Source organism: Candidatus Blochmannia sansabeanus (nom. nud.) (assembly GCF_059935345.1).
Map to the genome: position 1 here is coordinate 692,058 of NZ_CP011795.1, position 57,671 is coordinate 749,728.

47 protein-coding genes, 7 tRNA genes and 1 pseudogene (1 of these 55 only partly in view) are annotated in these 57,671 nt (G+C 28.1%); 13 read left to right on the plus strand and 42 right to left on the minus strand.

Annotation, left to right across the window (positions count from 1 at the left end; all coding sequences use genetic code 11):
* The 8 genes from fusA to aroK all read right to left on the minus strand — a co-directional run.
* Positions 1-1,121 carry the 5' portion of an elongation factor G gene (fusA, locus tag Bsans602_RS02930; protein ID WP_500837026.1) on the minus strand. 997 nt of this gene lie to the left of the window's left edge, so only the first 1,121 of its 2,118 coding nucleotides appear in the window; the start codon lies at positions 1,119-1,121; its stop codon lies beyond the left edge, outside the window.
* A gap of 194 nt (positions 1,122-1,315) precedes the next feature.
* Complete coding sequence (rpsG, locus tag Bsans602_RS02935; protein ID WP_500837027.1) at positions 1,316-1,786, minus strand: 30S ribosomal protein S7; 471 nt, start codon at positions 1,784-1,786, stop codon at positions 1,316-1,318.
* A 156-nt stretch (positions 1,787-1,942) separates the two neighbouring features.
* Positions 1,943-2,314: a 30S ribosomal protein S12 gene (rpsL, locus tag Bsans602_RS02940; RefSeq protein WP_500837028.1), complete on the minus strand. Its 372-nt coding sequence runs from the start codon at positions 2,312-2,314 to the stop codon at positions 1,943-1,945.
* Between the two features lie 1,993 nt (positions 2,315-4,307).
* Positions 4,308-4,922, minus strand: a complete 615-nt coding sequence (locus Bsans602_RS02945; protein ID WP_500837029.1) for an anthranilate synthase component II — start codon at positions 4,920-4,922, stop codon at positions 4,308-4,310.
* Between the two features lie 193 nt (positions 4,923-5,115).
* Entirely contained in the window at positions 5,116-6,117 is a 1,002-nt protein-coding gene (gene trpS / locus Bsans602_RS02950) for a tryptophan--tRNA ligase (RefSeq protein ID WP_500837401.1), read from the minus strand.
* Between the two features lie 239 nt (positions 6,118-6,356).
* Positions 6,357-7,025, minus strand: a complete 669-nt coding sequence (gene rpe, locus Bsans602_RS02955) for a ribulose-phosphate 3-epimerase (protein ID WP_500837030.1) — start codon at positions 7,023-7,025, stop codon at positions 6,357-6,359.
* Between the two features lie 374 nt (positions 7,026-7,399).
* On the minus strand, positions 7,400-8,485 hold the full coding sequence (aroB, locus tag Bsans602_RS02960) for a 3-dehydroquinate synthase (protein ID WP_500837031.1): 1,086 nt from the start codon (positions 8,483-8,485) through the stop codon (positions 7,400-7,402).
* A gap of 52 nt (positions 8,486-8,537) precedes the next feature.
* The gene (gene aroK, locus Bsans602_RS02965; RefSeq protein WP_500837402.1) at positions 8,538-9,074 is read right to left on the minus strand and encodes a shikimate kinase AroK; all 537 of its coding nucleotides are present in this window, start codon (positions 9,072-9,074) and stop codon (positions 8,538-8,540) included.
* A gap of 1,458 nt (positions 9,075-10,532) precedes the next feature.
* On the opposite strand from aroK, the gene Bsans602_RS02970 reads away from it, so the two are divergent.
* Positions 10,533-11,123: an NfuA family Fe-S biogenesis protein gene (locus Bsans602_RS02970; RefSeq protein ID WP_500837403.1), complete on the plus strand. Its 591-nt coding sequence runs from the start codon at positions 10,533-10,535 to the stop codon at positions 11,121-11,123.
* Positions 11,124-11,299: 176 nt separating this feature from the next.
* Here Bsans602_RS02970 and asd read toward each other — a convergent pair whose 3' ends face one another.
* Entirely contained in the window at positions 11,300-12,409 is a 1,110-nt protein-coding gene (asd, locus tag Bsans602_RS02975; RefSeq protein ID WP_500837032.1) for an aspartate-semialdehyde dehydrogenase, read from the minus strand.
* Positions 12,410-12,676: 267 nt separating this feature from the next.
* Here asd and Bsans602_RS02980 point away from each other — a divergent pair, with 267 nt between their 5' ends.
* Complete coding sequence (locus tag Bsans602_RS02980; RefSeq protein WP_500837033.1) at positions 12,677-13,270, plus strand: YhgN family NAAT transporter; 594 nt, start codon at positions 12,677-12,679, stop codon at positions 13,268-13,270.
* Positions 13,271-13,802: 532 nt separating this feature from the next.
* Here the strand turns inward: Bsans602_RS02980 and yigL are convergent.
* The 6 genes from yigL to dapF all read right to left on the minus strand — a co-directional run bounded on the left by yigL (position 13,803) and on the right by dapF (position 20,036).
* Positions 13,803-14,630, minus strand: coding sequence for a sugar/pyridoxal phosphate phosphatase YigL (gene yigL, locus Bsans602_RS02985; RefSeq protein ID WP_500837034.1), 828 nt, complete (start codon positions 14,628-14,630; stop codon positions 13,803-13,805).
* Positions 14,631-14,895: 265 nt separating this feature from the next.
* Entirely contained in the window at positions 14,896-15,840 is a 945-nt protein-coding gene (gene corA / locus Bsans602_RS02990; protein ID WP_500837035.1) for a magnesium/cobalt transporter CorA, read from the minus strand.
* A gap of 2,006 nt (positions 15,841-17,846) precedes the next feature.
* Complete coding sequence (locus tag Bsans602_RS02995) at positions 17,847-18,011, minus strand: UvrD-helicase domain-containing protein (RefSeq protein ID WP_500837404.1); 165 nt, start codon at positions 18,009-18,011, stop codon at positions 17,847-17,849.
* Positions 18,012-18,058: 47 nt separating this feature from the next.
* Positions 18,059-18,196: a hypothetical protein gene (locus tag Bsans602_RS03000; RefSeq protein WP_500837036.1), complete on the minus strand. Its 138-nt coding sequence runs from the start codon at positions 18,194-18,196 to the stop codon at positions 18,059-18,061.
* 95 nt (positions 18,197-18,291) lie between these two features.
* Positions 18,292-19,008 (minus strand): 5-amino-6-(5-phospho-D-ribitylamino)uracil phosphatase YigB, encoded by a 717-nt coding sequence (gene yigB, locus Bsans602_RS03005; RefSeq protein ID WP_500837037.1) that lies wholly within the window; start codon positions 19,006-19,008, stop codon positions 18,292-18,294.
* Positions 19,009-19,190: 182 nt separating this feature from the next.
* Entirely contained in the window at positions 19,191-20,036 is an 846-nt protein-coding gene (dapF, locus tag Bsans602_RS03010; protein ID WP_500837038.1) for a diaminopimelate epimerase, read from the minus strand.
* A gap of 714 nt (positions 20,037-20,750) precedes the next feature.
* Between dapF and hemC the strand changes: the two genes are divergently transcribed.
* Positions 20,751-21,653 carry a hydroxymethylbilane synthase gene (gene hemC / locus Bsans602_RS03015; protein WP_500837039.1) on the plus strand — a complete coding sequence of 301 codons (903 nt, stop codon included), beginning with the start codon at positions 20,751-20,753 and terminating at the stop codon, positions 21,651-21,653.
* A gap of 50 nt (positions 21,654-21,703) precedes the next feature.
* Entirely contained in the window at positions 21,704-22,453 is a 750-nt protein-coding gene (gene hemD / locus Bsans602_RS03020) for a uroporphyrinogen-III synthase (RefSeq protein WP_500837040.1), read from the plus strand.
* A gap of 116 nt (positions 22,454-22,569) precedes the next feature.
* Here the strand turns inward: hemD and Bsans602_RS03025 are convergent.
* The 19 genes from Bsans602_RS03025 to rpmE all read right to left on the minus strand — a co-directional run bounded on the left by Bsans602_RS03025 (position 22,570) and on the right by rpmE (position 39,727).
* Positions 22,570-22,643, minus strand: a tRNA-Pro gene (locus tag Bsans602_RS03025).
* Positions 22,644-22,765: 122 nt separating this feature from the next.
* Positions 22,766-22,851: transfer RNA gene (locus Bsans602_RS03030), tRNA-Leu, on the minus strand.
* A 41-nt stretch (positions 22,852-22,892) separates the two neighbouring features.
* Positions 22,893-22,965 (minus strand) — tRNA-His (locus Bsans602_RS03035).
* A 47-nt stretch (positions 22,966-23,012) separates the two neighbouring features.
* Positions 23,013-23,086: transfer RNA gene (locus Bsans602_RS03040), tRNA-Arg, on the minus strand.
* A gap of 493 nt (positions 23,087-23,579) precedes the next feature.
* The gene (gene rho, locus Bsans602_RS03045) at positions 23,580-24,839 is read right to left on the minus strand and encodes a transcription termination factor Rho (protein WP_250232491.1); all 1,260 of its coding nucleotides are present in this window, start codon (positions 24,837-24,839) and stop codon (positions 23,580-23,582) included.
* 454 nt (positions 24,840-25,293) lie between these two features.
* A complete protein-coding gene (gene trxA / locus Bsans602_RS03050; RefSeq protein ID WP_500837041.1) occupies positions 25,294-25,629 on the minus strand; it encodes a thioredoxin in 336 nt (111 codons plus the stop codon).
* A gap of 245 nt (positions 25,630-25,874) precedes the next feature.
* Complete coding sequence (gene ilvC / locus Bsans602_RS03055; protein WP_500837042.1) at positions 25,875-27,341, minus strand: ketol-acid reductoisomerase; 1,467 nt, start codon at positions 27,339-27,341, stop codon at positions 25,875-25,877.
* A gap of 57 nt (positions 27,342-27,398) precedes the next feature.
* On the minus strand, positions 27,399-28,946 hold the full coding sequence (gene ilvA, locus Bsans602_RS03060) for a threonine ammonia-lyase, biosynthetic (RefSeq protein WP_500837043.1): 1,548 nt from the start codon (positions 28,944-28,946) through the stop codon (positions 27,399-27,401).
* An 8-nt stretch (positions 28,947-28,954) separates the two neighbouring features.
* Positions 28,955-30,808, minus strand: coding sequence for a dihydroxy-acid dehydratase (ilvD, locus tag Bsans602_RS03065; protein ID WP_500837044.1), 1,854 nt, complete (start codon positions 30,806-30,808; stop codon positions 28,955-28,957).
* A 42-nt stretch (positions 30,809-30,850) separates the two neighbouring features.
* Positions 30,851-31,771, minus strand: coding sequence for a branched-chain amino acid transaminase (locus Bsans602_RS03070; RefSeq protein ID WP_500837045.1), 921 nt, complete (start codon positions 31,769-31,771; stop codon positions 30,851-30,853).
* Between the two features lie 58 nt (positions 31,772-31,829).
* The gene (gene ilvM, locus Bsans602_RS03075) at positions 31,830-32,066 is read right to left on the minus strand and encodes an acetolactate synthase 2 small subunit (RefSeq protein ID WP_500837046.1); all 237 of its coding nucleotides are present in this window, start codon (positions 32,064-32,066) and stop codon (positions 31,830-31,832) included.
* A gap of 1 nt (position 32,067) precedes the next feature.
* The gene (gene ilvG / locus Bsans602_RS03080; RefSeq protein ID WP_500837047.1) at positions 32,068-33,711 is read right to left on the minus strand and encodes an acetolactate synthase 2 catalytic subunit; all 1,644 of its coding nucleotides are present in this window, start codon (positions 33,709-33,711) and stop codon (positions 32,068-32,070) included.
* A gap of 990 nt (positions 33,712-34,701) precedes the next feature.
* A tRNA-Trp gene (locus Bsans602_RS03085) sits at positions 34,702-34,775 on the minus strand.
* A 32-nt stretch (positions 34,776-34,807) separates the two neighbouring features.
* Positions 34,808-34,881: transfer RNA gene (locus Bsans602_RS03090), tRNA-Asp, on the minus strand.
* A 155-nt stretch (positions 34,882-35,036) separates the two neighbouring features.
* A tRNA-Ala gene (locus Bsans602_RS03095) sits at positions 35,037-35,109 on the minus strand.
* 475 nt (positions 35,110-35,584) lie between these two features.
* A complete protein-coding gene (gene murI, locus Bsans602_RS03100; protein ID WP_500837048.1) occupies positions 35,585-36,433 on the minus strand; it encodes a glutamate racemase in 849 nt (282 codons plus the stop codon).
* Positions 36,434-36,846: 413 nt separating this feature from the next.
* On the minus strand, positions 36,847-37,743 hold the full coding sequence (gene metF / locus Bsans602_RS03105; RefSeq protein ID WP_500837049.1) for a methylenetetrahydrofolate reductase: 897 nt from the start codon (positions 37,741-37,743) through the stop codon (positions 36,847-36,849).
* 326 nt (positions 37,744-38,069) lie between these two features.
* A complete protein-coding gene (gene metB, locus Bsans602_RS03110; RefSeq protein WP_500837050.1) occupies positions 38,070-39,218 on the minus strand; it encodes a cystathionine gamma-synthase in 1,149 nt (382 codons plus the stop codon).
* 260 nt (positions 39,219-39,478) lie between these two features.
* Positions 39,479-39,727, minus strand: coding sequence for a 50S ribosomal protein L31 (gene rpmE / locus Bsans602_RS03115; protein ID WP_500837051.1), 249 nt, complete (start codon positions 39,725-39,727; stop codon positions 39,479-39,481).
* A gap of 1,359 nt (positions 39,728-41,086) precedes the next feature.
* Here rpmE and Bsans602_RS03120 point away from each other — a divergent pair.
* Positions 41,087-41,836 (plus strand): ferredoxin--NADP(+) reductase, encoded by a 750-nt coding sequence (locus tag Bsans602_RS03120; protein ID WP_500837052.1) that lies wholly within the window; start codon positions 41,087-41,089, stop codon positions 41,834-41,836.
* Positions 41,837-42,074: 238 nt separating this feature from the next.
* A complete protein-coding gene (gene tpiA, locus Bsans602_RS03125; protein ID WP_500837053.1) occupies positions 42,075-42,854 on the plus strand; it encodes a triose-phosphate isomerase in 780 nt (259 codons plus the stop codon).
* Positions 42,855-43,043: 189 nt separating this feature from the next.
* Here the strand turns inward: tpiA and pfkA are convergent, their stop codons facing one another.
* From pfkA to Bsans602_RS03155, 6 genes and pseudogenes are all read right to left on the minus strand, one after another.
* Complete coding sequence (gene pfkA / locus Bsans602_RS03130) at positions 43,044-44,006, minus strand: 6-phosphofructokinase (RefSeq protein ID WP_500837054.1); 963 nt, start codon at positions 44,004-44,006, stop codon at positions 43,044-43,046.
* Between the two features lie 749 nt (positions 44,007-44,755).
* Positions 44,756-45,493, minus strand: a pseudogene (cysE, locus tag Bsans602_RS03135) (serine O-acetyltransferase); the annotation flags it as partial.
* Positions 45,494-45,558: 65 nt separating this feature from the next.
* On the minus strand, positions 45,559-46,575 hold the full coding sequence (gpsA, locus tag Bsans602_RS03140; protein WP_500837055.1) for an NAD(P)H-dependent glycerol-3-phosphate dehydrogenase: 1,017 nt from the start codon (positions 46,573-46,575) through the stop codon (positions 45,559-45,561).
* A 16-nt stretch (positions 46,576-46,591) separates the two neighbouring features.
* Entirely contained in the window at positions 46,592-47,035 is a 444-nt protein-coding gene (gene secB, locus Bsans602_RS03145) for a protein-export chaperone SecB (protein WP_500837056.1), read from the minus strand.
* Between the two features lie 62 nt (positions 47,036-47,097).
* Positions 47,098-47,379 (minus strand): glutaredoxin 3, encoded by a 282-nt coding sequence (gene grxC / locus Bsans602_RS03150; RefSeq protein ID WP_500837057.1) that lies wholly within the window; start codon positions 47,377-47,379, stop codon positions 47,098-47,100.
* A gap of 11 nt (positions 47,380-47,390) precedes the next feature.
* Positions 47,391-47,840, minus strand: coding sequence for a rhodanese-like domain-containing protein (locus tag Bsans602_RS03155; RefSeq protein WP_500837058.1), 450 nt, complete (start codon positions 47,838-47,840; stop codon positions 47,391-47,393).
* A gap of 455 nt (positions 47,841-48,295) precedes the next feature.
* On the opposite strand from Bsans602_RS03155, the gene rfaD reads away from it, so the two are divergent.
* From rfaD to coaD, 5 genes are all read left to right on the plus strand, one after another.
* The gene (gene rfaD, locus Bsans602_RS03160; protein WP_500837059.1) at positions 48,296-49,258 is read left to right on the plus strand and encodes an ADP-glyceromanno-heptose 6-epimerase; all 963 of its coding nucleotides are present in this window, start codon (positions 48,296-48,298) and stop codon (positions 49,256-49,258) included.
* Between the two features lie 27 nt (positions 49,259-49,285).
* Positions 49,286-50,329: a lipopolysaccharide heptosyltransferase II gene (gene waaF, locus Bsans602_RS03165; protein WP_500837060.1), complete on the plus strand. Its 1,044-nt coding sequence runs from the start codon at positions 49,286-49,288 to the stop codon at positions 50,327-50,329.
* A 15-nt stretch (positions 50,330-50,344) separates the two neighbouring features.
* Positions 50,345-51,319, plus strand: a complete 975-nt coding sequence (waaC, locus tag Bsans602_RS03170; RefSeq protein ID WP_500837061.1) for a lipopolysaccharide heptosyltransferase I — start codon at positions 50,345-50,347, stop codon at positions 51,317-51,319.
* Positions 51,320-52,085: 766 nt separating this feature from the next.
* A complete protein-coding gene (gene waaA / locus Bsans602_RS03175) occupies positions 52,086-53,369 on the plus strand; it encodes a lipid IV(A) 3-deoxy-D-manno-octulosonic acid transferase (protein ID WP_500837062.1) in 1,284 nt (427 codons plus the stop codon).
* Between the two features lie 757 nt (positions 53,370-54,126).
* A complete protein-coding gene (coaD, locus tag Bsans602_RS03180; RefSeq protein ID WP_500837063.1) occupies positions 54,127-54,597 on the plus strand; it encodes a pantetheine-phosphate adenylyltransferase in 471 nt (156 codons plus the stop codon).
* 239 nt (positions 54,598-54,836) lie between these two features.
* Here the strand turns inward: coaD and rpmG are convergent, their stop codons facing one another.
* Together rpmG and rpmB are read right to left on the minus strand one after the other, a co-directional pair.
* Positions 54,837-55,001: a 50S ribosomal protein L33 gene (rpmG, locus tag Bsans602_RS03185; protein ID WP_500837064.1), complete on the minus strand. Its 165-nt coding sequence runs from the start codon at positions 54,999-55,001 to the stop codon at positions 54,837-54,839.
* A 24-nt stretch (positions 55,002-55,025) separates the two neighbouring features.
* Positions 55,026-55,250 carry a 50S ribosomal protein L28 gene (gene rpmB, locus Bsans602_RS03190; protein WP_500837065.1) on the minus strand — a complete coding sequence of 75 codons (225 nt, stop codon included), beginning with the start codon at positions 55,248-55,250 and terminating at the stop codon, positions 55,026-55,028.
* Positions 55,251-55,729: 479 nt separating this feature from the next.
* Between rpmB and coaBC the strand changes: the two genes are divergently transcribed.
* Together coaBC and dut are read left to right on the plus strand one after the other, a co-directional pair.
* Positions 55,730-56,938 (plus strand): bifunctional phosphopantothenoylcysteine decarboxylase/phosphopantothenate--cysteine ligase CoaBC, encoded by a 1,209-nt coding sequence (gene coaBC, locus Bsans602_RS03195; protein ID WP_500837066.1) that lies wholly within the window; start codon positions 55,730-55,732, stop codon positions 56,936-56,938.
* Positions 56,922-57,374, plus strand: coding sequence for a dUTP diphosphatase (dut, locus tag Bsans602_RS03200; RefSeq protein WP_500837405.1), 453 nt, complete (start codon positions 56,922-56,924; stop codon positions 57,372-57,374). Before coaBC ends, dut begins: the two co-directional genes overlap by 17 nt.
* Positions 57,375-57,671: the final 297 nt, after the last annotated feature.

The window sequence follows — 57,671 nt, forward strand, 5'->3', positions numbered from 1 at the left end:
ATTTCTTCTCTTTTATTTGCATGCATTTGTACAATGCGACCGAATCGTTCACGTTTTTCTTTTGTAGGGTTTAAAACATTATCTCCGGAACTTACGACCCCTGAATACACTCTAAAAAAAGTTAAGTTTCCCACAAATGGATCAGTAGCTATTTTAAATGCTAAAGCTGAAAATGGTTCGTTGTCATTAGCGTGGCGTTTAATTTGAGTAGATCCGTCTTTTAATACACCTGTAATAGATGTTATGTCACTTGGAGATGGTAAATATTCTATAACAGCATCTAACATTGCTTGCACTCCTTTGTTTTTAAAAGCAGATCCACATGTTACTAGTATAATTTCATTATTTAATACTCTTTGACGTAATGCTTGTTTAATTTCTTTTTCTGTCAATTGATGTTTGTTAGACAAATATTTATCCATTAATTCTTCAGATTCTTCAACAGCAGATTCTATTAAATGTTTATGCCATATATCTGATAGTTCTATTAAATTTTCAGGTATTTTGCTATAAACAAAAGTGACGCCTTGATCAGATTCATTCCAATGAATTGCTTTCATTTTGATTAAATCGATAATTCCAGTAAATTTGTCTTCTGAGCCTACAGCTAATTGAATAGGTACAGGATTTGCAAATAATCTAGTTTTTAATTGTTCTACAACTCGTAGATAATCTGCGCCTACTCGATCCATTTTATTTACAAACGCAATACGTGGTACTTTATATTTATTTGCTTGACGCCATACAGTTTCAGATTGAGGTTGTACTCCTCCTACGGCACAATAAATCATTACTGCACCGTCAAGGACACGCATAGAGCGTTCTACCTCGATGGTAAAATCAACATGTCCAGGAGTATCTATTATATTAATACGATGTGAGTCGAATTGATTAGCCATACCTGACCAAAAACATGTAGTAGCTGCAGAAGTAATTGTTATTCCTCGCTCTTGTTCTTGTTCCATCCAGTCCATAGTTGCAGAACCAGTATGTACTTCTCCAATTTTATGATTTACACCTGTATAAAACAAAATGCGTTCAGTTGTAGTAGTTTTTCCGGCATCAATATGCGCACTTATTCCAATATTACGATACCGTACAATCGGTGTTACACGAGTCATTAATATCCTCAATAATATTTGTTATTATTCCCACAATAATGTCTGTTATATGTAAAATACTGTTTCTAAATTATCTTAGTATATTTAATATATTTAAGATAAACGAGACTTAGTAGTTAAATAATTGTTAAGAGTTTTTAAAACCTGAATGATACCATATATTTTGTGTATGTTGGTGCGATTGTGAGATGTAATTACCAACGATAATGAGCAAAAGCTTTATTAGATTCTGCAATACGATGTATTTCTTCACGTTTTTTAACAGCATTTCCTTTTCCTTCTGTGGCATCTAAAAATTCATTTGCTAAACGTAATTCCATAGATTGATCATTTCTTTTACGAGCAGCGTCAATAATCCATCGCATTGCTAAAGTATTTCTACGTATAAGACGTACTTCTACTGGTACTTGATAGGTAGAACCTCCAACACGTCTAGATTTTACTTCTACAATTGGACGTACATTATTTATAGCTGTTTCGAATGTTTCTAGACAATCTTTATTGGATTGCTTGAATAGAATATTTAAAGCGGAATATACTATTGTTTCTGCAATAGATTTTTTTCCGTTTAACATTAATAGATTAATAAATTTTGCTAATAGATCAGATCCAAATTTTGGATCTGGAAGAATATTTCGTTTTATAATGACGCGACGGCGTGGCATGAATTATAATTCCTCGTTAATTCATTGATATGATATTTAAATATAAAATTAATTGTTATGTGATTATAATCACGGTTAACTAATTACACCTTATGTTTGAAATTTTATTTAAATCAAAAGTAAAAAAGAGAGCCATTATATCTTTCGGTAATATTATTATTTTGGTTTTTTTGTTCCATATTTGGAACGACTTTGCTTACGGGCGTTGACTCCTGCACAGTCGAGTGCGCCACGGATGACATGATATCGGACACCTGGTAAATCTTTTACACGACCACCTCGAATTAAAATTGAAGCATGTTCCTGTAAATTATGACCTTCTCCTCCAATGTAGGAAGTCACTTCTAATCCGTTAGTCAAACGAACACGACATACTTTCCGTAATGCGGAATTTGGCTTTTTTGGGGTAGTAGTGTAAACGCGCATACATACTCCCCTTTTTTGTGGACAAGATTCTAATGCTGGCACGTTACTTTTAAAAGTTTTTGCGGTGCGCGCATTACGAACAAGCTGGTTAACCGTTGTCATTGTCACAATCTCCGATATTTTATGACTGAAATTATTTTAAATATATACAACTTAAATGTTATTTAAACGTAAATAACAACGCACGGTGCTGTTATTTCTACATTACCAATCCAATCGGAATTATATCATACCTGTTATGATTATTCATTTAGTTTAATATCTAAATATAGAATCATTTAAATATGAAAATATATAACAACACAATTATTTTTGCAATTTAATTGTTGAGAAACTAACGTATAATGATTTTCATTATTTGTAATAAGTAGAAGATAAAATATTAGTATCGATAGTAATAATAAATCTATTTAATTATATGGACTAGTGAGATAGTATAACATTTTACTCCAATATTATTATATTTTATTTTAAACAAACTATTTTTATTTAAGAAAAAAGATATTGAATTATCCTATTATTTTTTCTGTATCGTATCATTATAGCTATAATATAGATAGTAATTAGTAGATTTAATAATTTGCAGTTTTTTAATTTTTATCTATTTATATAAAACGAAAAGCAAATTAATTCATATTGAATATATGGATATATGTGATTCGAAGTGCGTTATATATTGAGAAACTCGCTTTTTTGAGGTTAGTAGATAATACCGGTTAGGGCAAGGGAAACAATAGAAATAAACAAAATAAATTTGACGAATAATGATTTCATAACTTTTACCTTTTTAAAGATAATTTTTATTTTAATGTGATGGTAGTATATTGCATGATTATTAGTTTTTATTATATTTAATTATTAAAATTAAATATTAGTTTATTAATAAATTAATATGTGTAAAATATGGTTGTTTATATATGTAATACTTTTAATTATAAGGTTATTTTGAGCATTTTATATAAGTGTGATTTTATTAAAAAATTTTATAAGTCATAATAGTAAAAATAAGATCTTGAAAAATAAACATTGATTATTTTAATATAGATAGATACGAATTAAGTAACATAATTTATACTATAATTGATAATTTTAAATCTAAATTTTTTAAATTAATATTTAAAATTGTTGATTTCTATTTGATTATATAAAATATTGATTATTAAAAATTTACTTTTTGATTTATTTTAGTTATATTTTGTTATTTTACACAATTTTATATTTATATATATAAATTACTATTAAACTTTAATAATATTTTTTATCAGAATATTACGTATTATATGTGAATACACTTTATTCTATTGCAATTAGTAATTGATATGTTTTGTTATTGTTTAATACTTAATATCTTGAGAATATTGGTTTTATATATGATGCTTAATAATTAGTTCAATGTGTATAGATTACAATTACTAATTTTTTCATTAATAAATTTAACGTTGAGGTTAAACGTAATTGACGATATTTAAGTAAAATTTAGTCTAAAATACATAAATTATATACAGTATAAAATAGTTCAATAAAATGCTATGCAGTATAGCATAAAACGTATATTAATTCAATTAAAAGCTGTTTTGATCTTTTTTAGCATCATGAACGATTAATAAAAAGTAAGATTTAAAAGTTAATTACTATGTTGTGATATTCTATGATTGATGTAATAATGTATGCATTGTCGTGCATTTTACGTAATATCAAAATTGTTGTTGTGCTACTATAAGATGTGTAGGATTGATATCTATACGTATTATTAACTAGAACAGAGATAAATTCACGCTGAAATTTCGAATAAACTGATGATAAAAAATATTTTATTTATATAGTAGTGACCAAGTGAAAAGATATATTTATTACATTTATAATTTATTTTATGGTTATAATAATGCGAGTTTTTGTAAAACTATAAAATTAGTTAAAAATTTTAGTATATAATTATGCATAAAATGACATATTAATTTTTAATAATTGATAATTAGTTATTTTATACAAATTTAATAATAAGTAGAATAATTACTTAAATTATATAATAAATATAACATTTGTTATATAAATTATTTTTAAGTTTTGGTTTTAATAAATTTACTTAATTTTTAATTTAATACTTCATGAAGTTGGCTAAAATATGATGTCCTTGTTCGCTTAATATACTTTCTGGATGAAACTGTACGCCTTCTATAGCTAATTTACAATGACGTATGCCCATGATTTCGCTACTATATTGATCATATTGGTTATTATTATAATCGGTATGTGTGTTACTGTTACTCCATGCGGTTATCTCTAAGCAACTTGGGATAGTATTTGAATCAATTACTAAGGAATGATATCGAACTACTTTTAAAGGTTGTATCACCTTGGTAAATATCCCACTTTCGTTATGGTGAATTAAAGATGTTTTGCCATGCATTATTTTTTGTGCAGATTTTAACTTAGCTCCGAAAAATTGAGCTATGGCTTGATGACCAAGGCACACTCCAAGAATAGGCAATTTATTATAAAAATAACAAATTGCCTCTAAAGAAATACCAGCATCATCTGGAGTACCAGGTCCAGGAGAAATAACTAAACGTTCGGGCGATAATTGTTCAATATCTATGACGCTTAAAGTGTCGTGTCTTCTAACTTCTACTATACCGCCCATTTCTCGAAAGTATTGGTAAAGATTCCAAGTAAAGGAATCGTAATTATCAATAATAAGAATTTTATTCATTATGAATTTATCATGATATTTAATTTATAATTAATTACATGTAATAATTTTTATTGTATTTATATTTTATAACTAATGTGGCACATTAGATTGGTAATCTTATGTGCGCTTGGAGTATCCATCTAAATAAAATTTTGGTATTTTGTTATAAAAATAATAATTTTATTAAATAGCGAAATTAATTGTTCATCAATTAACATTGAGTAAATCCCATTGCTTTATGTACTCTTTTTAAAATAATATTGGCTTGCTTTTTTGCTTTTTTTGCCCCCATATATAGTATATGACGTAATTTGTTTTCATTGATACGTTCAGTATAATAACGACTTTGTAGTTTTATCAACATCGATGATATTGATTGAATAATTTCATTCTTAAAATAAAGATATGTTTTCTTTTTGAACAATTCTTCTAAATATTTTATTGGTTGTTCATTTATTCCAGAAAGAATTTCTAATAAATTAGAAATTCCAGGTTTGTTAATGGGATCATATTTGATTACTGGAGGGTTATCAGTATCAGTAACAGCATGTCTAATTTTTTCTGATACTGTATTAATATTATCTAAAAGAGTAATAACATTGTTAGAATTATAATCTGATTTAGACATTTTTTTATTTGGCTCTAATAAAGACATGATACGAGAACCATATGTAGGAATAAATATTTCTGGAATTACAAAGATTGTACCATATTTATAATTAAAACGTTTAGCAATATTACGTGTTAATTCTAAATGTTGTTTTTGGTCTGATCCTACTGGAACTAAATTAGTTTGATACAATAGAATATCTGATGCCATTAGTACTGGATAGTTAAATAAACCGATATTAACACTGTCTTTTTGTTGTGCTAATTTTTCTTTAAATTGATTCATACGATTTAGTTCTCCAAAATATGTATAACAATTCAATAACCAGTTTAATTGACTATGTTCTGGAACGTGGGACTGAATAAATATAGTACTATTATTTGGGTCAATACCGCATGCTAAATATAAAGCTAATGTATCTAACGACGCCTTATTTAACTGATGTAAATTATTACAGTTTGTAGCTGAATGTAAATCTACTATGCAAAATATGCATTGATAATCATGTTGCATTTTTACCCATTGACGTATTGCGCCAATGTAGTTTCCAATGGTAAGTTGACCTGATGGTTGAGCTCCACTAAACACAATGGGTTTATTTATATGTCTATTTTCCATAGTTCTAAAGTAAAAATAGATAAAATATCTTATTATATTAAGACTTACGTACTATAATAAGATATTATACAGTTTTGTAGTTATATGAAAAGTGTGATTTTAACGTAAGATTATCTTATTAGTATTGTAGCATCAAACAATCTCCATCTTAAATAGAGGAGCTATTTAAGATATACGATATTTTCTTTTAATTTTTTAATAAAATAATATAGTCAGTGTTTTTATTATTGATTTGATAAAATAGAACGAATACTATGTATGGTTTCGTAATAATTTGAAGACCCAAAAATAGCCGATCCCATAATGAATGTGTTTGCGCCAGCTTCTAAAATTGAACGTATGTTTTTTATGTTAATTCCTCCATCTACTGCTAAATCAATATTATAGTTGGTATGGTCTATTAATTTACGTGTTTGGTTTATTTTATTTAAAATTGTAGGAATAAATGATTGTCCGCTAAATCCAGGGTTGACTGACATTAATATAATGATATCAATTTTATGCATTACATATTCCAAATAACTGAGAGTAGTGCTAGGGTTGAAAACTAAGCCTGCTTTACAACCATGTTCCCTAATTAATTGTAATGATCGGTCAACATGTTTTGTTGCTTCTGGATGAAAACTAATATGCGTTGCTCCAACGGAAGCAAAATCTAATATTAATTGATCTATTGGTTTAGCCATTAAATGAACATCAATAGGGATACTAATTCCATAACTACGTAGTGATTGTAATACCATGGATCCTATGCTTAAATTAGGAACATAATGATTATCCATAACATCAAAATGTAACAAATCTGCGCCAGCAGATATGACGTTAGTTACATCTTCTCCCAATTTAGCAAAATTAGCTGATAAAATCGATGGAGCTATTAAAAAACGTTTCATTAAGATTTCCAATTAAAATTGTCGTGCTACAAATATTAATTAATTTAAATAAATAAATTTTAATATTTATTAATTTTTATTTTAAATAAACTAAATAACAATCCACTTCTGATTGAAGTAATATTACTATCTGTATGTTAACAGTTTCTTTATACATATTTATGTGCTATGTAAGGAAAGATAAAAATTTTGTTTTTAAATAAGATTGAATATGTCTATATAACTGATAGTATTAAATTGATTTAGTTGTAGTTTTCACTTTATTTATATTGGAGCTATATTATAAATTTAAACTTATAACAGTTAGAAATAATTCGATAAAAATAGTAAAACATATAATAAAACCATGTGTTTTACTATTTTCTGGCATAGTTTTAGTTATAAGTGTCTTCAATAGATAGAGATACTAATTCATGATTTACATTAGAAATAGTCCTTACACACCCGATGGAGACAGGTAAAACTAAATTAAGTTGTCTTGATATTGATTTTTTGTCGCGTGTCATATATTTTAAATAATTTTTGGGTGTCATTTCTTTTGGGCCATGTATAGGCAGTCTAGCACGAATTAATAACTGTTTTATACGTTCTGCGGCGTTATAACTAAGTTGTCTTAAACGTAAAGCAGTATTTGTTGCTATCATGATTCCTGCAGCTACAGCTTCACCGTGAGACCATTGTGTATAATTTAAGTATGATTCAATTGCATGACCATAAGTATGTCCAAGATTAAGTGAGCTTCTAATACCTTGATCGTATTCATCAATGGAAATTATAGACGCTTTTAATTCGCAACAACGACGAATACAATACATCAGAGATGGTGCATTTAAAACTAATAAATCATCTAAATTAGATTCCAACCAATTAAAAAAATCGGAATCAAGAGCAATAGCATACTTAATGATTTCAGCTAATCCAGAAGAAAATTCTTTTACAGTTAATGTGTTCAAGACATCTAAATTAATAATGACAGCATTAGGTTGATGAAAAGCACCGATCATGTTTTTTCCGAGCACATGGTTGACCCCGGTTTTTCCGCCAATAGATGCATCTACTTGCGCAAGCAACGTTGTCGGGACTTGAATAAAACGTATCCCACGCTGGTATGTAGCAGCTGCAAATCCAGTAATATCTCCAATTACGCCGCCACCAAGTGCAATAAGTATTGTGCTACGATCGTAATGTTGTGTTAACAATTTAGTGAATATTTTATTTAATGTTATTAAAGTTTTATTTTGTTCTCCGTCTGGCAAAATTAATTGATCAGTAACAATACCTGCATGATTTAGTAGATTACATAATATATTTAAGTAAATTGGCGCTACTCGATCATTAGTTATTAACACTACTTTATCGCCAGCTTGTAGTGACCAAAAAGATGAAAAATGATCGAATAATTTATCTGATATGATAACTGGATAGCTTCGTTGATGCAATTTTATGATAATTTTTTCCATAATAAATTATGATAATTTTTAATAAAGAATAACTAATATATGATTTTAGGTGTTATATGGCATTTTGGTTACGAAAAATAATGATTTTATTAACAACGATTCTAATATTTTGTTCATCAGTAGATATTCTTATGTCTGCAATTTCTTCGTATAGTGGATTTCGTTCTTTAGCTAAAATTTCTAATAATTCACGAACATTTCCTGATATTGAAGATGATCTTAGTAATGGGCGTCTTTTATCATGTTGTGTTCGAATCAATTGTTTTTCAATAGTTGTTGTCAGGTATATTACCAACCCACGAGTAGAAAGATTATTTCGTGTTATGTTAGATTTAATCGAACCACCTCCAGTAGCTAATATAATTCCCTGTTTTTTTGTTAGTTCATCAATAATTTTTTCTTCACGATCTCGGAATCTAGATTCTCCCTCTACATCAAAAACCCAACTAATATTTGCACCAGTACGAGTTTCAATTTCTTGGTCAGAGTCAAAGAATTCCATATTTAATTGATTTGCTAATTGACGGCCAATGGTACTTTTTCCGGCTCCCATAGGCCCAATTAAAAAAATATTATGTCTTTTTAATATATTATTATTATTATTATATGAAAATAACTTCTTCATCGTATATATTTCATCGTTTTTATGAAGATCCAATTAAATTAATTTAGAGGTATACAATATAAAATAAGAAATACTTTTTATTTGTGTTTTTATAAATATATGTTTGGTGTATGATAATACACTGATTATAATAATTTTGTTAATTGTTTAATGTATAATAACATGCTATTATTGTAATACAAATTTTTATTCAGATACAATGAGAAACTTATTTATTATAGTATATAATTATAATTAATGATAAGTATATGGATATATATCAATACAAGTATATATTTAATTTAGTTCTATATCGACAGATGTATTATACATCTAAAAATAAATGCTATTTTTATTTAGTTTTATACGTGTATGTACAAGATTATGTCAATTTCTTACAAAGATAATTTTGATTTAAATTAGTAATTATTGTATTTAATATGTTAGAAATATAAACGGATTGTATTATGTTGTATGGAGATAAATGATATACTTAAAAAATATTATATATATTTCCATAGCTTATAACTAATTTAATAATCGATAATTGAGCTTATTGGGACTGTGTTTATTTGGTTATTATACAATATGAAAATAAGTATTAATTATCAGCCTATATATCGTTACAAATATAAGTCGCAAGCATATATCTTTATTTAAATTAAATATGTAAAAAGTGAAAATTATTTGCATACTATATGTCTTTAGCATTAGTTTAGTGCATTTAGAATCGTAAAATATATAGTTCTAATAATTAGATAATTTTTAAACGTCTCAAGTAGAGTACTCTTACTCAAAAAGTAAGAGTACTCTACTTGAGACGAATCAAACAGGACGTAATTAGCTTCTTTAAAGACTAAAATTTACCATTACAATCTATTTTTTAATTTGCGTTAATTATATATTGTGGTATAAATCAATGTTTATTTGAAATTAATTGATTTTTCTAGAAAGAAATTTATAATGTGCGGTGTTTATATAGCATTCTTATGTTAGTAAAAATTATTATTTGTAGTAAAAACAAAAATTACAAATTTTATATTGATAAACTTAATATTTTATAAATTTTTTGACTGTTATTGTTTATGTTTTATATTGGCTAATAATTTAGACAGCAAAAAGTATAATTGTACTTTATTTTTGTTTGTTTTGATGGATAGTAAATTATCTTAAAGTATCAAATGGACAAATATATATTGTTGATAATTACAAAATTTATATGAGTTTCTTGTCTTTGGATGACTCGATACTTTGGAGTGAATTTATTGGGATAATTTAAAAAATTCATCTATGTGGTTTGAAATTTTCAGTTGATATTAAATATATAAAGTATATATTTAATATATTTAAAATACATATAAACTTAAATGCAAATGGTTTTGTATATAAAAATAAAAATTTTTAGTATTGTTTATGATAAATACTTTTGGTGTACATCATAAAATGATTAATGTAACTATTGGCGCACAAGAACATTTTGTTAGGATTTTAGAGAACAAAAAACCAGGTACTCAAATACGAGTGTTTGTAGTTGATCCGGGAACTGTTCATGCAAAATGTGGTATTTGTTTTTGTTCGCCAGAAGAATTTAAATCTAGTGATGTTATCATTGAATTTGAATTTTTTTCTATACATGTAGATCAATTGTGTGTCTCTTTTCTTAAGGATGCACGAATTGATGTTATAGTTAATGAGTTAGGCCATCAGCTTACTATTATGGCTCCTAATGCTACTAAAAAATACAATAATACAGAAGAAAGTATGAGTAATGATTCATTAGAAGATAAAGTAAGACATATATTACAATTTAGAATTAATCCGCAATTAGAGATGCATGGCGGTAGTGTATCTTTGGTACGTATCACTAAAGATTTGTTAGTTGTCATTAAATTTTATGGCGGATGTAATGGATGTGCCATGGCTAGCTACACTATAAAAGAAGGTATAGAAACCACTTTAAAGAACTTATTTCCAGAATTAAAAGGAGTGCTAGATATTACCCAGCATCAGCATGATATACATTCTTATTACTAAATATAAGTGTTGTATTGTTTAATTTAAAAAAGATTTAACTGTGGTAGTTGTGATGTTGATTATAATAAACTGGTCTATTTAGAATTTTAATACTTATAGTATATTTTTATTTTAATTCATTTTTAATATTAACATCATGCTATGATTGTACATGATAGAGCAACTTTGAGACAAACTTATAGTAGCTGACGTAACATCCTTCTTAATGGTTCTGCTGCTCCCCAAAGCAATTGATCGCCAACGCTAAAAGCTGAAATATATTTGTTGCCTGTATGTTGTAGTTTGCGTAATCGACCGATTGGTATTTTGAGCGTTCCAGATACCATAATAGGAGTTAAATTTTCTAGTGATTGTTTCATATTATTTGGAATAACTTCCACCCATTCATTATGGGACTGAATTAATTCTTCTATTTCTGAAAGACACAGATCCTTTTTAAGTTTCAAGACAAATGCTTGACTATGACAACGTAATGATCCAACACGCACGCATAAACTATCTACTGTTATATTTTCAGAAGTATTGAGAATTTTATTAGTTTCTGCTTGACCTTTCCATTCTTCTTGAGTTTGACCGGCGCACATGTAATTACCAATCCATGGAATAACATTCCCCACTAAAGGAACTTTAAAGCAATCTACTAATAACGAATCAGTTCTGCTAAATTTAGTAATTGTATGTTCAATATCTAGAATAGTAGTCGTAGAGGATGTTAAGCAGTCAGTTACTGTATTGTATACTTGACCCATTTGTATTAATAGTTCACGCATGGCGCGCGCTCCATATCCAGAAGCTGCTTGATAGGTGGATGCAAAAACCCATTCAATTAAATTTTGAGAAAATAATCCACCTAAAGACATTAACATTAAACTTACAGTGCAATTTCCACCTATAAATGTTTTAATGCCATTATTTAGACTTTGCTCTATGAATAATTGATTGACAGGATCTAAAATAATAATTGCATCATCATTCATTCTTAAAGATGAAGCACTATCAATCCAATATCCTTCCCATCTATTTTTTCTTAATTTTGGATAAATAATATTAGTATATGCGCTACCTTGACATGTAATGATAATATCTAAGGAGTTAAGAAGCTCTATATTATAAGCATCTTGTAAGAATGGTTCCTGTTTTCCCGGAATGATTGGAGCATGGGTTCCTATTTGGGACGTAGAAAGGAACGTTGAGTGAAAATAGCTAAAATCATGCTCTTCTTTCATACGATTCATTAATACTGAACCTACCATGCCTCTCCAACCAACAAACCCAACATTTTTCATCGTTTAGTCTCTCGATTATTATAAGTGTTGTTATTAAAATATATGTATTGTAAGTATTGTAAGTATTGTAAGTATTGTAAGTATTGTAAGATATTGAACATTTATTAAAAATATGCTGTATATTATAAAAATTGTTTGTACATAGTCTATACAAGCATACGCCATGAATAATTCAGTATAATGATGATACATGTATGACGATATTGTAATGTACTTTATAAAAATCGTGATGTATATAAAATATAAATAACTGTTAGGAAAATAATAATGAATGAAATGATATCAGCCACAGTTTTATTATTTTTAATTATGGATCCTATTGGAAATTTACCAATTTTTATGTCGATATTAAAAGATTTAGAGCCAAAACGGCGTCAAATTATAATAATTCGAGAGATGGTAATTGCTTTATTATTAATGTTAGGGTTTTTATTTGTTGGGGAACATATTTTAGTTTTTCTGAATTTGCACACAGAAACAGTTTCAATTTCTGGGGGTATTGTTTTATTTTTAATTGCTATAAAAATGATATTTCCTTCAGAAGATGGAAATAATACTGGTGTTTCAGAGGGAGAAGAACCCTTTTTAGTTCCACTTGCTATTCCTTTAGTTGCAGGTCCTTCAATTTTAGCAACATTATTGTTGCTGTCTCACCAATATCCTCAGCAAATTGATTTGTTAATTTTGTCATTAATTTTTGCTTGGGGGTTATCCATGTTAATTTTGATGCTATCTAATATATTTTCTCGTTTATTAGGAAGCAAAGGTATCAGTGCTTTGGAGAGATTAATGGGCTTATTATTAGTAATGATTTCCACTCAAATGTTACTTGATGGAATACATAGTTATTTATGTACATAATCGTTAGAATTATTGTGTACTATATAATCAGATTGCAATGTTCTTTAGTATTGGTTTAATCTTTTATAAATTACTTTGAATTGATAATAAAATTTTTAAAAGTTAAGTAGAACCAGATTTTGTCAATTTAATTTTGCTATATTTATAAAATATTTATTTTTTAAATAATAAATATTTCATTGAGGTAAAGTATCTAAAATAATAGTTTTTATATAAAACTTACAATTTTACACCTTAAATCAATTTTTGATAGAATACACATTATAATGTGTATTATAAACATGATATACAAATAATAGTTGGGTATTTTATACAAATATTTTTGGTAAAAATATTTGTATAAGCTTATTAATTAATGAAACCATAATTATAATTTTAATATTAAATGCTATTTAAACTAAAGAATATAGTGAGTATTTGTTAATATAGACATAGGATCGTTTATATTTGATATAGATCAAGCATATTAGTGACATTTTATAATGTAAAAGATGTAACTCTATAAGTTTTCGTGAAATATTGATTAAAATAACTATTTTATTAAAGATAAATTAGGTATCTTATTGAGATAAATATGTTTTAAATAATGAGGAACTGCATCATCTTTGTTACTTCCAATAATTTCTAGTAATGGCAGCGCATCTTTTAGTCGTTGTTGTGCATTACTCATTATGCATCCTTTCCCTGTCATCGATAACATTTCTTGGTCATTCATTCCATCGCCAAATGAAATACAATCTTTAAGTTGATATCCTAGTGATTTAACTACTTTCTCTAAAGCATGGCCTTTAGAAACTCCACCCGGCATTACTTCAAGACATGTTGGAAGTGAAAAACTAATATTAACATGATGATTCCATCGCTCATTTAATTTTTTTTCTAAAGATAACAACCGTTGGTAATTATCACTGGTAAAATATACTTTACAAATCTTATCTAAAGATAATGCACTTTTTTGGTAAACATAATAATTAGATTCGTATCCGTTAGTAAAACAATTTTGATTCGACATTGATCGATTGATTAGCCATTGATCGTTGTGGAAAACATTAGTAATGATTTCAGAATCATAATGCACTATATCTAGTAGGCTAGACACAATTTCTGTCTCTAAATTATAAGAGGCGATTAATTTTCCATCAGCATTATGTATTCTAGCTCCATTAGAAGTAATCATATAGGCATTAATTTTTAAGTTATCACGGATGTCTATGACATTTGTGTGATGTCGGCCGGTAGCAAAAATAAAATGAATTTTATAATTAGTTAGTAGTTGCAGAATCTTTTTGGCAAAAGGTGTTAATCGGTGATTTGGTGTTAGCAGGGTGCCATCTAAATCAGACGCAACGATGCGAAACATTTATTTACCTCGCCTTATTGTGTTATTAAAATTTATAATATTAAAAATAATTATACACCAATAATTATAATATGATATCAAATAAAAATTTGATATATAGATGTTATTTGAGTATTAATTTATTATGAACATTATTTTTGATAACATTGTTATTTTTAACATAATGTTATGTTGTGAAGGCGCGTATTCTAAAAATATTTAAGTTTATTAGATTAGTATTTATTTGTAAGGTGCTATCAATAGTACTATTATATTTGTCAATTATTTATAACCAATTTTTGTATTTAAAATAGATATATGGGGCTAATCCTGCTAAAATCATCAAGATAATAGCACCAGGGTAACCAAATGACCACTGCAGTTCTGGCATAAATTCAAAATTCATTCCATAGCTAGATGCTATTAAAGTAGGGGGTAAAAAAACTACTGAAAAAATTTTTATAATTCTATTTTGTTCAATATTAATAAATCCCATTGCTGATTGAGTTAGAGAACTGATCTGATGAAATACATATTCATTATGAGGTAATAATAATGCAATATCATTTAAAATTTCGTTAGCATATTGTCGTTGCGCTATTGGCAACTGTACTTTGCGTATTAAAAATTTTATTGCTCTTTCAGAATCTAATAAATTCACACGAATTTTCCACCCTGTGTTTTCTAATATAGCTAAATCAGAAAGCGCATGGTCATATTCATCAATTTGTTGCCCATTCATAATGACAAAACTTAATGTTTCTAAAGAGAAGTAAATATGTTCAATTTTATTTGCTAGATCATCAATTTTTGCTTCAAATAAATTTAATAGTAATTCATAGGCATTTCCATCTATTAATAAACGATTGTGTACATACTGTTGATATGTATAAAATACTGGAAATTCTTCTTTTCGTGAAGTAAATAGACATCCATTATATATAGTAAAGGATACAATAGAGTTATTTATTTGTTCTTTTTCATTATATGACAAGAAAAAGGAACGAATATGTAGTCCATTTTTATCTTTAAAAAACCGTATGGTTTTGTTAATATCTTTTAGTTCAAAAAAATTTATTTTTTGGTGCAGCAACATATTTTGTATATAATCGTATTCATCGTTATTTGGATTTATTACGTCTACCCAAATAATATTGTTTAAAAATGATATTTTTTCTTTTTCATGAACACGGAGTAAATGATTATCTTTTAATTGAAATACGTTAAACATATATCATTTTTTCCTTAACGGATGCAAAAAGAACACATTAAATTATAATAGTTAAAATTAGATAATTAAATGGTTATCCCTTTTTCTATATAATTTCTGGTAATGACGTATTATATAACAGAATAATTACAAAACTATTATTGGGTATTACGTATCAAATATATTTAATGATGTAAATAACTTGTAGAAACTTATATATTTGATTGCAAATATAATTATCATGATAGTTTTTAATTAAATATTCAGTAAATATTTTCATTATATGAAAGTATTATAAATCTAATTCACATAGATTATATGCGTGTATGGTTATTCTTAAGTATAAAAAGATTGTCAATATTTTAGGTTTTAATAAAAATGAAAAAATATAGATATGTTTGTATTATATAATAATCTAATAAAATTAGGATATTAACTTTCAGAAAATTTAGTACAACAAAAATATAAATTTATAAAAGTAGTAGCACGTATTCTTAATAAAGAAATATTGAGACACTTCTAAACAATCTATTTGGTAGTTAGTTAACAAATCTAGACGGTGATTGAATTATTGTTTTTCATAGATATGATGAGTTTCTAAATAACTAATTGTTAATTTATATATAGCGTGTGTGATGCCAACATAAATTAATCTACGTTCTTCTTCTAACAGTTATTTATTAGCCAAAGCAATATAATTTGAACAAATTCTGTCTTTTAATCCTACAATAAATATCTGAGAGAATTTTAATTTTTTGCAGCATGTAGCATTATTAATTGCACTGCATCTGAATATGAATTAAATAAATTTCTTCGAATTATATAGAAATATATGACAAAATTGTTGTAATGAAGATATATTTGTTGTTGATTCTAATGAAATATTATATTATTTGCTCATTGTAATCGTTATTGGATATTACATTTATGCTCATAATATGTTGATGTCGATGTGTTTATATGTACTCTATAATCCTATTTGCTTAGTGATATAATAAATTTTTTGTGTAAAGGTAACGTAGTTAAAGTTTGTTATTTTAATGAATCTATCAACACAATAATTTGTTTAGAGTGAGAGTAGGTTTTCCTTTAATAATTTTTTTATTTGAAACAAATAAGTTGTTTTCTCATAAATTTAGGTGATTTAAATTAGCGTATTTATTTATAATTTTTACAGTATGTGGTCTAATTCCTCTATTAAGTGTTATTAATTATTCGGACGAAGCAATGTTATTATTATTAATTAATAAATAATAAATTTTAAATAAGCTATGATGTCTTTAATTTTTTACGTTTAAAAAACTTTATTTCTCCGTATATTTTGTCAGGCACATTTTCAATAGACTTTCTTCCAGTAAATGAGATGGTAAATTATTTGACGCTCTTGTTGAGTACACTACGTTTTTCCAATTTATTAGATTGTTGCCACAAATAAAGCTTCATCTGTTTTATTAAAAGACAATAAACAGAAATTACATCTTCTTTAGTTTTACGTATTCACAAATTTTTAGCTGTGTTATTTTTATAAATAAGAGCGTTAGTAGTTTTTAAATATTGTTAGTAAAACGATAATTTTGTTTTGATATAATAAGCCTATACATGTTTAAAATCTGCTAAAAATCTTTAAAAATTTTTAATTTTTACGCTCCTTTCTAACCATAAATAGATTGATTATTGTTTTTTCCTGGTAATAAGTATAACTAAGCATGTTTGTATTTTATTAACATCTTGAAGTGCATTTACTAAAAAATATTAATAAATCGTTTTTGATAATAATGCAAAATATTTGGATAATTTAGGCGCAATATATATGCACGTTTTAATAGTTCATTAAAATCTACTAATCTAGAACAATAATATATATTATTTACTATAAAACTAATAAAGCTGTATCCATGTCATTTTTATTAAATTATTGTTGATATTAGTATTTTTTGAGTATCTGAAATTTTATTTTTTCTGTATTAATATAGCGCATAGTTTGATTCGCACCGTATTTTTCATTTAAATTAAGTAAAACGTATTAATTATTTTAAAAATTGAATTTGGTCATTGTGATCAAGAATTTGAAAATCTTTTGGTAAGTTTGAATTTATATAGTGAATGCGTAATAAATGATTTGCTAACCTATGAAAGGTACTAATCTGGATATCATTTTTTGAACACCAATTAGAGATTAAATACGCTTTTATTTATTATTACACACATTACTAAAGAAGATTTATTTGTAAAGTGATCATCATAATTGACCCATGGTGTGTATTTTACCAATTCCAGCCAAGCAATACGATTCACTAATGTCGAGTGTTCCGTTTTCAGCTCTAGATAATACTAATATGTTCTTGTCGTTAGAAGTTACCGATTTTTTATTTATCATTTAATTAGCTGAAAATATTAGAAATATTCATAAAATACTGAAATATATGTGCATAATAATCATGATGAAATATGTTATTGATATAGTTATTAATGTTATAGTAAGTATGTTAATGATATTAACTTTGAAATTTTCAAATGTGGCGATAATTTTATATCTATTGAGTACAATTGATCTGTGTTGTATTGATTAATCCAACATGCTTGCATTCCAGAGTAGATTGCTCCTTTCACATCTGTTTGTAAGTCATCTCCTACATGTAAAATATTTTTACAAGGTAATCCAAAATATTTTGAAGCTAAATAATACATATCTGTGTATGGCTTAGCGCGACCATGAATTCCGGCACGTAGTGTATATTGAAAATATGGTTGTAGTCCACAGGCAACAGGATTTGCATTTCCATTAGTAATTGCAATTAATGGCCATTTAGAGTTTAATGCAGACAGCGTGCTATGAGTGCTAAGAGGTATATCAATTTTATTACGCCAATGTATCATGATTTCCATAGCATGATCAGCGCCTGCTTGTGCTTCATTTTTATTCAATCCTGCTTGAAGCAAAGTTGTTTTTAAAGATTTCCAACGCCAATAATTTACATCATGATAAATGTCTGGTTCTAAAATTTTAAGTATTTTGCGTGTCTGGCAATAGTCGATTTTTTGTATTTTAGATAACGCAGGATGATATTGTTGTAGAAATAATACTGATTTTTCTTCAGCTTGATTCATGACTGAAAAATTATTGTACAATGTGTTATCTAAATCTAAGGTTATAGCATAAAAAGGGCGTAACACGCGATAAAAATGCATAAATTATACCTTTTATATCAATATAAAGTATTAATTGATGAAGTATTAGTATTTTTATTAATCAATATCTATAGTATTTAAAATTAAACGTTAAATAAAATTTAAATATTAAAAAATTTATATATCTATCTTAGATAGATGAAATTTTCAAGATATTGCTTGAGTATACAAACGATATAATTTCATATCATAGCATTTTGAGCGTATAAATCAATATCACCATCATATACATATGATGCTGATCCGGTCATATATAATGGATACCCTATACCTTTCCAATTGACAGACAAAGTTCCTCCAGGTAATAGTACATCTACTGTTTCATATAACAGTTCTTGCTGAATGCCTATCGCTACAGCCGCACAGGCAGCAGTGCCGCAGGCTTGAGTTTCTCCTACGCCTCGTTCATACACTCGTAATCGGATGTTATTACGATCAATAACCTGCATAAAACTTACATTAGCTTGCTCTGGAAAACAATGATGATTTTTTAATGTTAATCCTAATGAATTAACTTGAACGGTTTCTATTGTTTCAACTAAAACGACGCAATGAGGATTACCCATAGATACTATACCGCATAATATTGTTTGTGTAGGTAAAAATAAAATATAAGTTTTTTGATATTGTGTTGCATAAAATGGAATAAGTTTTGGATCAAATATCGGTAGACCCATATTAACAGATATACGATTATCATCCATTATAGATAAGACTATATGATGAGTACGAGTGCTAATGTGAATATTTCGTTTGTTAGTTAATTTTTTTAAATAAACAAATTGCGCAAAGCAACGAATACCGTTTCCGCATTGATTAACTTCTGTTCCATCTGCATTATAAATTCTGCAATGAAAATCTATTTTTGGATCACAAGAAGGCTCTACAATTAGCAACTGATCGAATCCAATTCCATAATATCGGTCTGATAGGTATTTTATATTTTTAGAAGTGAGATGTATATTTTGTGTTATAGCATCTATAATGACAAAATCGTTACCCAATCCATTCATTTTTGAAAATCTCATATTTGCCTCATATAAAATGTCAATAAATAAAACTCGATATGTATTGTTAACTTTAAAATGAGTTTATTAAACTAAATTGTTAATGTATTTTCACAATAGTAAATGCATGAAAAAATTTAATTTTCATTTAATGAAAATTAAATTAACGTGATTGTATCTTAGTAATTGATGAAAATATACGTTTATTAAAGTATTAAGATTAATTTCTAAAAATACGATGTTTATTTAAAATAGAGTGTTTTTAAATTTATAAAATAAGATTAATAATATTTAAAGTAATTTAAAAAATTAGTTTTATTTTAAATTAACGATAATAATATTATATATATTGATAATTAATATATTAAAAATTTTTAAATGTTATTTCCATGATTGATCAATAATTAAGGTATTACAATATAAATAAATAAATTATTTATTAATAAATAATATTGTAGCATATTTTTATTATAAATATTTGTAAAAGAGATATGAATATAAAATTTAAAATATAAATGTAATAATGTTAAAATATTTTAGATAATAATTTGAATACATAACCTTTTATACAATTGATTATTTTAATTTTCGTAATTAGTCTATATTAAAATGTTACGATACACAAAATCAAAATTTAAAATCAACATATTATTTTGTTATTTAATTTTTAAAATAATTACATGTATATTAATAAATTAAAAGATCATATGTTCCATTGTTAGTATAACTATAGTGATGAATACTAAAATCTTAAGAATTGCTACGCGAAAAAGTCGATTGGCTATTTGTCAAGCTCAATATGTTTATAATGAATTAAAGCGTTATCATCCAGCTATACAAATAGAGTTGATACCTATTGTAACAACAGGAGATAAATTTTTAAATGTAGCCCCAAGGAATAACATTAAAAAAGGGGCATTTATTAAAGAATTGGAACGTGCATTAATAGATTTTCGTGCTGATATTGCTGTTCATTCTATGAAAGATATTACAGTACCTTTACCAAATGAGTTAATTCTTCCAATTCTCTGTGAACGAAATGATCCACGTGATGCTTTTGTTAGTTTAAAATACTCTAATATAGATACATTACCTATTGGTGGCATAATAGGCACGTCAAGTTTACGTAGACAATGTCAAATACGCGCTCAACGCACAGATTTAATAGTAAATAACTTACGAGGTAATATAGATACAAGATTAAAAAAATTACAGTATGATCAATATGATGCAATCATTTTAGCTGTAGCTGGACTGAATCGATTGGAATTAAGTCAATATATTCGTGTTCACATCGATCCATCTGATCTATTGCCAGCTATGGGTCAAGGTGCTATAGCTATAGAATGCCGATTGGGTGATACTGATACTTTATCTTTGTTGTCGCCTTTATATCATCGGGAAACTTCATTACGTATTCAAGCAGAGCGTGCTGTCACTACTTATTTAGAAAGTTATTGTCATTTACCAATTGCTAGTTATGCTGAAATTGAAGGAGATAAAATATGGCTACGTGCACTTATTGGATTGCCTGATGGTAGTAAAATTATTCGTACTGAAGGTCGAGCACCTTTGGATCAAGCAGAAACCCTGGGATGTCTTCTTGCTGAAGATTTGTTGATTCAATTTAAAAAGTAACATATTTGACTATGAATGTATATCAGCAAAATTTGATATAGTTATTAAGTATGAGCATTTTAATTACTCGACCGTCTCCATATGGAGAAAAATTAGTAAATAAATTACTTTCTGTTGGTAAACGCGCATATCATTTGCCGTTAATTTGTTTTTCTGCAGGAAAAACGCTGTCTTTTTTAGAACAACGATTAAATCTACTTTCTACAGGAGATTTATTATGCATTATATCACAAAATGCAATTAAATATGCTCATAACCAGTTACTTAGTATAGGAATATCCTGGCCTACTAAATTAGTATATTATTCTATCGGTCGTGCAACTAGCATAAAGATGTATAAGTTATCGGGAATTGTTTCAAAATATCCTAAAGGTAAAGAAACAAGTGAAAATTTATTACAATTACCTGAATTAATTTATAGTTATGGGAAACGTGTTCTTATTTTAAGAGGTAATAATGGGTGTACTGTTTTAGACGATACTCTTCAGAAAAGAGGAGCGTTAGTGTTATCTTGTGAATGCTATTGTAGACAATTGTTGCAGTATAATGGAGAAGAGCAATTATATAAATTGTTGGAATTAAATATTAAAACGGTAGTGGTGACTTCTGGAGAAATATTAAAACAGTTATATTATTTAATTCCTCAATTTTATCGTACATCTTGGCTAATACGATGCAGACTTATAGTAGTAAGCTTGCGTTTAGCTAAGTTAGCTAAGAGCTTGGGTTGGACAGATATTATTATAGCAAGTTCGGCAAATAACGATGTATTAGCTCATGTTTTAATTAACAACTCTTAATCTTGGAATATGGATATTAAATTCATACTAAATAGTTGGCTTTGATTAAAAATATAAATTTTATGAAATACAATACAGTATTGATATTTAAAAATTCTTATGTAGTTTATAAAGAATCGGCGAGAGAGGATTTGAACCTCTGACTTCCTGGTCCCAAACCAGGAGCGCTACCAAGCTGCGCCACTCGCCGATAATTTATATTAAGTTTGTGTAGGTGGTTTTTGCGTATGTTATATTGTATCTACTAGTATCTGTGCTGAGTTTGATGATAATTAACTAATTATTTATTGTGTATAACTAGAGAATGATTTTTGCGAAGGAAGGGGTTTGAACCCTCACGTCTTTGTAAAGACACTAACTCCTGAAGCTAGTGCGTCTGCCAATTTCGCCACCTTCGCTTAATGTTATATTTGCATTTTATTTTTAAAATAGGTAAATGGGTGATTGATGGGATTCGAACCCACGACTGCTGGAACCACAATCCAGAGCTCTACCGATTGAGCTACAATCACCTCCATAGATTAATCTTAATTTTTTCATAAAATTTTTAATAAATCAATGCGTCCGACAGGATTTGAACCTGAAACCTTTGTCTTCGGAGGACAACACTCTATCCAATTGAGTTACGGACGCATTGATTCAGCGTACATATTCAATTCATCTTTACACCGAATAAGATGTATTTGGTTAATCAAATGTAGTTGTTTTATATATAAACAATCTCTAACTTAATATTTATTAAGTGCAATGATATAAAAACAAGTATTTAATAGAAACAAAGATCTATTTTATAGGTTTTTATGTTTCTCTAAAGAATTATTTGCGCAATGTAGTCATAGATTATTTAAAATTTTAATAAGATACAACAAAGAATACAAAATGCCTACTACTTATATTTAGTATACAAGTTTACCAAATTGCTATTTATGTACAAACAAATTATTAAAATTTAATTTATATATGTAATGACACAATGTTCATAATATAATACATAATATAAAAATGCAAACAGCTTTTAAATAAGTTTTAAAGCTAAATTTAGTGAAATAAAACTAATATAAAAGATTGCGGGTGATTTATCTCTTAAAATATATTCTAATATAGAGATTACAGTTATTATAATAAATTAACATCGTTTCATCATATCAAAAAATTCATCATTAGTTTTCGTCATAGATAGTTTATTCATCATAAATTCCATTGCGTCAATTTCGCTCATTGGATGGATAATTTTACGCAAAATCCATATTTTTTGCAATTCATCCTGAGTAGTTAACAATTCTTCTTTTCTAGTTCCAGATCGATTATAATCAATTGCTGGGAAAACACGTTTTTCAGCGATTTTTCTTGATAAATGTAGCTCCATATTTCCAGTTCCTTTAAATTCTTCATAAATCACTTCATCCATTTTTGATCCAGTATCAATTAAAGCAGTAGCTATAATAGTTAAACTTCCTCCTTCTTCCATGTTACGAGCAGCTCCGAAAAATCGTTTTGGGCGATGCAAAGCGTTAGCGTCAACTCCTCCTGTCAGCACTTTTCCAGATGAAGGCACAATAGTATTGTAGGCTCTAGCTAATCGTGTGATGGAATCTAATAAAATAATGACATCTTTTTTGTGTTCTACTAGTCGTTTAGCTTTTTCAATTACCATTTCGGACACTTGTACATGACGAGAAGCTGGTTCATCAAAAGTAGATGCAATTACTTCTCCATGTACTAAACGTTGCATTTCAGTAACTTCCTCCGGACGCTCATCTATCAAAAGTACTATCAGTACACAGTCTGGATAGTTGTGGCTAATACTTTGCGCAATATTTTGTAAAAGTATAGTTTTTCCAGCTTTAGGTGGTGCTACAATTAAACCTCGTTGACCACGTCCAATCGGTGATGCTAAATCTAATACTCTTGCGGTTAGATCTTCTGTAGACCCATTTCCCCGCTCCATACGCAATCGAGAATTAGCATGTAATGGGGTGAGATTTTCAAATAAAATTTTATTGCGGGCATTTTCTGGTTTATCATAATTTACATCACTTACTTTAAGTAATGCAAAATAACGTTCACCTTCTTTTGGGGGTCTAATTTTTCCAGAAATAGTATCTCCAGTACGTAAGTTAAAACGACGAATTTGACTAGGAGATACATAAATATCATCTGGACCTGCAAGATAGGAGCTATCACTAGACCTCAGAAAACCAAAACCATCTTGTAAGATCTCTAATACGCCATCCCCAAAAATATCTTCTCCAGTTTTAGCATGTTGTTTAAAAATAGCAAAAATAATATCTTGTTTGCGCATACGTGCTAAATTTTCTAGACCCATACTTTCCCCAAGGTGTACTAGCTCAGAAACTGGTATGTTTTTTAATTTTGTAAGATTCATAATTATGGATTCTTAAATTGGAGGTATACAATACCGCTGGTATTAAAGAGATATGGTCTATTGTATAACACAATAAATGATCATTTTTTTATAGAAATGACGGCGCTTGATTATACACCCATTCTTAAAGTTCATCAAGAACAGGCGCATAATCAAATGCTACTTTTTTTATTATTGAATTACCATGTATAAAAAATATGATTTAATTCACCAGTAATTTTCATAACTATATTAGAAAATATGTCTATGTTTAACCTATCTTATTTACGTTATACAATCTCTATTGTTACCATTACGATGATGATTACGCTTTTAATCATTATTACAAAATTATAAATTTATGATTAATTACGAAATAACGAGTTGCCATTCTACTATAATCCTAAAGAAACGTCTACTAACATATAAGATAAATTTTAAAAATTACAAGCATTAAAGGTAATAAGTGTAGAATTTATATATACGGTTTTAAAAATTCTTGTAATTTTTGTTTAGATAACAATCCTATTTTAGTAGATAACACTGTTCCATGATGAACTAACAATAACGTTGGAATACTTCGGATACCATAGTTTTTAGTAGTTATTGGATTTTCATCTATATTTAATTTTGCTATTTTTAGTTTATCATGAAATTCTACGGCTATGTCTTCTAAGATAGGCATCATTATTTTACAGGGATTGCACCATTCAGCCCAAAAATCAATTAAAAATGGTTTATTTTCTTGATTGATAGAGTTTAACACTTTTTCTTTAAAATTAGAATCTGTCAAATGTACTATATGATTCATTCGTTCTCCTTATAACTTGTTTTCTGTTAATTGTTGTGTGCGTATGTAATAATTATTTATTTTAGTATATATCTTGAATTAATTGGTATTTACTGTCGTTTACATAATTAGTTATGTAATATGTAATTTTTTATTACTTTTGCTTAAAAAATTTATTTAGATCATCTAAACGATTCTTCGTGGTAATAAGATAATTACTTGAAATCAATGTATAATCACGGTTTGAGTTATTGACGACTAACAAATTATAAATTTTTCATATTTTGCATATGACTTCTTAATTTAATTCCGACTTTTTCTATTGCATGATTTCTAATTATTTCATTAGTATTACGTAAAGTAATATTATCTATTTTAATTTCTTCAGGCGATGTACCTAAATCTCCTTTTTTTAAATTAGGTATTATAGTTTTTTTTAATAAAGGAACTACTGCGTTACAAAACAAATAATTACCATATTCTGCAGTATCGGAAATTACCGTATTCATTTCATATAATTTTTTTCGAGCTATAGTATTTGCAATTAAAGGTAATTCATGTAATGATTCATAGTATGCTGATTCTGGTGCTATACCGGCTTGTGTCATTGTTTCAAAAGACAGTTCTACGCCTGCTTTTACTATAGCCACCATTAATATTCCGTGGTCAAAATATGTTTGATTCAGAATCTCTTGTTGAGAGTTTGGCGCTTGTTCTAACGGGAGTTGACTAGTTTTTTTTCTCCAAACAAGTAATTTAGAATCATTATTCTTCCAATCCGACATCATTTCTTCAGAAAATATCCCATTCAGTATATTTTCCATATGTTTTTCAAAAATTGGTTTTAATATATTTTTTAATTTTTCAGATAATGTAAAAGCGCGTATTTTACCAGTATTAGATAATCGATCCATCATCAATGTAATACCTCCGTGTTTTAATGCTTCGGTTATGACTTCCCAACCATATTGAATAAATTTTCCCGAGTATCCAGCGTCCATACCATTATTAATCATATAATCAAAACAAAGAATTGATCCTGCCTGTAGCATTCCACACAAAATGGTTTGTTCTCCCATAAGATCTGATTTAACTTCTGCTACAAATGAAGATTCTAATACTCCAGCCCGATGACTACCAAGTGCAAATGCCCAGGATTTTGCTAATTTCATGCCTATATTATATGCATCGTTTTCTTTATGTACGGCAATTAAGGTAGGCACTCCAAATCCTCGTTGATACTCTTGACGAACTTCTGTACCAGGACATTTTGGAGCAACCATTATGACAGTGATATCTGGACGAATTTTTTCTCCAACCTCTACAATATGAAATCCATGTGAATAGCCTAATACAGATCCATGTTTCATTAAAGGTTCTATTTTTTTTATTACTGTTGTGTGGTTTTTATCTGGAGTTAAATTAATAATAATATCTGATGTTGGAATAATTTCTTCATAAGTTCCTATAGTAAATCCGTGCTGTGTTGCTCTTGACCAAGATTCTTGCTTGTTAATAATAGATTCTCGACGTAAAGCGTATGCAATATTTGCACCTGAATCTCTCATATTTAAACCTTGATTTAATCCTTGAGATCCACAACCTATTATAGCTATTTTTTTGGATAATAAGGATTGAATTCCTTCAGAAAATTCAGTGTAACTCATAAATCGGCATTTTTTTAAATGTTTTAATTTTTGCATAAAAGTTAGTGTATTAAAATAATTAGCCATAAAATACCTTTTTAAATAATGTTAAAATAATTCAATAATTTTGTATAAAAATAACCTTTAATTTAAAAATACTCCAAACACTGGATTAGTTGTGACATCATGCCATTCGTATCCTAATTTAGATAGGTATTGTTCAAATTTTTCTTCTTCTTTTTGATTAGATAATTCAAATCCAGCTAAAACACGTCCGTAATCAGTACCATGATTTCTGTAATGAAACAGAGAAATATTCCAATTAGTTCCTAGAGTATAAAGAAATTTCAACAATGCTCCTGGAGCTTCTGGAAATGCAAAACTGAAAATTCGTTCTTGTAAAGATTGGAATAAATGCGCCCCTACCATATATCTGACATGTAATTTTGCCATTTCGTCATCAGACAAATCTACGACCTGAAAACCATTAGCGAGTATTTCTTGTATTATTATTTTTCTTTCGGAATATCCATTTTGCAAACGTATACCAATAAAAATACAAACTTTTTTAGATCCATTATAACGATAGTTAAATTCTGTTACCGATCTATTTCCTAATATTTTATAGAATTCTAAAAAACTACCCTTTTTTTCTGGGATAGTAATTGCCATTAATGCCTCTCGTTGTTCTCCTAGCTCACAACGTTCTGAAATGTAACGTAATTCGTGAAAATTTATATTAGCACCTGAAAGAACATGAGCTAATCTTTCACCTCGTATTGCATATTGTTGAATATATTTCTTCATTCCAGCTAATGCTAAAGCACCTGAAGGTTCAGCTATAGCGCGTACATCTTCAAATAAATCTTTTATTGCAGCACAAATTGCATCATTATCTACTGTGATTACATCATCTAGATATTTTTTACATAAACGAAATGTTTCATTTCCAACACATCGTACTGCTACTCCTTCTGCAAATAACCCTACTTTATGTAACCATACTGGCGTTCCGGCTGATAATGCAGCGCATAAAGAAGCTGATTCTGATGACTCAACTCCTATAACTTTTATTTGGGGCATAAGATGTTTAATTAGCACAGCAACACCTGCAGCTAATCCACCTCCTCCTACTGGAACAAAAATGCGATCTAAATGAGCATCTTGTTGTAATAATTCCATCGCTAATGTTCCTTGACCTGCTATAACCGTTGGGTGATCGAATGGAGGAATAAAGGTTAATCGATGCTTATCAGCTAGAGACATAGCTTTAATTTTAGCTTCGTCAAAATTAGCTCCACACAATAATGGTTTTCCACCAAAATTACGTACTGCGTCTATTTTTATATCTGCAGTGTTTGTAGGCATTACAATCAAAGATGTTATACCCAGATGAGTAGCAGAAAAAGCTACTCCCTGAGCATGATTACCTGCTGATGCTGTAATAACTCCAGAAGATTTTTGTGTTTTATTAAGACTTGAAATCATGGCATAAGCACCACGTAGCTTGAAACTATGTACTGGTTGTCTATCTTCACGTTTTACTAACACTATATTTTCGAAACGTTGTGATAATTTGCTCATAATTTGTAATGGTGTTATTTGAGCTACTTCATATACATGAGAACGTAAAGCAATTCGTAGATATTCTGCTGGGCAGGGAGTATTAAGAAAATAATTAATTTTTTTCATTTATAAAATTATCCCAATAACTTAGATTTATCGCGAACAGCGCCCTTATCTGCACTTGTTACTAAATGAGCATATGCTTTTAAAGAAGTAGGTATATTTCTATTTCTGTTGATTGGGGTCCATGCTTTAGTTCCTCGAGCCATTTCCAATTCATACCTTGTTTTTAGTATATGTTCAGATACTTCTAAAATAATACTACGTGTATTGATATTAATATTAATTATATCTCCGTTATGTACTAAGCCGATTAATCCTTTATTAGCTGCTTCTGGAGATATGTGTCCAATAGACAAACCGGACGTTCCACCTGAAAATCTACCATCTGTAATTAAAGCGCAACATAAATCCAAACTCATAGATTTAAGAAAAGATGTTGGATATAACATTTCTTGCATACCTGGTCCTCCTTTTGGGCCTTCATATCGAATTACAACGATATCTCCAGGATGTACATTGCCTGTTAGAATTGCTTGAACAGCCTCTTCTTGACTTTCATAGACTTTAGCTGGGCCACAGAATTTTTGAAGGTTTATATGAACTCCAGCAGTTTTCACAAGACAACCATCTGCAGCAAGATTTCCGTACAATACTGCTAATCCGCCATCTTGACTATAAGCATGCTCGCGAGAACGAATACAACCAGAACAACGATCTACATCTAATGAAGCCCATCTGTTTGTTTGAGTGAAGGCTTGTGTAGTACGTACTCCTCCTGGTGCTGCAGCGTACATATTTTTTGGATCGGTATTATTATGGCAGGAAACAATATCATATTTTAATAATGTTTCCGATAAAGATTGATGTAACACATTGCGTGTGTTACTATGTAGTAGGCCACAACGATGTAATTCACCAAGTATACCCATTACTCCTCCAGCTCGATGAAAATCTTCCATATGATATTGTTGAGTATTTGGAGCTACTGTACACAAATGTGGTACTGTTCGAGATAATCTGTCAATGTCTGCCATAGTAAAATCTATTGCTCCTTCTTGTGCAGCTGCAAGTAGATGTAACACGGTATTGGTGGATCCACCCATTGCAATATCTAACATCATTGCATTTTCAAAAGAAGATTTATTAGCTATATTACGAGGTAAAACAGAGTAATTATTTTCTTCATAATAAGATTTTGCTAAGTGGACGATATATTTACCAGCATTTAAAAACAATTTTTTTCGATCAGAATGGGTAGCTAACAATGATCCATTTCCTGGCTGAGCTAGTCCTAATGCTTCTGTTAAACAATTCATAGAATTTGCAGTGAACATTCCTGAACAAGATCCACATGTAGGACACGCTTCTTCTTCGATTTTTTGTTGATCAATATTAGAAATATTAGGATTTGCAGCATAAGTTATTGCATCAATTAAATTAAGCTTAATATCTTTATTAGATAGAGTTATTGCGCCAGATTCCATTGGGCCACCTGATATAAAAATGGCTGGAATATTTAAGCGCAATGCTGCCATTAACATTCCAGGTGTTATTTTATCGCAATTGGAAATACATACCATAGCATCAACACAATGAGCATTGATCATATATTCTACTGAATCAGCAATAAGATCCCTAGATGGTAAAGAATATAGCATACCACTATGTCCCATGGCAATTCCGTCATCTATAGCAATAGTGTTAAACTCTTTTGCGACTCCTCCATGAATGTTAATTTGTTCAGAAACTAGTGCTCCTACATGTCGTAAATGCACGTGACCAGGAACAAATTCGGTAAATGAATTTACTACAGCAATAATCATTTTATTAAAATCTTTGGTGGTCATTCCTGTAGCGCGCCATAATGCTCGAGCACCAGCCATATTACGACCATGCGTAGTAGTAGCAGAGCGATATTGAGGCATATATTTAAACTCCAATGTTTTATAAATGTGCATGTTCAATTATTAATTGACTGAATCTAACCAGTCCCATAAATCTTCAGTTACTCCAGTAAATAAGTTAAAAAATAAATTTTGTAATTTTTTAGTAATGGGTCCGCATCTACCAGTACCTATTTGAATGCCATCTACGCTACGTATCGGGATTATTTCTGCAGCAGTACCTGACATAAATATTTCATCAGCTGTATACAAAGACTCACGAGATAACACTTGTTCTTGTACTTCTAAACCAATGTTTGTTGCCAATTTAATAATAGAATCTCGTGTAACTCCAGGTAATATAGAAGAGGCACGTGGTGGTGTTAAGATAATTTTATTTTTAACTTCGAATAAGTTTTCACCAGCACCTTCTGAAACATAACCGTATATATCTAACCCAATTCCTTCGTGATAACCATTTCTGTAAGCTTCGTTACTAATTAACATGGATGATAAGTAATTTCCACCAGCTTTAGCTGAGCTTGGAAGAGTATTTGCTGGTACTCTGTTCCAAGAAGATATCATCACATCAATCCCTTGTGTTAAAGACTCTTCTCCTAAATAAGATAGCCAAGGAAAAGCTGCTATAGCAACGTCTGCGGTATATCCAGGGTCTGGGTTGATTTTCATTCCTACGTCTCCAATGAATACTATAGGACGAATATATGCATTAATTAAATTATTTTCACGAATAATAACTCTACATGCTTGCATTAAACTGTTGATACTCCAAGAAATGGGTATACGATAAATTTTTGCGGAGTCATGCAATCTTTGTATGTGTTCGCGATGACGAAATATAATAGGTCCCTTATATGAATCATAACATCTCATACCTTCAAATACTGATGATCCGTAATGCAAGGAATGAGACATTACATGTATTTTAGCTTCTTGCCATGGGATGATATTTCCATTAAACCAAATAAAATTTGCTGTATTCATTTGATTTCTTCCTTAGTGATATAGTCAAATATAATATTCATTTAAACAATCATTGAACTTATTGGATTTCAATATGGTATATATCCGTCAATTTATTTAATTGAGCAGATAATAAGTATATTGCTCTATTACTGGAAACAGTTAAAAAAATATTTATTTTTTTGTTATGACACTTATGATGTGACGACATATTTAACGTATGTAATTCAAAACCACGATGACGTATAACCCGAAGAATACGTTCAAGCACTTCTGGGCAAAATCTAGCTTTAATACACAAAGAATAATATATCATATTACTGCTCCAACATAGCGTCATTTGAAGAACCAGGTGGAACTAGTGGCCAAACGTTTTCATATTCATCGATTAGTACATGTAACAAAAAAGCACCTGTGTGCATAAATAATGAATTAATTGCATTTGATATCTGAGATTTGTGAGTAATACGTAATCCATGAATGTCAAATGCTTTAGCTAAAACAAGAAAGTTGGGATTATCTGTTAATGTAGTTTCACTGTAACGTTTATTAAAAAATAATTGTTGCCACTGACGAACCATTCCTAAACGTTGGTTATCTAATAAAACAATTTTAATAGGTAGGCTTTTGCGTTTAATAGTGGCAAGTTCTTGTATATTCATCATAAATGATCCATCGCCAGAAATACATATTACCATATGGTTGGGTCGTCCAATTTGAGCTCCGATAGCTGCAGGTGTTCCGAATCCCATAGTTCCGAGTCCTCCAGAAGTAATAAAATTTTCTGGACGATTAAATTGCATGTGTTGGGCAGCCCACATTTGATGTTGCCCAACATCTGTAGTTACAATAGTATCATAGGGAGCGTTTTCACTAATCGTTCGTAATAAGGCTGGTGCGTAAATTTTGTCATCAGTTGATTGATAAGACCAACGGTACTTGAGTTTTAAAGATTTTACTTTTATTCTCCATTCATTAATAGATAGGGATTGTGTTAATGCAAATAATAAATCGTTTAAATTTCCCGACAAAGAAACATGAGCCAAACGTAGTTTGCCAAATTCTGCAGGATCAATATCTAAATGAATTACTTTTGCTTGTGGAGCAAAAGTATGTAACTGTCCAGTTACTCGATCATCAAAACGAGCTCCAATTGCAATTAGTAAATCACATTTTTGCACTGCTAAGTTAGCTGCTTGATTGCCATGCATACCTAACATTCCTAAATAACAATCTTCTGTATAATCTGGTGCACCAATTCCTTTTAATGTTACTACAGTAGGTATTTTTGTTTTAGAAATGAATGTACGTAATGATGTCACTGCTTGAGCCATGCCCACTCCTCCACCTATATAAAGTATTGGTTGGTATGATTGAAGCATTAATACACGAGCTTTTTCTATATTACCTTTGATGCTACAAATATTTTTTTTGTTATTAACATAATATTTAGGTATTATTTTTTCGGTAGATAATTGGATATCTTTTGGTATATCTATTAATACTGGACCTGGTCTTCCTTTAGAAGCAATCAAAAATGCCTCATCGATAATACCAGGTATCATACTTAATGAATGTACTAAAAAGCTATGTTTAGTGCAAGCTAAAGATAATCCTAATACATCCACTTCTTGAAATGCATCAGTACCAATAAATTCCAATCCTACTTGTCCAGTAATCGCTACTATAGGGATAGAGTCTAATAACGCATCAGCTAGTCCAGTGATAAGATTGGTAGCTCCTGGCCCAGAAGTGGCAAAGCAAACACCAACTTTCCCGGTGGCTCTAGCATATCCTATAGCAGCTATAATCGCTCCTTGTTCATGTCTACATAATAAATGCTTTACTTCAGAATCAAACAATGCATCGTATATTGGCATGATCGCCCCACCTGGATAACCAAAAATAATATCCACACCTTTGTCTCTCAGTGCTTTTATTATCCACTGAGCTCCGTTCATATTTATTTCCTCGTGTGATTTGTATAAATTAAATAATAATTAAGTTAGATTATTCATAAATAAGTGATCGATTTTTTTAAATTAATTTTAATCATATGAAATTACATATTTTTATTAGATTTAAATAGATTTGAAATATTTATAATACATTGTATTTATATTAAAATAATTTCTATTTTAGTAAAATCTTTATAATATTTATATCTGCGATATCAATATAAGTGTTCGGTTATGTATCAGTGTAGTTGTACAACATACTAATATCATTAGTTTAAAATACAATATTGCTGTGTATAAATTAAAATTTATTTTTTATGTTTTAAATAAACAAATAATTATATAGAAAATTAATTTTTTGTTATATCGGTGTTGAAATTTAATGGTTAATAATATTGTATTTTATAATATGTTTTATTAAAAACTAGCAGTAATTTTTAAAACAGTAATTTCCATGTTGCTTAAATATAAAAATTTTTATAATAAATACATATAGTCATCGTGCTCATAAAAAATAGAAGTATTTGGTATTCTTAATATTAACTAACAATAGTAAATTCTGTTTTATTTTAATATTCTCGTTTTAGTGGATATTTTCAATAAGGAATGATATGTATTTGATTGTATAGTATGTTTTTATATGTTCTATTTTATAAATAGATCTATAACCGTTTATTATTTATTAATAATTTTTAATTATAGATAGTAGCGTATACTTTTTAAGAAAAATAATCATATAACACGGTATGATTTTAATCATACTATATTTTTTAAATGTTTATACGTTTCAATTTGTATAATTGGTTTTTATATTCAAATCATGTAAAAATCTATAAAAATATAGGATAATAACTATCATTTATAAAAAATATAAATAATAAAACTACAAAACATACGATATTTTTTATATATATTAAATATATATGTTTATAAATTATATAAATATTAAACTTTATATTATAAATTTTAAATTTTTTATGTAGAGGTATATAACAGGGGTGAAGAGACTTGAACTCCTAACACCCGGTTTTGGAGACCGACGTTCTACCTATTTGAACTACACCCCTTATACAATTTAACGAGTAACACAATTAAAATGCGGTGCGGACGGGACTCGAACCCGTGACCCTCGGCGTGACAGGCCGATGTTCTAACCATCTGAACTACCGCACCGATATCAATAATGATTATCGAAACCAATGTCTTATTAAACATTAGATAATGTTTAATAAGACATGTTGTAGAATTGTTTCCCTACTAGATACACTGTCTTTACAGTTTTTGTGTAGAAATCTATTTAACATATAGTTATTTTATATATTCATTTATGGAGCTAAGCGGAATCGAACCGCTAACCTTCTGTGTGCAAAACAGATGCTCTCCCAGTTGAGCTATAGCCCCGCATCTATCACAACGCACACTGTAACAAGTTTAAAATAAAGATGCAAATTAAAATAATATAATTATAAATTTTTACTTTACTGAATGAAGATAATTTCTAAAATAATGGTTGTTAATTGTACTGATATTAGAAATAATAAATAATTCAAAATTTAGTGTAATGAAGTCAAGAATTATTTTTGTAAAAGTTTGTTACAATTTGATGTAAATAAACTTAATAATCTAGCAGTACTAGTATAAATTTGATAAATATTTATAAAAAATTTGAATTTTTTAATATTTTGAGTATATAAATATTTATATTTACAGATCAGATCTGAGCTTAATTTTAATAATTAGAAAATAATTATTATATATTAATATATGTTTTATGTACGTTTACATTTGTTCAATACAACAAGTGAATATTTATTGTATGTAATATGAATTAATAAGCGTATACATTCTATAAAAAATGTGAAATTCTTGTTATAATTTATATTGATAAGATTTCTAAAGAGAAAAAATTATAATGAGATAATAAAATAGATTTTAGTTGGGTAGCTTCTGTAGTATTCATGGAACAATAGATTTTATTCGGTCTGATAGAATAAAAATTGTTTATAGATCCTTTAGTTAAGTTCTTATGTCGTAGTAAACGTAAACTATATTTAGCGACAGTACGTCTAGAATCTATCAAATAGCTATTTGAAGATAACGCTGCAATTAGTTCTTTTTTTAGTAAAGAAAAATGAGTACATCCTAGTACAATAGTATCAGGAGGTTGTTTCATTTCTAACCAGGGAGCAAGAATATCACGAAGTACTGATAAGGGTATTTTTTTTCCATATATTTTAGATTCAGCTAGGTTTACTAATTCAGATGTACCCAATAGCATGACTTTATGTTTATTTGCAAAACGTTTTATAAGATCCCAAGTATAATCATGATTTACAGTGCGATGTGTTGCTAATACTCCAATAATTCCATTTCTAGTTAATTTAGATGCTAATTTGATCGCAGGTATCACTCCGATAATAGGAAACAAAAAGTGGTTTTGTAATATTTTTAATGAAACTACACTGGCAGTATTACAAGCAATAATTACAAGATCTAGTTGATGTTGATTTTGCACAGCTTTAATTATAGAGGTTACACGATTTGTGATAAATATTTCTGAACGTTCGCCATAAGGAAAGGCTTGATTATCAAAGAAATATAAATACCATACGCATGGTAATAATTTTCGTATTGCAGTATAAATGGATAAACCGCCTACTCCAGAATCTAATATTAAGATTGTCGGTTGTTTATGTTTATGTATTTTTGTGCAGAAATATGTCATTTTTATTAAATATTTACTTTGATACAAGTATTATAGAGATTGGTATAGTTACCGGTATATATTTAATTTACTGTTTTTTGTTTATATTTTTTATAATAAGGTATTAATTTTTTATTAAAAAATTTTTGTTCTTTTGACCAGAGATATAAATTGAACACTATATCTATAATGTTAGTTTTATTGGAATCATATGTCTTTGTATTTTTATTCGTAATTGATTAAATATTACCGTGTATAGGATTATTATGTATTATGCTGATAATATGTAGGTAAATATGAGTATTCTTGTCTTCTAATGAATAATTTTTGCATGTAAAATAAACATTTTATAGGCATTGACTCTTAAAATATATACGTTTTGGACATGATATCTAGAAAATAGATTTATATAAAAACTTTATATATAAGATATATTATATCAGTTTTTGATTTTTTACGCCTAAACTATGACATATTGCATATGTTAAATCTGATCTATTAAGAGTATAAAAGTGAAAATTTCTTACTCCTTCTTTGATAAGAATTCTAATCATGTCTATTGCTACAAATGTTCCAAGCATTTTCTGTGTTTTTAAGTCGTGATCTAACCCGTTAAAAATTACGTATATCCAATGAGGTATTTTAACTTTAGTAAAAGTGATAAAATTCTGTACTTGACGAAAATTGAAAATAGGCAATATTCCGGGAATAATTTCTATATCGATTCCAATAGATACACAAAGGTCTCTAAATCTTAAATATTGTTCTACATCAAAAAAAAATTGAGTAATCGCTCGATTAGCGCCAGCATCTATTTTTTTTTTTAAATTAATTAAATCTGATTGTGCATTTTTTGCTTCTGGATGTACTTCTGGATAAGCAGCTACGGAAATATCAAAATTTCCGACTTTTTTTAGTAAATATACCAAATCTGCAGCATGCATAGATGATTGATAATTTTTGTTGATTTGATCACCTCTTAATGCAACAATGTTATGAATACCATTATTCCAGTATTTTTGAGCAATGGTTTGTAATGCTTGAGGGGTTTCATTAATACATGTTAAATGGGGAGCTACTACTAGTCGAGTACGCTTTTTTATATCATTAATTGTTTTGTCAGTGTAATCTCGTGTTCCAGAATTAGCACTATATGTTACGGAAACAAAAATGGGATTTAGTTTACTTAACTTTTTTATACTTTTCCATAATATTTTTTTCATTTCATTGGTACGTGGAGGGAAAAATTCAAATGATACATTAATATTGCCTCGTAACTCTGCTAAATATTGATTTAATATTTCTTGTTGAGCAGCATGGAACATACTCATATTTTCCTCTCGTGGATTTTAAAATAATATATATAACATGTTATATATGTCATACTACAAATAAGCATTATTATATATATTGTTTAGTGGTTCTATTTTTATAAATATTTTTGTATTTAAGTTGCGTGAAAATGGTTTCTGATTATTATAATCAACATTGTTTACTTAATAAGTTAAAACAGTGCTGTTGTTATTATAAGTTTTCTGTTTGTGAATTATATACTAGTAGTGGTTTAAATAACTCAAGTGTGTATTAAGTGATATATGGTGTAGATCATACGTTAATTTTTATATGTTTATACATATATTAATGTGGGTTTGTCTTATTATCGTATTGACATAAATGCTTGCTCTAAGTCAGCGATAAGGTCATCACTATCTTCTAGGCCTACTGAAACACGAAGTAACATATCGTTAATTCCAGCATGTTTTCGGGCATTTTCCGGCATAGCCGCATGTGTCATAGTAGCTGGATGGGCAATGAGACTTTCTACGCCTCCGAACGATTCTGCTAATGTAAACAATTTTAATGATTGTAAAAATTGTACTAATATATTTTTAGTTCCTTTTAGCTCGAAACTAAATATTGATCCAAATCCACTTTGTTGTTTACAAGCAATATTATGTCCAGGATGAGTGGATAACCCTGGATAGTATAGTGCATTAATTTGAGATTGTTTTTGACAAAAATCAATAATTTTTTTAGTATTATTTTGTTGTTGGGAAACTCGAGGCATTAAAGTACGCATGCCACGCAATAATTGGTAGCTATCAAAAGCACTGCTGGTAATTCCAAGTGTGTTGCTCCACCAAGTTAATTTGTCGGAAATATATGGATCTTTAGATATTACTACTCCTGCTATTAAATCTGAATGTCCATTTAAATATTTACTGCAAGAATGCACTACTAAATCAGCGCCTAGAATTAATGGATTTTGAAAAATTGGAGTCATAAACGTATTATCTACGATATATAATATATCTTTCTGAAAATTGCAAATACTGTAAATATCTACTATTCGGAGCATAGGATTACTTGGCGTTTCTATAAAAATTAATTTAGGTTTATGTATTAATGACTCTAGTAATACTTGTGTGTCATTTTGGTCAATAAATAATACTTTATATATGCCTTTTTTATGCAGTGCATCTAATAATCGATAAGTGCCTCCGTAACAATCGTGAGGCGCTATTAATACGTCGTTTGGTTCAAGCAAAGCAGAGCAAATTAAATAAATAGCAGACATACCGCTACTTGTCATAATTGCATTGTTTCCATATTCTAAATCTGATAAAGTTTTTTGAGCTACATCTCGAGTAGGGTTTTTTCGTCGGGAATAATCATAAAGACGTGGTTGATTTAATCCAAAGAAATTGTAAGTAGTTGAAAGAGTAATAGGAGGAACAACGCATCCATGTTGCTCATCAATATTCAAACCACTTCTAACACTAATTGTAGATTGTTTAATATTCATAATAAATAATTAATTTGATCATCTATATTTTGCAACATACCATTAATATTATTAATATACTAATGTTATTTATACATCTGATAATATTTTTATACATTTATTATTTATTACGACCAAAATAATGAATGTGTTTTGATAGTAATGATGTGCAGTAGTAATAGTAATAAAATTTGACGATTTACGTTCATATACGCTGTAGTATGTTTTGTTGCGTCACATGTTCTGATATCTACCAGATGTAGATATAAGAATGTATATATTTATTTTTTATTTAATTTTTTGTTAACAGGCAAAAAATTATCGTTAATAGCAACATTAAAACGTTTATTAAAAAGATTCACACGGCCACGTGTATCTACTATACGCTGTGTGCCCGTATAAAACGGATGGCATAGATTGCAAACATCTAAATTTAAATTACGGTTTAAAGTTGATTTAGTATTAATAATATTTCCACACGAACAGTGCGCAGATACTTTACTGTATTTTGGATGAATGTTTTTTTTCATGATACATTTTCATATTAAGTAATATTGTGTGTTTTTAGTAGTTGACAGAATATTGTAACGAATAATAAACCCATAAATTCTGTTTTGTGTATGCAATAACCGAAATACTAACATATAATCGTGTATATAACCAGAAAATTTGCTCTGTTAATTATGTATGATGGTGTAAAATAGATGAGTAATAAATTAATAATTTTTTAAATATCTATTATTAGTAGATATTGTTTTTAATTTATATAAAATTTTTATACAAAATTTATAATAATTTTTATGTTTCTAAATAAAATGTATCTAAATTTTAAGGGTGTCGTTTTGTAATATGAAATTGAATTTCACTACAATAGAAACAAATGAGTATATATATTATTAGTTAAGAATAACTATTATTTTAGTAAAAATAACTATATTTAGTTTAGCTAAACGTAGCGCTTGTTTTCCTATCATATATGAATATTAATTCAACTGATGACTACGTTATTACTATACAATATATAAATTTATAATGTTCTATTAATATTTAGTAATATAATTAGGTCAAAATATACTATATCCATACTATAACTATAATAATCAATAAATAGTAATTATATTGTATTGTTGGTTACACTAAAATAAAGCTTTCTAACAGATAATTGAATATTGAAGATTATATATGTCTTATTAATAATAAAATTAACTAATAAAGTTTTATATCTTTGGTAAAAGATATAAAATATGAATATAATTATAATTTATCATGAATAAGAACATATTTTTTATTTATATGAAAATTTCATTATTCTAATTTTTAGAAATTATTATATGTTTTTATGATGTTAATTTTATTAGGTAAAATAGTAGTGTAGGATCTGTTTTAGCAACAATATTTATAAAATAAATTATAATTAAATATCTGTATTTACAGATACCACCAATATGTTTTAATGATAATTTCAATCATTAAAATAACTTTGATTTAACCATTTAATTGCTACTATAGATTAATTTGTGAACGTATATATAGTTAAAAATGTCAGTATGAATAAACAACCTGTATATATTATGCATTTATTGAATTATATATGGTATAGTCATTATAAATGAGAAGTATTCTATAGCATATTCATATAAACATAACAACGTTAAAGTAATTGTGTCGACGTATAATTTTAGTATCATCAATTTTTGTTAAAGCAAAAAATAATTTTGAAGATATTATATTAGTTTGCAAAAAAATTTTATATATTAATGCTATATCGTATATTTTATAAATATAAGATAGCGGTATATACGCCTAGTTTAATTTCATTCTGATTATATCAATGAAGTAACTGAAGTAAAATTAAATAATTTAAATATAGTTAAATATAGGTCAATTTTATGTCTACGTGGGTTGTTGGAAAAATTGTTGAAGTAAAACACTGGACGGATCAGTTATTTAGCCTTATCGTACAAGCGCCAGTAAATACATTTGTTGCTGGACAATTTACTAGAATAGGGATATACGTAAATAATATGATTATACAACGTGCTTATTCGTATCTTAATGCTCCTAATAATCCTAATCTAGAATTTTACATAGCTACTGTATTAAAAGGGAAATTTACTCCATTATTACGTACTTTATGTTCTGGCGACACTGTTATGCTTACTAAAGAAGCATATGGGCGTTTTGTACTTGATGAAATTCCAAATTGTGCAAATTTATGGATGTTGGCTAGTGGGACAGGAATTGGTCCGTATCTATCGATACTTGAGGATCATGATGCAAGATTGGATCAATTTTCAAATATTGTGTTAGTGCATGCGGTACGGTATTACAAAAATTTAAATTATTTATTTCAAATGAAAAAATTAAAGAATATTTATTCTAGTAAATTGCATATACAAACAATTACAAGCCAGGAAGAATCTTCTAATTCGCTTTTTGGACGTATACCTGCTTTAATAGAAAATAATTCTTTAGAACGAAAAGTGGAATTGCAATTGGATATTACTAATAGTCATGTAATGTTGTGTGGGAATCCACAAATGATATCTGATACTAAAGAAATATTGAAAAAAAAATATGGAATGAAAGATCATGTACGACGTAATCCAGGCCATATTACTCAAGAACGTTATTGGTAATAATATATTCATAATGAATATTATGTATTGTAACTTATAATGTATTTTATAATTGATTGTTGAAATCATCGTAATTCTTAACATCGGTATATTATAGTTTATATTTTGTTATATTTATAAATATATGCATTTATGCATCGTGCAAGATGTTGTGTATTTGATCCATTTTTTATTTATGTTATTAATATGATGTACGATGATCATTGTATAAGGTGATTTTAATGATAGGAGAAACAGTATGCGACGCCTATTAGTAATAGGTAACTGGAAATTAAATGGTAACAAAAATACTATAACTAATTTAGTTGTTAAGTTAGTTAAGACATGCGCTAATATTTCTAAATGTAGTATGGCGGTAGCTCCTCCTGTGATGTATTTAGATGTAGTTATGCATTATTTAATTAACAGTAACATTTCATTATGTGCTCAAAATGTTGATATTCATACATCTGGATCATTTACTGGGGATATTTCTGCAGCAATGTTACAAGATCTAAATACACGATATGTTTTGATTGGTCATTCTGAACGAAGAATACATCATAAGGAAAATGATGCATATATTGCTAAAAAGTTTTTTATCTTAAAAAAGATCGGATTAATTCCTGTTTTGTGTATAGGAGAGAATAAAAGAGAATATGATTCTGGACATACTCAATCGGTATGTCTTAATCAAATTAAGTCAATCATTAAATTATTTGGTGTGGAAGCGTTTAAAAATTCAGTTATTGCGTACGAGCCTACGTGGGCTATAGGCAGCGGTGTGAGCGCGTTTCCAGAAAACGTACAAGTAGTGCATAGGTTTATCCGAAATTATATTGCAAATTATAATGTGTCTATAGCTAATGAAATAGTTATTCAATATGGAGGATCTGTAACGCCAGAAAATGTTACTCAATTTTTAAATCAAAAAGACATTGATGGTGTATTAGTGGGATCTGCTTCTTTGAATGCAGATAGTTTTTCTATGATTGTGCAAGCAGCCGAAATTCATGACAAATCATCATGCTTAACATGATAAATAAATAATACATTATGTGTCAAAGATATGTTAATGTTATTGGTACAACAGACATGTGGTGTTTTCAGGAACGAGTAAACAATAACGAATATAATTTATGCATATCATGACGTTGGTTCTTTAATACATAAAATTTAAATATTATTTAATTATTATAAAAAATAGAATAATAGTGATTACTTAATTTTAAAACAGTTTTTTAGCTGTTTTTAGTAGATCTTGACGAAAAGGACGTTGCATATGTTGTATTGCATCATTAATGTCGTGATGTACTAGTTTTTCGTTTTGTACTCCAATGCAACGTCCTTTATAACCTTGTAATAATAGCTCAATAGAATATGCTCCCATTCTGGATGCTAGAATACGATCGTAAGCCACTGGTTTTCCTCCACGTTGGATATATCCTAAAACAGTAGCGCGAGTCTCTCTACCAGTTTTTTTTTCAATATATTGTGCTAAGTAAAATATATTACAAATACGTTCAGTAATAGTTATTATTGCGTGTTTTTTTCCTTTAGAAATGCCAGATTTAATTTCATTTACTAAATCTTGTGCATTAAATTCTACTTCGGGGACTACAATAAACTCGCAACCTCCAGCTATTGCTGCCGCCATAGTTAAATCGCCACAACAACGACCCATTACTTCTACAATAGAAATACGTTGGTGTGAAGAGGATGTGTCACGCAATCTATCAATTGCATCAACGATTGTCTCTAAAGCTGTAAAATAACCGATAGTATAATCTGTTCCAGCAACATCGTTATCGATAGTGCCAGGTAATCCTATACATGGAAATCCTATATCACTTAATTTTTTGGCTCCTAAATAAGATCCATCTCCTCCAATTATTATAAGGGCATCCAATTTGCGTTTATATATATTATTAATAGTTATTGTTCTGATGGCATCTTCTTTAAATTCAGGAAAACGTGCAGAACCAAGAAAGGTACCTCCTCGGTTTATTATATCTGAAACACTACGTCGGCTTAATTGTATCATTCGGTTTTGAAATAATCCTAAATAACCATCATATACTCCATAAATTTCTAATCCTTCAGAGAGACCTGCTCGTACGACACCTCGAATGGCTGCATTCATTCCTGGAGAGTCACCACCGCTTGTTAGTACTCCTATTTTTTTTATCATATATACAAAACTCTATTTATGTTGTGTATCTGCAGAGCAGATCATAACTATATTTTTATTTAATCTATACAATTAAAAATAAAATATAATTGGTATATGAAGTACATAGAAACAAAAAATTATATTAAATATATATAATTATATATAAAATTGTAGTAAGTTTTTAATTTATTAAATATTTAATTAAATTATAAAATATTTGGACAATAGTACTTGTAGAAATTGAATACTGAAATATTGTTTTTTGTTTATTTAGTGTATATATATTAATATGTTATATTATATCACATTATATTTACTTGTAATAAAGTAAATTAGTTTTTATATCTTTGTAAGATTTAATCTATGTACTAATACAATTATATTAATACATAATTTCGGTGATATTAATAATATAATTAATTTTTTAAAACTAAATATATAAGAAGTGACATATATAATCATATAGCTAGGTTTTAGGTATATGATTATTTAAATTTTTTGGTAAAAAATATTAAATTTTATCGTGTATATTATATTTAATTAAATTATGTATAGATTATACTATATCTTTATTTGCAGTACACATGATTAATTTTATTTTTCAAAATATGTAAACCTCTTTTGTATATTTGAATATTTATATTAATAAATATTGATTTTATATATGTATTTAGTATAATAGTTTTGTGATTATGTTACGTAATGAATACTTAACTAAAAATTATATATTTTCATTTTTATGTAGTGAATCATTTTAATTTGTTAATTCTTTTTATAAGTCTCGCAGGTTTGCCTGTTACTGTAGCATAAGGTGGCACGGAATGTAGTACAACAGATCCAGCTCCAATTTTGGCTCCGTATCCTATTTCAATATTACCTAAAATAATGGCACTAGCCCCAATCATTACTTTTTGCCTAATTTTAGGATGACGATCGCCATTTATTTTACCAGTTCCTCCTAAGGTAACAGATTGCATTATAGACACATTATTTTCTATAATAGATGTTTCTCCTATTACTACTCCAGTAGCGTGATCTATCATAACGCCGCATCCAATACTTGCAGCAGGATGAATATCGACATTAAAAACAGTAGAGATATGGTTATAAAAATACATAGATAATTCTTGACGATTATTATTCCACAACCAATGAGAAATGCGATGTGCTTGTAATGCATGAAATCCTTTAAAATATAAAAAAGGAGTAAAATACTTAGTTACAGACGGATCTTTCAAATGTATTGCATAAATATCTCGTGCTGCAGCAATAATTATATTTTCATCAGAATTATATATATCTTTTAATATTTTAGCGATGTCAGTTACAGACATATCTACATTATTCAATTTTTTAGATAGTATGTGAATTAACGCATTCTTAAAATTTTTATGCTTTAGTATAGTCAAATATATAAAATTAGCCAATATAGGTTCGGATTCGCTTAATAACCTCGCTTCAACCTTAATATTATTCCAAACTATTTCTAATATATTTAAAGGCATAAGCCTACCTTATTTATATAAAATTAATTCTAATTATATAGATATACTCTTAATTATTATAGTTATTAAATTTTTTCTTTTTTTTGTGTACGTTGTAACAAAGAATAAGCTGCATCATGAACATTTTTATTTTGATACAATATTTGATATACTTGTTCAGTGATGGGCATGTCTATTTTGTATTTCAAAGATAACATATATATTTCTTTTATGTTTAAGTATCCTTCTATTATTTGCCCAATATTTTTTTTTGCATGATGTATATTTAAACCTTGTCCCAACAATATGCCAAAGCGACGATTGCGTGATTGATCATCGGTACAAGTTAATACTAAATCTCCTAATCCAGCTAATCCCATGAAAGTTTCTGGCATTGCTCCGATAGCTATTCCAAGTCGTGACATTTCTGCTAAACCTCGTGTAATTAATGCTGTTCGCGCATTAGATCCAAACCCTATTCCATCAGAAATACCTGCTCCAATAGCAATAACATTCTTTACTACTCCCGCTATTTGGATACCAATAATGTCAGTATTACTATATATTCTAAAGTTTTTATTACAATGTAGTATATTTTGTAAATCATAACTTAATATAGCATCAGTAGAAGCTAATGTTATTGCAGTAGGTAATCCTATAGCAAGTTCTCGAGCAAAAGTTGGACCAGAAATAATCGCAATAGGCACATCATTTCCTAAAATATCACGTGTTACATCGTTTAAAAAACGACCAGTTTTAGGCTCTAAACCTTTAGATGCAATGATAATACGAGTATTGTTCTTTAGGTTTGGTTTTATTTGCATCAAAACGTGACTAAATACATGACTTGGTACTGCAATCAGTAAATTTAGACAAGTAGCTAAGGTTGCTGATAGAGATTGTTCTAAATATAACGATGGAGGGAAAGGTATATTTGGTAAATAGGCTTGATTGCATCGATGAATTTTAAGTGTTTGAATATGAGTAGCATTATGACCCCATAATAATACTATATGGCCATGTCTAGATAACGCGATAGCTATGGCTGTACCGTAGGATCCAGCTCCAATTATTGTAATAGTAGGATGTACAATAGTAGACATAGTCACGAAAACTCAATCATTTTGGAATACTAATTTTAGGATGTATTATCATATTTTTTAAAGACTTAATAAATAAAATATCGAAATTAATTGGATCTGAATTAAATTGAAGGACAGCATCTTTAGACACTACTTGGCTGCTTATGTATTCACTAGCATAGAGAAATAAAACACCTGGACAATATGTACTGAAGCAATGTATCATTTGTGTTTTATTAAGTCCTGAAATATTAAAAATTCCAGCTTGTTTTACTTGACATAAAAAATCTATATTTTCCCCAATTTTTTCAGTAACAGTGATACATAGTACTACTTCGTATGCGCTAGAATGAATATTAATCGAATTACTATTTAAATCTACTGTAATTTTTGGATTCCAGATTATTTGAAAAACTGCAGGAGTGTTCGGAGCTGCAAACGAAACATCTTTGGTATATATTCTTTTTATGTGAAATGACATATTATTTGTGTTATTTTTTAGCACATAAACGCCTTATAGCCTGTGATGTTAATAGGTAATTATTATTTTTTAATGTTTTTTTTAGTTAAAATTAAATCTAATTTTCCTTGGTTATCTAATAACACCAAATCATCTGATCCTCCAATATGTAAATCATCTATAAAAATCTGCGGTACTGTAGTGCAACCATTAGATCGTTGTTGCATTTCTATATATATACTGTTTAATGAATCGTCATGATCTATGGGAATTTCTTTAAAATCTAATGATTTTTTTATTAATAATTCTTTAGCGCGATTACAATAAGGACAGTTTTTTTTTGTATAAATTTCAATATAAGCCATTTTTACTCTCATTATTTTAATATTTTGTTTGTCAATAATAAAGGAAAATTATCAGATTTCCAACCAACTATGCCGCCATGAAGTACATAAACTTCTTCAAATTGTAATTTATATAAATGTTGTTTAATTGAGTGAGCTAATGAATTGTTATCGTGTACTACAATTAATGGAGATTTTTTAAATCTTTTTAACTTACAAATATTATTATTTTTAATGTCTTTTATTGAAACATTAATGCTGTTTATTATGTGTCCTGAGCAATAATCATCTTGACTACGAATATCTATTACTACTGCTTTTTTTTTGTTTATTAATAAAATCGCTTGATCACATAATATTTCGGAAGATTTAAATAAACAACTACTAATTGTAGTATATAAAGTTGCAATTAATAAAAGTATCCATATGATACTTAACATTATATGTTGTTGTAAAAATATTGTTATTTCCTGAATATACATGGATTGTAGCCTTGTTTAAAAATAATATCATATTATTAAATATATTTATGATTGTGAAGAAGTATAATATAGTTGTTATTAAATCAATAGTACTATTGATAATAATAAAATTGTAAAAAAGTACGTTTTAGTTTTGATAATATTTATTATATAAATGAATCAAAATAATATTGAATCAATCATAATATATAGATATATTAAATTTAATTGCAGATATATATAATATATTTTGTATTTTAACAAAATATAACATATTCTATTATGAATATATTAATAAATGAGTATTATTTATGACACATGTTGGTTTGCAGTGTTATTAATCAAATCATAATTGATGGTTGTTTTATTGGTACTTGTTAGCTGAAATAACATAGAAAATAATATAACTGTATTAAAAAGAATTTAAGTTGCTGTGTTCAGTGTACCTAATGCGTGTGTAATTATGTGAGTAATATATGATTATAGTTACTGGAGGAGCAGGGTTTATAGGTTGCAATATTATTAAAGCATTAAATAATATTTCATACAAAAATATTTTGGTAGTAGATAATTTAAAGAATGGAATAAAATATAAAAATTTAACAAATGTATATATTTCGGACTACATAGATAAGAATTGTTTCATTAAAAATATCATTGACAGTTCTGCTGATTCTTATATTAAAAATATAGACGCAGTGTTTCATGAAGGAGCTTGCTCTTCTACTACTGAATGGGACGGTAAATATATGATGGAAAATAACTATCAATATTCTAAGGATCTATTATTGTATTGTATTAAAAGCAGTATTCCTTTTATATATGCTTCTTCTGCATCGGTATATGGAAAAGATAGTAGTGTACTTATTAACTCTCAGAAGTATGAAAGACCCATTAATATATACAGTTATTCTAAATTTTTGTTTGATCAGTACGTATATACTATATTACCAAAGGTTACATCTCAAATTTGTGGATTAAGATATTTTAATGTTTATGGGCCTTATGAAGAACATAAAGGTGACATGGCGAGTATAATCTTTCAATTATATAAACAAATCAAAAATAAAAAACGCCCAGCATTATTTGTTGGCAGTAAAGAGTTAAAACGAGATTTCATACATGTTGAAGATATTGCTAATATAAATCTTTGGGCTTGGAGTAATAATATGTCTGGAATTTTTGATTGCGGTATTGGTAAAGCTGTATCATTTGAGGTCGTTGCTAATACTATATTAAGTTTTTTTCATAAAAATATGCCTATTAAATATATTTCTATGCCAAATAAAATCCGTGATCATTATCAGTTTTTTACTCAAGCAAACATTTGTCAGTTGAGGAAAGCAGGATATAATAAGAAATTTATTGATCTTAATCAAGGTATACACCGGTATTTAAAATGGTTGTCATGTAACGATGTTGATCGCTATTATATGTAATAAATAAAATATAGTTGCTTGCTGCTTATGAAAATGTTAGTGGTTAGTCCTTCATGGATTGGTGATACAGTAATGTCGCATAGTATGTATCGTTTGCTTATTAATAGATATTGTTCTAATATACAGATTGATGTCATTACCTCAAAATGGTGTAAAGATCTTTTTCATTATATGCCTGAAGTTAATCGTACGTTATTTCTTCCTTATGGACATGGAGTATTAGAGCTTGCGCAATGCTTTCGTCTGGGAAAAATTTTAAAAAATGAAAAATATCAACAGGCAATAATATTACCTAATTCGTTTAAATCAGCCTTAATACCATTTTTTGCAGATGTTCCAGTTCGTACTGGATGGCGTGGGGAGATGAGATATGGTGTAATAAATGATTTAAGAATACTTAAATCTGCATCGTTCCCATTAATGGTACAACGTTATGCTGCTTTAGCATATGATAGCAATATTGTAAAAAATTTTTGTGATTTGCCTTATCCGTTACCATGGCCTCATTTCAATATAAATAAAAAAGAAATTGAAAATGTATTATGTAAATTTAATTTAAATAATCATAAGAATCTGTTGATTGGGTTATGCCCAAGTTCAGAATTTGGTTTATCTAAAAATTGGCCTTATTATCATTATGTAACATTAGCTATGCAATTAATTTATTGCGGATACCATGTAGTAATATTGGGATCATCTAAAGATCAATTAGTTGATAAATGTATTGAATATAGTATTCTTAAAAATTTGCAGCAGCATTATAATAATCTTATAGGAATTACATCTTTAAGTGAAGCTATCGCAATTATAGCGGCATGTAAAGGAATTGTTAGTAATGATTCTGGTTTAATGCACATAGCTTGTGCATTAAAATGTCCGGTAGTAGGATTGTACGGTCCTAGTAATCCTGATTTTACTCCTCCTTTATTTTGTCAATCCATTGTGCTTCGTTGTATAAAAGGATGTTATACTGAGCTAAAAGATAACACTTTACATGATGGTTATCATAGTAGTTTAATAAGTATTACTCCAGATCAAGTTTTAAAGGCATTAAAAAAGTTGTTAAATTAATCAATAAATATTTTAATGAAGGTTTTAATTATAAAAGTTTCTTCCATGGGAGATATTATACATACTTTACCTGCAATTACTGATGCATCAGTTTCTGTACCAAATATATCATTTAACTGGGTTGTAGAAGAAACTTTTTCTGAAGTTCTTAGGTGGCATCCGGCAATACATCAAATTATTCCTATAAATCTTAGATTTTGGATAAAAAATTGGAATGATACCTCTTCATGGAAGAAATATTATTCATGTATTCAAGAATTAAAGAAAAAAGAGTATGATGTAATTATTGATGCTCAGGGATTATTAAAAACATCGTTGTTAATAACGTATTTTTCATGTGGCGAAAAACATGGAATGGATTATATAAGTGCACGGGAACCCATGAGTGCTTTGTTTTACCACAAACGACATTATGTGGATAAAGCCCAACATGCTGTAGAACGTATTCGTCAACTTTTCTCGTTGATTTTAAAATATCCTGTACCATCTTGTGTGGGTAAATATAATATTAAGCATTTATTTCCACCTCAAAAAAATAACGTTCCTTATTTAATATTTTTTCATTCTACTACTAAAGTAAAAAAACATTGGCCGGAATTTAACTGGGATGTCATTGCCCGATGTGCAATTAATGCGGATTATTGTATTAAATTACCTTTTTGGACAAAAAGTGAAGAGTTACGTATTAATCGGTTAGTAAAGTTATCTTATAATCACATAATAGCCTTACCAAAATTAACATTACAAGAGATTGCTATGCAAATATCTGGAGCAACAGCGATAATATCTGTTGATACTGGACTTAGTCATTTAGCAGCAGCTTTGGGTTGTCCTAATTTAACATTATATGGACCAACTAATCCTAAATTAATTGGAACATATGGGCAAAATCAAATTATTTTATGTTCTTCAACTAAAAAAATGGAGCACTTGAGTCCTATGTATGTCTGGGAAATATTTCAAAAGGTTTTAACCTTGACATCTACTTAAGAATATTTTCACATTCATTTATTATAATTTCATAATAATTTTATTGTTTTGAGCATAGATTATTTTAAGTTTAAAAATATTACTATTAGTTATGTTTGTGCTATGTATGTATTTTGAATAATTTATAGTTATTTTATTGGAAAATAATCAATATTTAGAACACATACATTATATATGGTGTAATATTATTATTTTCAAATAATTAAAATGATATTAATATTTGGTACTAATTATTTATAATTAGCAAGTTTAGTATGTAAATTACAGATATTTATTTTTAATAAAAGTTATTAAAGTATGTTTAATATTTCAATGTTCCCGTTTTTGCATTTATAGAATAATAGTGATTATATAGAGTTATATTATTAATTCTAGAATATTGAGTATTTTGAGCATTGTTAATTTACGTATATTCAATTGTTTGATTTTATTTAAGTAAAATCAAAAATTTTTGATAAAAAACAAATATTAATTTTTTAGGTAAAAAATGATTATATTCATATATAAATATTTAATAAAATTAAAACTTGATTATTTTTATCAATCAGTACAAAAATATTAAAATAAAACAGATAAATATGATTTTTGCTATTGATACTTTATTAAATTTATATATGTATTTAATAATTTATTTTAATTTGTGTAGAATATGAATTGCTCAATTGTATTTTGCGGGATATTTCAATATTGATATATGCTTAAATTTCACATACACTCCTTAAAGTGGTAGTTATAAATATACTAACTAATTATTTTGAGATCTCGTATGTTTGTACTATATATTGGAATATATAGTATTATTATGTATATCGCTCAACCTATAATATGGATACGGTTATTGTGGCGTAGTAGGAAATCACCATCATATCGTAAACGTTGGTTAGAGCGTTATGGATTCTATCGTAAAGCTGTTAAATCTGATGGCATTATTTTACATGCTGTATCTCTTGGAGAAACATTAGCAGCGATTCCTCTAGTACGTGCTTTACAGAAACGTTATCCAAACATAACTATTACATTAACTGCGATGACTCCAACAGGAATAGAATTAGCGCAGTCTAGATTTCACGGTAATGCACATTGTAGTTATTTGCCATATGATTTACCTGGTTCTATGAAACGATTTATTGATCAAGTTAGACCCAGGTTAGTTATTGCTATGGAAACTGAATTATGGCCTAATCTAATTAATATATTATATCAACGCAATATTCCTTTTGTTATTGTTAATGCTCGTCTTTCATTTCGTTCTTTTATTGGGTATAAGAGGTTTAGCTATTTTATTTCATTAATTATGGAACGTATTACTTTTATCGCTGCCCAAAATAAAGGAGATGCTGTTCGATTTCTTAAGTTAGGATTAAAAAAAAATCAGTTACTTGTTATGGGTAATTTAAAATTTGATATTGAGATGCCTCAGGATTTGCTAAGCAAAATTTCATTTTTAAAAAAAACTTGGATTAAAGAACGGCAAGTATGGATCGCTAGTAGCACTCATGAAGGGGAGGAAATATTATTACTACAAGCACATAAACATCTGTTAACAATATTTCCTAACTTACTGATGATTTTGGCTCCGCGCCATCCAGAACGTTTCATTAATGTTAGAAGTATTACTGAACAAGCTGGATTTTCTTATATTATGAGAAGTAGCGGGGTTACCCCATCTCAGGAAACACAAGTAATTATTAATGATACTATAGGAGAGTTAATGTTGCTGTATGGTATTTCAGATATAGCTTTTATTGGAGGTAGTTTAGTTAAACACGGAGGACATAATCCATTAGAGCCGGCAGCACACTCTATTCCGTTGATTATGGGCCCATATACTTTCAATTTTCATGATATTTGTATTAAATTATGCGAATCAGATGGATTAATTATTGTAACTGGTATTGAATCTTTAATAGGTACTATTACTATGTTACTTACAAATAAACAGTGTCGTCTAAATTATGGTTATAGAGCTATTACAGTTCTAAAACATAATCGAGGAGCACTGCAACAATTATTGTATTTATTAGATAATTATTTATTAATTAGAAGATAATTTTTAACCGTACAAAGTTATTAATTGTTGACTGAATTACGTAGAATTTAAGCGTTATCATTGTTTTATAATTATTGAAAATATAGCAATACTTATGCAGAATATCAAAAATTGAAATTGTTTCTATACAATATGATTAAATATAGAACGGAATTTAGAAAACACAGGTAATTAGAATATCTAAGTATATAATTTGATGTGTTTATACTAATGATCTATTGATAATGAGTATACACACATAATTTCGTATATTGCATATAAACGGAAGGGTATTGTTATAATTTTTATAAATTCGTGTATAATTCTCATATAGATATCTGCATATAAGTTAAAGTTGTTTATATCGGAATTTATAATTATATGAACTTGTGTAATTATAAATAATTATATATTAAAGTTTTAATAATATTTTGAAATATGGATATGGTTTTATATTATAGTTATACCTTATTAAGGTTTGGGATAAGAATTATGATTTTTATCTTAGATAAATATTTGTTAAACTGTAATAAAAGTAATTTAACCATGTTGAAAATATAAGAATTAAAGTTATTTATTGGTTAATACATCTTTAATAAGTATGATTTGATCTTGTGAATATACTTGTGTTTTAACTAAATATTTAAATTGTAAACATAGACTATATTTATATTATAAATAAAAATTTTTAGTCTGTTTGTATAAACAAATGTGTTCTGTAATATTTGTTTGAATAACCAAAAAGTATAATTTTTAATATATAATGATAATTCATGCAATGTATCCGGGAACTTTTGATCCATTAACTTATGGGCATTTAGATATAATTATTAGAGCCCATAAAATTTTTGATAAAGTATTTTTAGCAGTTGCTGAAAATCCACAAAAGAATCCCATGTTTAGTCTTAAGGAGCGTGTGGCATTTGCAGAACAGGCGACTGCAGAATTATCTAATGTAACAGTATTTGGATTTAATGATTTGACGATAAATATTATGAAAAAAAAACAAGTAAACATTTTAATTCGTGCTTTAAGAGCTAGATCAGATTTTGAATATGAAGTACAACTTGCAAAAATTAATAATTATTTTGAAAAAGAAATAGAAACGATATTTATGACATCTACAGGCATTTGGATGTATCTCTCTTCTAAATTAGTTAAAGAAATAGCTCAATATGGGGGGAACATAGATCAATTTGTACCTAAGTTTATTGCAGAAAAAATTATGGAACAACTAAGCAACACTTAAAAATACGCAAATATTTTATGATGGTTAAAAATATTTCATTGTTGTTTACATATCTATTATATTAATAATGTAGTAAGTGGTCCCTTCTTCTTAATTAAAAAGAGAATAAGATTATAAAGTTAAATACGTGGCCGATTACTGTTGGTACTTATTCACACAGTAGATTAATCTGAAGTGAGTCTCTTGAGAATAAAGTCTTAATTGGATATCTCTAATAGCTTTCTCTTCGATTTATTTAATTATTTTCCCCTCTCTGTATATATTACATGTTTTCGTATAAAAGGATCAAACTTTTTTAATTTTATTTTTTCAGGGTTAGTACGTTTGTTTTTAGTAGTGCTATAATAATGTCCATTATTAGAAGAAGAAAATAAACGAATCGTTTCCCGTACTTCTTTAGCCATTGCATGATTCCTTTTTAATATTGTTTATTTTTGTAATAAATTAGATAAAAAGTATTCAATTCCTAATTTGTCAATTAATCGCATACCTTTTGTAGATATCCGTAATCTAAAGTATCGCTGTTTACTTTCAATCCAAAAACGATGAGAATGAATATTAGGTATAAACCAACGTTTAGTCGCATTCATTGCGTGAGAACGTTTATTCCCATTCATAGGGCGCTTTCCAGTAATTTGGCATATTCGTGTCACAATCACTCTCCTAATTGTTAGGATTAAATAGTTATTTGAAACAATGATAATGAGAAAATTATTTTATTTATGTTTTCTTATAAATTTGTGAGTATTTTGTTTACTCAGTCTTTAGTTAAAGATTTAATATAATGTATGAATACTATATTATGATTATTTATTCGTATTCTTCGTTTTTTATTTTTAAATATAATTAATGAATAATATTTAAAAGTCATATAACTACATGCAAATACAATAGATTTAAAATAATAATATTTGTTTTATATTATTTATATATTCATATTAATAAACACTCACATTTTCACAAAGCTATCAAAACACATTGTATAGTAATTTCCACGTTATATGCAAGATTATTATTTTAGTGGAATGATCAATGAATAAAAATTTATTAATTTTATCTATATTAATAAAAATCATTAATTTTATGATATAACACATAAAATGAATAATTATTAACATTATGTGAATATAATATGACGGGATTAATTGATAAACGTATCATATTAGGAGTAAGTGGCGGTATTGCTGCATATAAAACTATAGACCTAGTACGGTGTCTAAAAGAAAAAGGTTCGGAAGTTAGAGTGATTATGACAAAATCTGCAAAAAAATTCGTTACTCCTTTAAGTTTACAAACAATGTCCTGTCATCCAGTTTTAGACAACTTTTTTTCTCATCAAATAGAGATGACAATGCCTCATATAAAATTAGCTAAATGGGCTGATTTGGTTTTGCTGGCTCCAGCTACAGCCAATTTGTTAGCTAGATTAGCTGTAGGATTATCTAATGATTTATTATGTAGTTTGTGTTTAGCTACAATAGCTCCTATTGCTGTTGCACCATCTATGAATCAACAAATGTATCAAGCTATTGTAACTCAAGCTAATTTAGATGTTCTGCGAAAAAGAGGAGTGTTAGTCTGGGGTCCAGATTATGGATATCAAGCTTGTAATGATGTTGGTTATGGACGCATGACGGATCCAAAAATCTTAACTGAGCATGTGGAACATTATTTTTCTCATGACAGTTCTTTAAGTCATCTTAATATTATGATTACTGCTGGTCCTACTCATGAAGCTTTAGATCCTATTCGGTTTTTTACTAATTATAGTTCAGGAAAAATGGGATTTGCTATTGCACAAGCTGCCGCAGATAAAGGAGCAAAAGTTACATTAATTTCAGGGCCAGTACATTTACATACTCCTACTCGAGTGAAACGTATTAATGTTATTTCTGCATTAGATATGAAAGAGGCAGTGATGCAAAACATTGAAAACCAGCATATTTTCATTGGTTGTGCAGCGGTATCAGATTATCGTATTTATCACTCTTCACCTGATAAAATTAAAAAGGATAAAAATACTTTAAAAATAACTATGATTAAAAATCCTGATATTGTATCAGAAGTAGGATCATTAATTGATGGTCGTCCTTACGTTGTCGGATTTGCTGCCGAAACTAAAAATATAGAAAAATATGCTCAAGATAAACGTGTTAGTAAACATTTAGATTTAATTTGTGCTAATAATATTTCTTACGTGAATCAAGGATTCAATAGTGATAATAATGCTCTATATCTGTTTTGGAATAAAGGTAGTATTATATTGCCTTTAAGAAGAAAAAATTTGTTGGCACAACAGCTTATTAATGAAATTATCAAGCGTTATAATGAAAACAATTAATATTAAAATTATTGACAATCGTGTGCGTGACCATTGTTGGTTTCCGAGTTATGTTACACCAGGATCTGCTGGATTAGATTTACCAGCTTGTCTAGATAAACCTTTGACTATTTATCCTGGGGAAACTCATTTAGTTTATACTGGTGTTGCAATACATATTTCTGACACAAGGATAGCAGGCATTATTTTGCCTCGTTCAGGATTAGGACATAAATATGGTATTGTTTTAGGGAATTTAGTGGGACTTATAGATTCAGATTATCAAGGAGAATTAATAGTATCTTTATGGAATCGTGGGTCAAGAAAATATGTCGTATATCCTGGAAAAAAAGTAGCACAGCTGGTTTTTATGCCAATAATGCAAGTTAAGTTTTCTGTAGTTAAATCTTTTACTCCTACCGATCGTGGATCTAATGGTTTTGGACATTCAAGGTAGAATATTATTAATGAGTATAATGAGAATTATTATTGTATTTATTAAGGTGGTAATATAAATATTTCAAATAATGGTATAAATAAAATATATTATTAGGTTGTTGAAATAATATATTGAAATACGATTCCATATTTAATGAGTTATTATATTTATATAATATATATAAATATTATGATTGGTATCTATATAGTGATGATTTTTGTTATTAATAACAATATATCTGTATCGATTTTATACCTATATTAGGATAAGAAAATTATTTATTATATGTATATGTATATGTACGTTACGTATATA

Coding starts and splice junctions, on each gene's coding strand:
- rpsG (WP_500837027.1), bottom strand. CDS start 1,786: ATGCCACGCCGTCGCGTCATTATAAAACGAAATATTCTTCCAGATCCA.
- rpsL (WP_500837028.1), bottom strand. CDS start 2,314: ATGACAACGGTTAACCAGCTTGTTCGTAATGCGCGCACCGCAAAAACT.
- Bsans602_RS02945 (WP_500837029.1), bottom strand. CDS start 4,922: ATGAATAAAATTCTTATTATTGATAATTACGATTCCTTTACTTGGAAT.
- rpe (WP_500837030.1), bottom strand. CDS start 7,025: ATGAAACGTTTTTTAATAGCTCCATCGATTTTATCAGCTAATTTTGCT.
- aroB (WP_500837031.1), bottom strand. CDS start 8,485: ATGGAAAAAATTATCATAAAATTGCATCAACGAAGCTATCCAGTTATC.
- Bsans602_RS02970 (WP_500837403.1), top strand. CDS start 10,533: ATGATTAATGTAACTATTGGCGCACAAGAACATTTTGTTAGGATTTTA.
- asd (WP_500837032.1), bottom strand. CDS start 12,409: ATGAAAAATGTTGGGTTTGTTGGTTGGAGAGGCATGGTAGGTTCAGTA.
- Bsans602_RS02980 (WP_500837033.1), top strand. CDS start 12,677: ATGAATGAAATGATATCAGCCACAGTTTTATTATTTTTAATTATGGAT.
- yigL (WP_500837034.1), bottom strand. CDS start 14,630: ATGTTTCGCATCGTTGCGTCTGATTTAGATGGCACCCTGCTAACACCA.
- corA (WP_500837035.1), bottom strand. CDS start 15,840: ATGTTTAACGTATTTCAATTAAAAGATAATCATTTACTCCGTGTTCAT.
- Bsans602_RS03000 (WP_500837036.1), bottom strand. CDS start 18,196: ATGATAAATAAAAAATCGGTAACTTCTAACGACAAGAACATATTAGTA.
- yigB (WP_500837037.1), bottom strand. CDS start 19,008: ATGCATTTTTATCGCGTGTTACGCCCTTTTTATGCTATAACCTTAGAT.
- dapF (WP_500837038.1), bottom strand. CDS start 20,036: ATGAGATTTTCAAAAATGAATGGATTGGGTAACGATTTTGTCATTATA.
- hemC (WP_500837039.1), top strand. CDS start 20,751: ATGAATACTAAAATCTTAAGAATTGCTACGCGAAAAAGTCGATTGGCT.
- hemD (WP_500837040.1), top strand. CDS start 21,704: ATGAGCATTTTAATTACTCGACCGTCTCCATATGGAGAAAAATTAGTA.
- rho (WP_250232491.1), bottom strand. CDS start 24,839: ATGAATCTTACAAAATTAAAAAACATACCAGTTTCTGAGCTAGTACAC.
- trxA (WP_500837041.1), bottom strand. CDS start 25,629: ATGAATCATATAGTACATTTGACAGATTCTAATTTTAAAGAAAAAGTG.
- ilvC (WP_500837042.1), bottom strand. CDS start 27,341: ATGGCTAATTATTTTAATACACTAACTTTTATGCAAAAATTAAAACAT.
- ilvA (WP_500837043.1), bottom strand. CDS start 28,946: ATGAAAAAAATTAATTATTTTCTTAATACTCCCTGCCCAGCAGAATAT.
- ilvD (WP_500837044.1), bottom strand. CDS start 30,808: ATGCCTCAATATCGCTCTGCTACTACTACGCATGGTCGTAATATGGCT.
- Bsans602_RS03070 (WP_500837045.1), bottom strand. CDS start 31,771: ATGAATACAGCAAATTTTATTTGGTTTAATGGAAATATCATCCCATGG.
- ilvM (WP_500837046.1), bottom strand. CDS start 32,066: ATGATATATTATTCTTTGTGTATTAAAGCTAGATTTTGCCCAGAAGTG.
- ilvG (WP_500837047.1), bottom strand. CDS start 33,711: ATGAACGGAGCTCAGTGGATAATAAAAGCACTGAGAGACAAAGGTGTG.
- murI (WP_500837048.1), bottom strand. CDS start 36,433: ATGACATATTTCTGCACAAAAATACATAAACATAAACAACCGACAATC.
- metF (WP_500837049.1), bottom strand. CDS start 37,743: ATGAGTATGTTCCATGCTGCTCAACAAGAAATATTAAATCAATATTTA.
- metB (WP_500837050.1), bottom strand. CDS start 39,218: ATGAATATTAAACAATCTACAATTAGTGTTAGAAGTGGTTTGAATATT.
- rpmE (WP_500837051.1), bottom strand. CDS start 39,727: ATGAAAAAAAACATTCATCCAAAATACAGTAAAGTATCTGCGCACTGT.
- Bsans602_RS03120 (WP_500837052.1), top strand. CDS start 41,087: ATGTCTACGTGGGTTGTTGGAAAAATTGTTGAAGTAAAACACTGGACG.
- tpiA (WP_500837053.1), top strand. CDS start 42,075: ATGCGACGCCTATTAGTAATAGGTAACTGGAAATTAAATGGTAACAAA.
- pfkA (WP_500837054.1), bottom strand. CDS start 44,006: ATGATAAAAAAAATAGGAGTACTAACAAGCGGTGGTGACTCTCCAGGA.
- gpsA (WP_500837055.1), bottom strand. CDS start 46,575: ATGTCTACTATTGTACATCCTACTATTACAATAATTGGAGCTGGATCC.
- secB (WP_500837056.1), bottom strand. CDS start 47,035: ATGTCATTTCACATAAAAAGAATATATACCAAAGATGTTTCGTTTGCA.
- grxC (WP_500837057.1), bottom strand. CDS start 47,379: ATGGCTTATATTGAAATTTATACAAAAAAAAACTGTCCTTATTGTAAT.
- Bsans602_RS03155 (WP_500837058.1), bottom strand. CDS start 47,840: ATGTATATTCAGGAAATAACAATATTTTTACAACAACATATAATGTTA.
- rfaD (WP_500837059.1), top strand. CDS start 48,296: ATGATTATAGTTACTGGAGGAGCAGGGTTTATAGGTTGCAATATTATT.
- waaF (WP_500837060.1), top strand. CDS start 49,286: ATGAAAATGTTAGTGGTTAGTCCTTCATGGATTGGTGATACAGTAATG.
- waaC (WP_500837061.1), top strand. CDS start 50,345: ATGAAGGTTTTAATTATAAAAGTTTCTTCCATGGGAGATATTATACAT.
- waaA (WP_500837062.1), top strand. CDS start 52,086: ATGTTTGTACTATATATTGGAATATATAGTATTATTATGTATATCGCT.
- coaD (WP_500837063.1), top strand. CDS start 54,127: ATGTATCCGGGAACTTTTGATCCATTAACTTATGGGCATTTAGATATA.
- rpmG (WP_500837064.1), bottom strand. CDS start 55,001: ATGGCTAAAGAAGTACGGGAAACGATTCGTTTATTTTCTTCTTCTAAT.
- coaBC (WP_500837066.1), top strand. CDS start 55,730: ATGACGGGATTAATTGATAAACGTATCATATTAGGAGTAAGTGGCGGT.